Origin of the sequence: Nonomuraea fastidiosa, assembly GCF_042751225.1 — a bacterium.
Classification (GTDB): Bacteria; Actinomycetota; Actinomycetes; order Streptosporangiales; family Streptosporangiaceae; genus Nonomuraea; species Nonomuraea fastidiosa.
In genome coordinates this window covers 5,910,458-5,966,161 of sequence record NZ_CP170570.1, presented here as the reverse complement: position 1 = coordinate 5,966,161, position 55,704 = coordinate 5,910,458, and the positions used below count along the sequence as shown (strand labels likewise).

Sequence of the window (55,704 nt, the reverse complement as noted above, 5' to 3'; positions counted from 1 at the left end):
GGCCGCGATCGGGGCGATGCCGTGGCAGGACTTCGACCCCGAGGGCACCGAGGCGAGCCTGTCGCACATCGCCGATCTGGCGTTGGGCGCCACCTGGCCGGGGCTGATCGTCTCGTTCGGCGCGGTCATCGCGATCGCCAGCGTCGTGCTGACCGTCATCTACGGCCAGACCCGCATCCTGTTCGCGATGTCGCGCGACGGCCTGATCCCGCGCGTCTTCCAGCGGGTGAACCCGCGCCGCCAGGTGCCGGTGCTCAACACGCTCATCGTGGCCGCGTTCATCTCCCTGCTGGCCGGGCTGGTGCCGCTCGGGCAGCTCGCCGAGGCGACCAGCATCGGCACGCTGTTCGCCTTCGCCATCGTCAACGTCGGCGTGCTCGTGCTCCGCTACCGCAGCCCCGAGCTGCCGCGCAGCTTCAAGACGCCGCTGTTCCCCGCCACGCCGGTGATCGGCGCGATCCTGTGCGTCGTCGTCATGGCGGGGCTGGCGGGCGTGACGTGGCTGGCCTTCGCGCTGTGGATGCTCGTCGGCCTGATCTGTTACTTCCTGTACGGCTATGGCCATTCGCGGCTGAATGCCGAGGTGTCCTGAATGAAGCTCGACGACGTGCTGGCCGGATACATGCCGGGTCCCCGCGGGAACGACGGGCTCGCGCTGGCCGTGCTGCTCAAGCGGCAGGCGCACGCCAGGCTGTCGGTCGCGTACGTGCGGCCGCCCGCGGTGACCACGCCGGGGCCCGCGCGGGCCGAGGAGAGCGCGTGGCTGGCGTACCTGCGCGAACAGGCCGACACCGCGCTCGCCCAGGCCCGCGAGCTGGCCGGCGAGGACGCCGACTACGTGGTGACCGCCCATCGCGGCAGCGGGCGCGGCCTGGTGGAGCTGGCGCGCAGGCGCGGCGCCGACGTCGTGGTGATCGGCCCGGCCCCGGGCGGCGGCAAGGGCCGCATCAGCCTGGGCAGCACCGCCGACCAGTTGCTGCACTCCTCCTCCGTCCCCGTCATGCTCGCGCCGCGCGGCTTCGCCGACGCGCCCCCTGCCGCCTTCGACCGGGTGACGCTCGCCTACCGGCGCGGCCCCGGCTGCGACCAGGCGGTCAAGGTCGCGGCCAGGACGGCGGCCACGCTGGACGTGCCGCTGCGCCTGGTCACGCTCGTGCTCAGCAGCGGCAGGCGGGCGAGGATCGAGGAAGAGATGCTCGTACGCCTGCGCGACCAGGCCGCGGCCGACCTGCGCGCGGCGGCGCGCGGCCAGCGGCGACGCTCCCCCGTGGAGGTCGAGGTGCTGGAGGGCCGCAACGTGGCGCAGGCGCTCGGCGCGGCCTCGTGGCTGCCCGGCGAGATGATCATATGCGCTTCCAGCGACACCGGGCCACTCAGAAGGGTCTTTCTGGGCGACACCTCCATCAAGATCCTCAAGGCCGCCACCCGTCCCGTCATGATCTTGACCAGGCAACCCTGACCTGGTGTCGATTCCTCGTCAAACTCTGACGAAGTACTGTTACCAGCGCGACATGAGGGGCGATTGTGGCGATCCCTACCGGACCGGATTCGGCATCTTTTTTCCAATCAGCTTGACCTCAGGCGCCCACCCCTTTACCGTCACTGTGCGTAACCACACCGCGCGGCGTTCTGGGGTAAACCCAGGGCCATGGCTACCGATGGTGCCGAGCCCGGCACCAGACCCCCCGGTGGCCCGGGCATACGCCGCAAGGGAGCACAATCTACTGAGAGCGATACATACGAGAGCCGGGGGGCCACACCATGCCGTCTGAGTACGCAAAGTCGCTGGGTGCACGACTCCGCGCCATCCGCACCCAGCAGGGCCTGTCCCTGCATGGAGTCGAAGAGAAGTCTCGTGGCCGGTGGAAAGCCGTCGTCGTGGGGTCGTACGAGCGTGGCGACCGCGCTGTGACCGTGCAGAAGCTTGCCGAGCTTGCCGACTTCTACGGGGTGCCCGTCTCCGAGCTGCTGCCGGGCGGTGCCGCCCCCAGCCCGCTCGGGCCGACGCCCAAGCTTGTGATCGACCTGGAGCGCCTCGCCACGCTGCCGAAGGAGAAGGCCGGCGCGCTCGCCCGCTACGCCGCCACCATCCAGAGCCAGCGCGGTGACTACAACGGCAAGGTGCTGTCGATCCGCCAGGAGGACCTGCGCTCCCTGGCGGTGATCTACGACAAGTCGCCGAGCGAGCTGACCGAGGAGCTCATCAGCTGGGGCGTTCTCGACGCCGAGGCCCGCAGGGCCGTCGAGTCGTTCTGAGCCCTCCGCGGTCCCCGGACCGGCGCCGGGGCCCGTACAGCTTCCGAGGCTGTCTCCCTCGGGCCTGACGGTCCCCGGTCTTATCGGCCGGGCATCGCGGGGGCACCGCTTGCGAGGTCACCCGCTCACTGAAGGCTCGCCGTCCCGCGGCGGGCCTTCAGCACGATCTGACGCGCCCAGAACGCCGCAGGGCTCGCGCACCCCAGGGATGGCGTTGAAGGGCTGGGCCGGCCGTGAACGCCCGCCAGCGCCCACGGAGGCCCGCGAAGGGCCGGTGTGACCGGTCACCGCCCACGCACCCGGCAAGACCCACAAGGAAAACCGGCACCGGCGGACGAAGAGCCGGCGACCGCTCTTCGAGTGGACCGCCACCCCCTGACCGCCTGCACGACCAGGCCCAACTCGCGACGAACCCCGGCCGCCACCGCCCGCACCCGCCGGGCGACCGCCCGCCGCGCACAACGGCGACGTGCCGAGGTCACATGAAGGGGCGGGCGGGCTTCGCGGGGTGGAGAGCCGCAAACAGAGCGAGCCATGGCGGCCGAGCCGGCCTGGCAGCCGACCGTACAAGCCGAGCAAGCTCCTCCCCATGCGCCTCGCCTGCGGCGAAAAGGATCCGTCTCCGGCGTGGAAGGCGGAAGAAGACACCGCAACGGCAAGAACGTCCCTACGGCGCGCCATCCGATCCGGTCGCCGCGACGGCAGGAACTCGCTCTACGCCGCGCCGTCCGCCCAAGTCGCCGCAGGACAGACGCGCATCGTCGTCGGCGAGGTGACGTCGGCTTCCCCGTGGCAGAAGCCCGTAGCCCGTCCGCCGTAGCAGGGCCGGCCGGGGCTGCCGCAGTGCAACCAGCCCGAAGATCCGGGCGGAAATCCCCGCTCGGAGGAACCATCATCGGCGCGAGGCGCCGTCAGATGCCCTAGACGGCGAAACCCGCCGCAATACTCCTCCGGACAGGCCGCCCGCACCACAGAAGAGCACGTCGTTGGCGGTGGAGCAACGTCGAGGCTCCTGCGACGGAATCCCATGCCCGCATTGAGGCCGGCCGGGGCTGCCGCAGCGCAACTGAACTGGAACTGCCGTAGCGCGACCGAACCCGGGCCACCGCGGCTGCAGTAACTTGTCCGGCGACCCGTTCGCCTTCGCGGGAGTGCGCCGGGGCTGCCGCTGCGCCGACGGACCAGGTACGCCGTGGGCGGGGAAGGTCGTCTCCCGTGGCGCGGTCAGGTCGGCCGCCGTGGCGGGATGACATCAGTCCGGCCCGGGTGGGAGGGGCCGGTGAGGAGGGGTCAGCCCGCCAGTGGGACGTCCACTGGCAATTGGGGCTGGCCCGGTACGCCGAGCAGGTCTTCGACCGTGCAGACGAAGGTCTCGGCCTCGGCGAGGATCTCGTCGGCGTCGGCCTGGCTGACCCGCCGCACCATGCCCGCCTCGGCGGCGGCGCGCTTGGCGGCGGTCGTCGTGAAGTAGGCGGCCCACTCGGCCAGCTCGGGCTCGACCTCGGGAAGCTGCTCCCACGCGCTGCGCAGGCGCCGCCTGCGGCCCTCCATGGGCCGGGGATGGGCGGCCAGGATCGCCGCCGCCGCGCGCAGCGCCGCCAGGTGGGCGGCGACGTAGCGCGATGCCGGGGTGCGAGCGGCGCTCGCCTCCGCCAGGCAGGAACGGGAATCGGTCAGGTGTGCCCGAACCGCAGGCGACAGCCGGGGCCCGGGCGTTTCTCTAGGCCGTGGTGCCATCTTGCGCGCCTCCTTTGGAGTCGTGGGCGGCGCCGGCGTCTCCGCCGGTGGTCACAACAATCGCAGACGCCACCGACATTTCCGCCGGGCCGGCCGGACGAGGAGCTTCCCCTCTCCCCGTCCGGCCAGGACACGCCCACTCGCCTCCGCCGACGACGAGGACGTGCCCTTCGCCCAGGGAGCCTGGCCGCGGGGGGCTCGCTGGGGTAGCGACGTCCGCGACCAGGCCCGTGTGACGTTGAGCCGCGAGCCTCACCGTCACTAGGTCGAACATAATTTCGATCACGCCACGTTGTCAACCGGTTCGCGAACAAAGGTTCGATGACCTTGAAGTGACGGATGCGTACCCGCACGAAGACGTGGAGGGCACGTACCCGCTCGAAAACGCGCGTCCGCAGGAAAAAGCCGCCGCCGTGGTGACGGCGGCGGTGTGGTGGTGTCGACGTGACGGCGATGACGGCGTCACGGCCGCGGCGCACGGTGCCCGAGGCTGTGAGGACCCCGGAGCGGTCAAGTTCCCTGTGGCACGCGCTCCGAGGAGCAGCACCCGTGCGACACGCCCGCCAGGCGACTGGCCACCCCGGCGACACCCGAGCCAAGAACAAGCCTCATCCCCGCCCGGCGCGCACTCTCCGGACCAGCCCCGCACGTCACGCACGCCAAGCGACCGGCCGCGTCCAGCGCGGCGCACATGCGAACGTGGCGCCGCAGCCGGTCGGGCCGTCAGAGCGGAGCGGGAAGGTCCGTGCAACGGCAGGCCCGTGAAGCGGCGCTGCGCCGGCGTCCACCCCCGCGTAGCGGCGCCCGCGCCCGCTCACACGGCATCCAACCGACCCACGGCCCCCTCCCGCGGCGTCCAACCGATCCACGGTCCGCTCCCGCGGCGTCCAACCGATCCGCGGTCCGCTCCCGCGGCGTCCAATCGATCCGCGTCCGCCCAGCGGTGCCCGACCGATGATCCGCGCCCACGAGAGCGGCAACCGAGATCCGCGCCTTCGCATAGCGGCGCCGAGCCGACATCCGGGGCCCGCCCGGGGCCTCACTCGATCGAGATGGCTCCCGATGGGCACAGGGTCACCGCGCGCCGCACGGCGTCCTCCAGATCCGCAGGCGGCACATCCTGCAACAGCACGACCGTGCCTTCGTCCTCGCTCTGGTCGAAGATCTTGGGCACCGTCAGCGCGCACATGCCCGCCCCGATGCACACCGATTCGTCTGCCTTGATTTTCATGGTGACCTACCAAGTGACAGGGAGGCGGTGCACTCCATAGATCGACATGTTCGAGCGCATCGGCACCTCCTCGGGTGTTACCGCCAAGCGTAGGCCAGGCAGCCGCCGCAGCAGCGCAGGGTAGGCGATGCGCATCTCCGTACGGGCGAGCTGCTGACCGAGGCACTGGTGGATGCCGTGGCCGAAGGTCAGGTGGCCGCAGGCGGGCCGGGTGAGGTCGAGGTGCTCGCCGTCGGGGAAGCGCGCGGGGTCGCGGTTGGCGGCGGGCAGGTGGAGGGTGACGGCCTCGCCCGCCTTGATCGTGACGCCCTCGATCTCGACGTCCTGGGTCGCCGCGCGGACCGGGCCGAGGTGGATGATCGTCAGGTAGCGCAGCAGTTCCTCGACGGCGTTCTCGGCCAGCGAGGGGTCGTCGCGCAGGAGGGCGAGCTGTTCGGGGTTGGTGAGCAGCGCGTACGTGCCCAGCCCGAGCATGTTGGCGGTCGTCTCGTGCCCGGCGACGAGCAGCAGCACGCCGACCCCGGTGAGCTCCTCGTCGTTCAGCTCCCCGCCTTGGACCAGCCCGCTGAGCAGGTCGTCGGCCGGCTGCTCGCGCTTGCGCTGGATGAGCTCCATCAGGTACGCCCAGATCCGCCCCAGCGCCGCCACCGCGTCGTCGGCCCCGGCGTCGAGGTCGAAGAGCGTCCTGGACTCCCTCTGGAACGTCTCCCTGTCCTCGTACGGCACCCCGAGCAGCTCGCAGATCACCAGTGACGGGATCGGCAGCGCGAACTCCTCCACCAGGTCCACCGGCCCGCCCTTGGCCTCCATGGCGTCGATGCAGTCGTTGGTGATCTCGGTGATGCGCGGTTCGAGCATCTTCATCCGCCGCACGGTGAACTGCCCGGTCAGCAGCTTGCGGTAGCGGGTGTGCTCGGGTGCGTCCGTGCGCAGGAAGAACCCCGGCGGCAGCTTGAAGTCGCGTTGAGCGAGTTCCAGCCGGGTGGAGGCGATCGGCGGGTGCTGCGTCTCCGGGCGGTTGCTGAAGTGCGGGTGGGCGAGCACGGCGCGGGCGGCGGCGTAGCCGGTGACGAGCCAGCCCAGGTGGCCGTCGGCGTACTTCATGCGGTGGATCGCCCCGTGCCGGCGCAGGCCGGCGACCTCGTCCGGTGGGTCGAGCGGACGCTGGCGGGTCATGGACAAGGTCAGCGCGGACGTCTCGGTCATGGTCGGCTCCTTTCCTTCACTCCCCTCCAGAAAACCTCAACGAGTGCAAAAATGCAACGAGTGAAAAGAATAATCCGGTGCACTATAGTTCGGCCATGGTCGAAGGTCTGCGCGAGCGCAAGAAGCAGCGCACCCGCCAGGCGCTGATCCAGGCGGCGCTGCGGTTGTTCGAAGAGAAGGGGTACGAGGAGACGACGCTTGCGGAGATCGCCGCGGAGGCCGAGGTGTCCACGCGCACGTTCTTCAGCTACTTCGCCAGTAAGGAGGACGTGCTCTTCTTCGACTCCCAGCAGCGGCTCGACAGGGCGATGACGCGGCTGGCGGCCAAAACGCCCGACCAGACGGTGGCCGACCTGCTGCGGCAGTTCCTCGAGGACAGCATCGAGCAGGTCATCACCGGCACCGGCACGTACGACGCCGCGGCGCTGCGGGCGCGGCTGGTGCTGACCGTGCCGTCGCTGCAGGCGCGGGCGCTGCACCTGCTGCTCGACAGCCAGCTCACCCTGGCCAAGGCGCTGCACGAGGCGTTCCCCGACCGGCTGAGCCTGCAGGACGCGGGCACCGCCGTCGGCGCGCTGATCGGCGCGATCATGGTGACGGTGATGACGAGCGTCGACGAGGGCAAGCCGATCGACGAGATCATCGCGGCCGTACGCAGGGCAGGGGATGTCACGATCGCCGGGCTGGGCTCGCTCGGCTAGCGCGATCCGGTGAGAAGCTGTCTCCCGGAGGCCCGGACCGACGAGCGGGAAGGAGAGCGCATGGCGGGCAGGGGACGACCGGCCGGTCTCGTGCTGCTGGCCCTGGGTCCCGTGCTGGCGGCGGCGTACGCGGGCGCCGGCTACCTGGGCGTCCGCGCGGCGGTGCGAGCGCAGATCGCCGACCCCGAGTGGGAGGGCGGCAGGATCGACGCCTCGGGCATGACGACGATGGGCGCCGACGCGTGGCGGATCATCTTGCTGACGGCGCTCTTCGCCGGTCTGGTGGCGCTCGCCTATCTGGTCATCGGCCTGCTGTTACGCCGCCCGGGACGGGGCCGCACGGCGCTGCTGGTGGTCTCGGGCCTGCTGATCCTGCCGTACACGCTGGCGTTCGCCATCGCGCTGCTCAACCCGGCGAGGGCGCTCGCCGCGCTGACCGACCAGTCCGGCTTCGTGTCGGGGCTGCCCGATTGGCAGTCGTACGCGGCGTATTTGATCCTCATCGGCGGCGTGGCGCAGGCCGTCGGGATGGTCATGGCCGCCACCGACGGCAGGCGCGCGGCGGCGGCGCACAAGGCCCGTGAGGCTCAGCAGGCCCCGGAGAGCTCGCCGAGTCCCCCGGGTCCGGAGAGCCCGCCGAGCCTGCGGCAGCCCGGCGGGCCCGGCATGGGCTCCTAGCGGCGGAACTTGCCCCTGACGTGCACCGGCACGCCTTTGCCGAGCAGGCCGGGCAGCTCCTCCGCGACGTTCATGGGCATGCGCACGCACCCGTGCGAGGCCGGATAGAGCGGTACCGACAGCGCGCCGTGGAAGGCGATGCCGCCGTTGAAGAAGATCGGGTTGTACAGCTGGCCCAGGTACGACCTGTGCCACCCGCCGACCCGCCACGTCGTGCGGTAGTCACCGGTGGGAGTGGTCGCCGAGCCGCAGAAGCGCTGCTTCCTGCCCTGCCAGGTGGCGGTCTCGCAGTAGGGGATGCCGCTGCCCGACGAGATGTGGCTGATCAGCTTGAGCCGGCCGCGCACGTACAGGGTCATCACCTGCCTGGTCAGGTCGACCTCGGCGCGGGTCGGCCGGCCGTTCGGCACCAGCACGCGCGGCGCTCTCGGCCTCTCCAGCGCCTCCCAGGTGCGGCGGGCGATGGTGCTGGTCGGCTTGATCCCGTTGACCTTCTGGAACGCCCATACGGCGGCCAGCGTCGTGGTGCCGTACTGGCCGTCCACCTTGCCGGGCCGGTAGCCGAGCTCGATCAGCCGCTTCTGCAGCCACTTGACCGCCGATCCCTTGGCGCCCAGCCGCAGCGTCTTGCGCGGCGCCACCACCGCGGGCTCGGCCGCGGGCGCGTTCTTCCCCGCCGCGGGCGGCGCGACGGAGGCCGCGAGGCTGCTCGGGGGCGGGGCGGCCGTACGTAATGCGCTCTGCGTTCCGCAACCCGAGACGGCGACCGCGCCGGCCGTCAGGAGGGCAGCCACCCCGGGCAGCCGTGGAAACCCCACAGGTACCACCTCTCACAATCCGTACAGAACAGATCACGGGACCATACACCAGTCACCATGAATCGGTAATCGGGCGGCCATTCTGTTTAGAGTGTCCCCATGTCTGAGAAGTTGCCGTTGCCGTCGAACGCCGTCATCGTCGAGTCAGCGCTACGCGAGCTGGGCGCGACCGGCGAGATCGTGGTCCTGCCGGAGAAGGCCCCCACGGCCGCCACTGCCGCGGCCCAGCTGGGCTGCGAGGTGGGCGCCATCGCCAACAGCCTGATCTTCGACGCCGACGGCACTCCCCTGCTCGTCCTGACCAGCGGCGCACACCGGGTCGACACCGAGCTGATCGCCCGTACGGCGGGCGTCCAGCGGGTGCGCAGGGCCACGCCGGAGTTCGTCAGGGCGGCGACCGGCCAGCCGATCGGCGGCGTGGCTCCGGTGGGGCATCCGTCTCCGGTGCGCACGCTGGTGGACAACTGGCTGAGCAAGCACGAGGTGGTGTGGGCGGCCGCGGGGCATCCGCACACGGTGTTCCCGACGACGTTCGACGAGCTGGTGCGGATCACCGGGGGCACACCGGTGGACGTCGAGTAGTGTGCGACGGGTGATCGAGTTTCGCGGAGCCGGTCCCGCCCAGTTCACCGAGCGGCTGGACACGGTGATCGACATCTACACGGCGGCCATGAACCCGCCTCTCGACCAGATCACCGGGCGCCAGACCATCATGCGCAATCACGCGACATATCCCTACTTCCAGTGCTATTTCGCGGAGTTGCGTGATTCATCCCCGGGTGGGGGCGATGTGGAACCCCGCATCGTGGGCTTCGCCTACGGCTTCCGCGGCGCGCCCGGCCAGTGGTGGCACGACGTCGTCGTACGGGGCCTCGCCGACCGCATCGGCCAGGAGGCCGCGCATGCCTGGATGGGCAACGCCTTCGAGCTGGCCGAGATCCACGTGCACCCCGACTACCAGGGCAAGGGCATCGGCCGCCGGATGATCAAGACGCTGTGCGCGGGGCGGCGCGAGCGTACGGCCATCCTGTCCACGCACGACCAGCCCACGGCGGCCCGCCACCTTTACGCCAGCATGGGCTTCATGGATCTGCTGACGAAGTTCGCCTTCCCCGGCGGTCACGAGGAGTACGCGATCGCGGGCCGCCGCCTCCCGCTCACCTGATCTGAGTGACCTGCTGGAGACCAGGTGACCACAGGTTTACCGGGGATGACGCACGGGCACCTTTGATGACAGAAAGTAGCCGACACTTTACCCACCGTCTAGTGTCCCCTGCCCGTCACCCGCCCGGTCCCCCTGCGGGCGGGTGGCGGGCTCCCCTTATGCGGGCAGGCCGGTAGGCCTTATGCCAGCAGGCCGGCGGGCTGCAGCCGCTGGAACACCTCGCGCGACGCGCTCGACCGGTTGAACGTGATGAAGTGGATGCCGGGCGCGCCCTCGTCGAGCAGCCGCTGGCACAGCTCGGCGCCGTGGTCGATGCCCAGGGCCCGCACCGCCGCCGGGTCGTCCTTGACCTTCTCGAAGCGGGCGGCGAGGCCGGGCGGGAACGGCGCCCCCGACAGCTGCTCGGAGCGGGCGATCGTGCTCATCTGGGTGACCGGCATGATGCACGGGATGATCGGCGTCTCGCACCCCTTGGCCGCCACCCGGTCACGCAGCCGCAGATAGTCGTCGGCCTGGAAGAACATCTGCGTGATCGCGTAGTCGGCACCGGCCCGGCACTTGCGCACGAAGTATTCGGTGTCGGACTCGATGGACGGCGAGCGCGGGTGCTTGTACGGGAAGGCGGCGACGCCCACGCAGAAGTCGCCGGACTGCCGGATCAGGCGCACCAGCTCTTCGGCGTACATCACGCCCTCCGGGTGGGGCACCCACTCGCCGGTGGGGTCGCCCGGCGGGTCGCCGCGCACGGCCAGGATGTTGCGCACGTCGGCGTCGGCGAAGCGGCCCACGAGATGACGCAGCTCGCGCACGGAGTGGTTGACGGCCGTGAAGTGGGCCACCGGCGTGAGCGTGGTGTCGTGGGCGATGCGCTCCACGATGTCGACCGTGCGGTCGCGGGTGGAGCCGCCCGCGCCGTACGTCACCGAGACGAACGTCGGCCGCAGCGACTCCAGCTCCCTGATCGCGCGCCAGAGCTGCCGCTCGCCCTCGTCGGTCTTCGGGGGAAGAACTCGAACGAGAACGACCTGGCGCCGGAGGCCAGCATTTCGCGGACCGTCGGAACGCGATCGGGCCGGACGGAGGGTCGACCAAGAGCCATGACGATAAGGCTACCCCGTGGAACTCCTGTCGCACCGGCCAGAGCGGCCCCTCCGAGATCGAACCGCGCCCTTTCGGCCATTACGCTCAAGGCATGACCACTGACGCCGCCGGCATGGAGATCCTGCGCGCCCATGTGGAGCGCGCGCTCGCGGAGTTCGTCGAACAGAAGCTCCCCGCCGGGGGCGAGCCCGAGTTCAAGCCGTTGCGCACGGCCGCCGACGCGCTGCTGTCGGGCGGCAAGCGGCTGCGGCCCGCGTTCTGCTACTGGGGCTGGCGCGGCGCGGGCGGCATCGACGAGCCCGCCGTGTTCACCGCCGTCGCCTCGCTGGAGCTGCTGCAGGCCAGCGCGCTGGTGCACGACGACGTGATGGACAAAAGCGACCTGCGCAGGGGCATGCCGTCGGCGCACCGCCGCTTCCAGGCGATGCACGAGAGCGCGGGCTGGCACGGCTCGTCCGGGCAGTTCGGCGAGGGCGCGGCGATCCTGCTGGGCAACCTGCTGCTGCTCTGGTCGGGCGAGATGTGGCGCACCTGCGGCCTGCCGCGCGAGGCGCTGGAGGCGGCGCAGCCCCTCCACGACCACATGCGCAGCGAGCTGATGTGCGGCCAGTACCTCGACCTGCTGGAGCAGGCCACCGGGGAGAACACGTTCGACTCGGCGCTGCGGGTGGCGCTCTACAAGAGCGGCAGGTACTCGGTCGAGCAGCCGCTGCGGCTCGGCCTGGTGCTCGCCGCCCGCGAGCTGACGCCGTGGATGGACGAGCTGTGCACCGGGTACGGCCAGCGCGTCGGCATCGCCTTCCAGCTCCGCGACGACATCCTGGGCGTCTTCGGCGACCCGGCGGAGACGGGCAAGCCGGCCGGTGACGACCTGCGCGAGGGCAAGCGCACGATGCTGGTGGCGCGCACCCTCGCCGCCGCCTCCCCCGCCGGGGCCGCCACCGTACGCCGGCTGCTCGGGGACCCCGAGCTGGACGCGCGGGGCGTGGCGGAGCTGCGCACGATCATCGAGGACAGCGGGGCGCTGCAGGAGTGCGAGGACCTGATCTCCGACTATCTCGGCCAGGCGCTGACCGCGCTCGAAGCGGCGCCGGTCACGCCGGAGGCCCGTGCGGCGCTGACCGAGCTGGCGATCGCGGCGACGTCCCGCAAGACCTGACCGCGCGCCGCCTCGTCACGGACACCGCCGCCTCGTAGCGGGAGCGCTCCCGTGCCACGGACGGCACGCGCCGCCGTGTCACGGACGCTCCGGAGCCTCGTCACGGACGGGGCGGGGAAAGGCGGTCGGGGCCGGCGAAAGGCGCGGAAGGACGTGAAGGGCCGCGAGGAGTCGCAGGGGCCCGGGAAAGACCGCCGAGGAGTTGCGGAAGGCCGGGAAAAGACCCCGGAGGGCCGGGGAAGGACGGGAGGCGCCCGTGCGGGGAGCGCGGGCGCCTCGGAGGTTTCAGCGGGCCGGCCCGGCGGCCAGCCGCTTGGCGAACTCGGCCGCGGCCGCCCCTGGGTCGTCGGCTTCGGTGATGGCGCGGACGACCACCACCCGGCTCACGCCGTACGACATCACCTCGTCGAGGTTGCCCAGGTCGATGCCGCCGATCCCGAACCAAGGACGCGAGGTGCCGAGCGAGGCGGCGTGCCGCAGCAGCGGCGGCCCCGGCGCGGGGCGCCCAGGCTTGGTGGGGGTCGGCCAGATCGGGCCGCAGCAGAAGTAGTCGACGCCCTCTTCCACGGCCGCGGCGGACGCCTCGGCTGCGGAGTGGGTGGACCGTCCGATGACGATGTCGTCGCCGAGTATCTCTCGCGCGACCGTCACAGGAAGGTCGTCCTGCCCCAGGTGGAGCACGTCGGGCCGGGCGGCGTAGGCGACGTCCGCCCGGTCGTTGACAGCGAGCAGTTTTCCGTGCCGGTCGCAGGCGTCGCGGAAGACTTCGAGCAGCGCGAGTTCTTCGCGCGCCTCGAGACCCTTCTCCCGCAGCTGGATGATGTCCACACCGCCCGCCAGCACGGCGTCGAGGAACTCCGCCAGATCGCCGCGGTCGCGGCGGCCGTCTGTGCAGAGGTAGAGGCGGGCCTCAGAAAGCGAGGGCTTGGGCACGCCGCTTGACCTCGGTGTGACGCCCTGCCCTGATCGCCTCGATGGGCGACCCCGGCAGCGAGTCGTCTGGGGTGAAGAGCCAGCGAAGCGCCTCGACGTCGTCGTAACCGGCGTCCTGCAGCACGGTGAGCGTGCCGGGCAGGCCCTTCATCACGTCCTTTCCGTCGAGGAACTTCGCGGGCACCTGCGGCCCGCCGCTGCCGCGGCGCACGCCGAGCAGCTTGTGGTCCTTGAGGAGTTGCTTGGCCCGGCCGATCGGAAGCTCGAGGCGCTGGGCCACTTCGGGGAGGGTGAGCCACTCGTCGACGAGCTGCTCGGTCTCCCGGTCGATCTGTGCAACAGAAAGCGTCACGAAACCACAACTACCACATGGCGTGCTTGCTCAAACAACACAATCTCGTAGGGGCACTTGTGGATCTACCAGGCGTTCCGCGTCCAGTCGATGGCCCGCTTCGATGATGCGCCGGCCCTGTACGAGATCGCGCGGCCGGTCCACGGCGAGCACCGCGGCGAGCGTGTCGCCGTCGGTGAGCCAGACGGCCGACCACTTGCCCTCGGGCTCGCCCCGGTACACGAGGCGGTCGGCCTCGGTGTGGTGTCCGGCGTACTGGAGCATGTGGCCGAACTGCTCCGACCAGAAGTACGGCACCGGGTCGTAGACCGCCTCCTCCCCCATGAGCGTCGCGGCGGCGACGTCGGGGGCGTTGAGCGCGGTGTCCCAGTGCTCGACCCTGAGGCGGGTGCCCCAGCGGCGCGACCACCACGCGGCGCAGTCGCCCACCGCGACCACGCCGGGCAGCGAGGTGCGCAGGTGCTCGTCGGTGACGACGCCGTTGTGCAGGTCGATGTCGGCGTTGGCGAGCCACTCGACGGCCGGGCGCACGCCGATGCCGGTGACGACCACGTGGGACTCGACGAACTCGCCGCCCACCAGGCGGACGCCGCCCTCCTCGACCGACTCGACCATGGTGCCGAGCCGCAGGTCGATGCCCTCGTACCAGGGGATCGTGCGGCCACCGAGCTCCGTGCCGACGGCGGCGGCGAGCGGCGTCTGCGCCGCCTCGATGACCGTGACCGCGCAGCCCGCGCGCCGGGCCGCGGTGGCGACCTCCGCGCCGATCCAGCCCGCGCCGATGACCGTGACCCGCGCTCCGGGTACGAGCATCACCCGCAGCTCGTGAGCGTCGTCGAGCGTGCGCAGGACGTGCTGCGGGCCGTCGCCTGGCAACCTGATCGGGTCGGCGCCGGTGGCGATGACCAGGCCGTCGTAGGGCAGCTCGCCCTCGGTGGTCTCCACGACGCCCGCGCGCAGCGACGTGGCCGCGACGCCCGGCCGGAAGTCGATCTGGAGCGCGTCGAGGTCGGTGTCGATGAAGCTGGTGTCGGCGTCGCCCTTCAGCACCGCCTTCGACAGCGGCGGGCGATCGTAGGGGCGATGGCGCTCCTGGCCCAGCAGCGTGATGCGGCCGTCGAAGCCGCGCCCGCGCAGGGCCTCCACCGTACGCACACCCGCGAGACCCGCTCCCACCACCACGACATGGTTCACGCTCATGACCATAACGGCGACCATAAGGGGCCGGTGCGTGCGCCCCGTACCGAGGTCGTAGGCTGTGGGCGGTAAGACGCGCGGGAGTCCGGCCGTGACCGGGCTGAGAGGAAGGCTGTGACGGGCCTTCGACCGCAAGACACCTGATCCGGATCATGCCGGCGAAGGGAGCGCATGATGGACGTGATCGTGGGCGGCGGGGTCGTCGGGCTGTCCGTGGCCTGGCGGCTCGCGTGCGAGGGACGGCCGGTCACCGTGGTCGATCCCGCGCCCGCCACCGGGGCCTCCCACGCGGCCGCCGGGATGCTGGCGCCGGTGAGCGAGGTCACCTACACCGAGGCGCCGCTGCTGCGGCTGGGCATGGCGGCGCTGAGCCGCTGGCCCGCCTTCGCCGCCGAGCTGGCCGAGGACGCCGGACTCCCCGCCGGCGAGGTCTCCGCCGCCGGTGCCTTGGCCCGCGGCCCCCGTTCGGGGCTTGGCGCGGGCGGGCTGGATCTGCGGGCCGAGGGGACGCTGGACGTCGCGTTCGGCTCCGACGACATGGCGATGCTGGACGAGCTGGCCGCGTTCATGGAGAAGCTGGACCTGCCGGTCGAACGGCTGACCGGGCGCGAGTGCCGCCGCCTGGAGCCGATGCTGGCCCCCTCCGTGCGCGGCGGGCTGCTCGCGCCCGGCGACGCCTGGGTGAACCCGCGGCGGGTGACGGCGGCGCTGCTGACCGCCCTGGAGCGACGCGGCGTTCCGCTGGTGCGGGCGCGCGTCAGCGAGCTGGTCCGTACGAACGGCGCCGTCACGGGCGTACGCCTGTCGAAGCCCACCGGCGCACCGGCGACCGGCCTGCGTCTCGGGGCTCACCACGTCGGCGGACCACCTGCCGCGCCGTACCCCGCCGATGCCGGCGAACGGGCCGCCGGTGACGGTGCCGAGCGGGCCTTTGACGTCGCCGGGGCCGGTGAGGCGGACGGTGCGTGGGCGGACGGGGACGTGCTGGCGGCCGACCGGGTGGTGCTGGCGGCCGGGGCGTGGAGCGGTGAGCTGGCCGACGTGCCGGTGCGTCCGGTCAAGGGCCAGATCATGCGCCTGCGCTCGCCGCAGCCGCTGCTCACCCACTGCGTACGCGGCACCGTCCACGGCTCGCCGGTCTACCTCGTCCCCCGGGGCGACGGCGAGCTGGTGGTGGGGGCCACGCAGGAGGAGCTGGGCTTCGACACGACGGTGACCGCGGGCGGCCTGTACGAGCTGCTGCGCGACGCCAGGGAGCTGGTGCCCGGCGTCACCGAGATGGAGGTCGCCGACGTGGTGGCGGGCCTGCGGCCGGGCACCCCCGACAACCTTCCGGTGATCGGCCCGGCGAGGACCCCGGGGCTGACGTACGCGACCGGGCACCACCGCGGCGGGGTGCTGATGGCCCCGCTGACGGCGGCCATCCTGATGGGCGAGGAGAGCGAGCTGGCGACCCTGTGCTCGCCAGGGAGGTTTCAGGAAATTTCATGATTGTCACCATTAACGGGTCTGAGCGCGAGGTGGCCGACGGCACCACCGTGGCGGAGGCCGTACGGACGCTGACGACGGCCACCACCGGCGTGGCCGTGGCCGTGAACGACGAGGTGGTCACCCGCAGCGCCTGGGAGACGACGGCGCTCAGCGACCGTGACCGCGTGGAGGTGCTGACGGCGGTGCAAGGTGGATGAGCTGATCATCGCCGGTGAGAAGTTCTCCTCCCGGCTCATCATGGGCACCGGTGGCGCGCCCTCGCTGGAGGTGCTGGACCAGGCGCTGGCCGCGTCCGGCACCGAGCTGACCACGGTGGCGATGCGCCGGCTCGACCCGTCGGCGCGCGGCTCCGTGCTGGACGTGCTGCGCAAGCGCGACATCAAGGTGCTGCCCAACACGGCGGGGTGCTTCACGGCGGGCGACGCCGTGCTGACGGCCCGGCTGGCCAGAGAGGCCCTGGGCACCAACTGGGTCAAGCTGGAGGTCATCGCCGACGAGCGCACGCTGCTGCCCGATCCGATCGAGACGTTCGACGCGGCGGAGCGGCTGGTGGCCGACGGGTTCGTGGTGCTGCCGTACATCGGGGACGACCCGGCGCTGGCGCGGCGCCTCGAGCAGGCCGGCTGCGCGGCCGTCATGCCGCTGGGCGCGCCCATCGGCTCCGGGCTCGGCATCCGCAACCCGCACAACATCGAGCTGATCGTCGAGGCCGCGTCCGTGCCGGTGATCCTCGACGCGGGCATCGGCACGGCCAGCGACGCCGCGCTGGCGATGGAGCTGGGCTGTGACGCCGTGCTGCTGGCCACGGCCGTGACGCGGGCGCAGCGGCCCGACCTGATGGCCGCGGCGATGAAGCAGGCGGTGATCGCCGGGCGGCTCGCGGCCCAGGCGGGCCGCATCCCGCGCCGCCGCTACGCCGAGGCGTCCTCCCCCATGACGCCGTAGCCCGCTTCCAGAAGAAGGCCGTAGCCCCGCTTCCATAAGACGGCCCGCGTGAGCCTTCCAGGGGGCCGCTCGCGCGTGCCTCCTGGGAGGCCGCCCGCGCGAGCGGCCCGTTTCGTGCGCCCCGGCGACACGCCGGGGCCACATCGGCATCCCCGCGGCGGTGCGGACGGGAACGTCTCCGCATCGGTTTCGGGCGGCAAGGCCATCCCGGTGGCAAATCGCCCGTAAACTCAGCGGGGTGGACACGACGACTGCGGACCCCCTGGTCGGGCGGCTCCTCGATGGGCGTTACCGCATCGAGGGCCGGATCGCCCGGGGCGGTATGGCGACCGTCTATCTCGCGCTGGACGTCCGGCTCGACCGGACCGTCGCGCTGAAGGTCATGCATCGCTCGCTCGCCGAGGACCCTGCGTTCGTCAGGAGGTTCATCGGCGAGGCGAAGTCGGTCGCCAGCCTGTCACACCCCAACGTGGTGGCCGTCTTCGATCAGGGCACCGACAACGACGTCGTCTACCTGTCGATGGAGTACGTCCCCGGCCGCACGCTGCGCGACATCCTGCGCGAACGCGGCCGCCTGCCGGCCCGCGAGGCGCTGGAGATCCTCATCCCGGTGCTGGCCGCCCTGGGCGCGGCCCATCAGGCCGGCATGATGCACCGCGACGTCAAGCCGGAGAACGTCCTGATGACCGACGACGGCCGGGTCAAGGTCGTCGACTTCGGTCTGGCCAGGGCGATCGAGGCGACCAACCAGACCCGCACCGGCATGCTGATCGGCACGATCGGCTACATGGCGCCCGAGCAGGTGCTGACCGGCGCCGCCGACGTGCGCAGCGACGTCTACGCCGCCGGCATCATGCTGTTCGAGCTGGTGACCGGGCAGCAGCCGTACTCCGGTGACACCCCGATGTCGGTGGCCTACCGGCACGTCCACGACACCGTTCCCCCGCCGTCGTCGATCTGCCCCGACGTCCCGCATCTGATCGACCGGCTGGTGGCGAGCGCGACGGCCCGCGAGCCGGACGACCGGCCGGCCGACGCGACCGCGATGCTGGTGGCGGCGGTCGAGGCGCACCGCGTGCTGCCGCAGACGTCGATCCCGCCGGGCACGGCCTCGCTGCCGGGCATGGCGGCGTTCCACTCGCAGCAGACGGCGGCGCTCACGGCCATCCAGCCGGACACCCCGGCCCCGTCGGGTCGGCAGGCGCACTCCGTCCACTCGGCTCCGTCGGTGCCGCACGCGGCGCCGGCCCACACGCTGATCCAGCCGCGGATGGAGGTGGCCCAGCCCGAGCCGCGGCGCCGGTTCCGTCCGAGCTTGTTCCTGGCCGGCCTGGCCGCGGTGATGGTGATCGCGGTGGGCCTGACCGGCTGGTACTTCTCGCTGCCCGAGCAGGTCAAGGTGCCCGACGTCGTGGGCAAGGACCTGGCGCTGGCCGAGAAGGACCTGGCGAACGCCGGGCTGAAGGCGCGCAAGGGCGAGAGCCAGTACGACGAGAAGGTGGCCGAGGGCCTGGTGCTGAGCAGCGACCCGGCGGCGAACACCGAGCTGGAGAAGGGCACGACGGTCACGCTGACGCTCTCTCTCGGCCCCGAGCGCATCGTGGTGCCCAACGTGACCGGCATGAGCGGCAACGACGCCCGGGCCGCCATCGCCAAGGCCGGGCTGACCGTCGGCACCGTCAAGCGCCAGCCCAACCAGCAGGTCGAGCGTGACAAGGTGATCCGCACTTCGCCGCAGGTGGGCGAGCGGGTCAGGAAGAGCGCGAAGGTCAACATCTTCGTCAGCGCCGGGCTGACCATGCCCGACGTGTCCGGCATGCCGAAGGACGAGGCGGCCCAGTTCCTCGGCTCGCAGGGCTTCCAGGTGCAGGTCAACGAGGTCGACGACGACGCCGAGCCGTGCACGGTCATCGCCCAGTCGCCGAAGGCCAAGGCCGAGGTGGACAGGGGCGCGCCCGCGATGATCACGGTGGCGCGCTGCCAGACGCCGTTCTTGGACTGGTTCAGGAACGGCGACAACGAGGCCCGCGACGACCAGCAGTTCGCCATGGTGCCCGGGGTGATCGGCAAGAACGTCAACGACGCCAAGTCCGAGCTGGAGGCGCTGGGCTTCCGCGTACGCGTGCAGCGGCTGGCCAACGCCCCTGTGGTGCAGTTCCAGCGGCCGCTGCCCAACAGCGAGCGCCCGCCGGGCAGCACGGTCATCCTCTGGCACTGACTCCGGCACTGACTCCGGCACTGACTCCGGCACTGACTCCGGCACCGGCTCCGGCGCTGACGCGGCCCCGGCCGGCCCTAGGAGCGCGGCCGGGGTGCCGGTGAGTCAGGCCAGGTGGCCGTGCAGCCGTACGCGGGCCAGCCCTCCGTCCGGGTGGATGTCCACGCGCACGTGCGTGACCGGCGTGTCGCCGTCGAGGCGGAAGCGGTGCGGCGTGTCGGGCTGCAGCGGCGTCTTGGGCAGCAACTCCACCTCGCGGTCGCCGTCGATGCCGGTGAGCGAGACCGCCGCGGGCGCGTTGTACAGCAGGTTCGTGGTGTCGATCTCGGCGAGCCTGATGACGCCGCGCCCGGCGAGCCGGATGACGAGCCAGTCGTTGCCGCCGCCGCGCCGCCGCGCGGTCTCCCAGCCTTCGGCCTGGTGGCGGGCCAGGCCGGGCGCGATGACGTTGTTGGGCGATGAGTAGAACTCGTCGGAGCAGGCGGTGACCAGCCCGCCGTTGGCGAGTGCGGCGAGGTCGAAGCCGAGCCCGTCGTAGACGGACAGGTCGGGACGCGCCTCGCCGTGCACGCGCAGCCTGGCCACGCCGCCGTCGGGGTGGATGTTGAGCCGTACGTGGGTGTAGCGGGTGTCGTCGGCGACGGGGAAGAAGTGCTCGCGGTCGCCCCTGAGCTGCGACAGCGGCACGATCTCGGTCCAGGACGCGTCGAGCACCTCGCCGGGCGACGGGTGGCCGGGCACGGATGCGGCCTCGACGGAGGCGTGCGGCGGGTAGTTGCCCTTGAACCAGGCCGTGTCGATCACCACGCCGCGGATCACGCCGGGCATGCCGAGGCGTACCAGCGCCCAGTCGTGGCCGGGCTCGCGGCGGCGGCGGGTCTCCCAGCCGTCGTACACCTGGCCCTTGTTGCCGAACGTCTCCGGTTGGAAGCCGGGGCGGCCCGGCTTGATCAGGCTCTCCTTCTCGGCGAACGACTCGTCGCTCGCGGCCACGACCGAGCCGCCGTACGTGCGCAGGGCCAGGTCGGGCAGGCGGGTGAAGTCGGCCATCTATCGCGCTCCCAGCAGGAATCGTCCGTGCGGCTCGCCGTCCACGGGGCGGCCGCGCAGCCAGGTGGTCAGGACGGCGCCCTTGAGCGTGCGGCCGTGGTAGGGCGTGACGGGGTTCTTGTGGTGCAGGCGGGCCGCGTCGACGACGGTCTCGGCGTCGGGGTCGAACGCGACGAGGTCGGCGTCGTTGCCGGCCGCGATCGCGCCCTTGCCGGACAGGCCGGCCAGCTCGGCGGGCGCGGCGGACATCCAGCGGGCCACGTCCGACGGGGTGTGGCCCCTGCGCGCCGCCTCGGTCCAGACGGCGGCCAGCCCGAGCTGGAGCGAGGCGATGCCGCCCCACGCGGCGGCGAAGTCGGGCACCTTGAGGTCGGCGGTGGACGGCGAGTGGTCGGACACCACGCAGCTCAGCACTCCCCTGGCCAGCCCGTCCCACAGCAGGTCGCGGTTGCGCGCGGAGCGGATGGGCGGGCAGCACTTGTACGCCGTCTCGCCCTCGGGCACCTGCTCGGCGGTCAGCGTGAGGTAGTGGGGGCAGGTCTCGGCCGAGACCGGCACGCCCTCGGCTCTGGCGGCCTCCAGCACGTCGAGGCACTCGGCGCTGGAGACGTGCAGGATGTGCACCCGGCAGCCGGTCTCGCCGGCCAGCCGGACGACGTGCTCGACGGCGCTGCGTTCGGCCGCGCCCGGCCGCGAGTCGAGGAACGCGCGGTAGCCGGGCCCGTCCGGCTCGCCCAGCAGCGCCGGGTCCTCGGCGTGCACCACCATCAGCCCGCCGAATCCGGCCACCTCCGTCATGGCCTGCCGCAGCTCGCCCGCGCTCAGCGGCGGGAACTCCTCGACCCCCGACGGCGACAGGAAGCACTTGAAGCCGCGCACGCCGCGCTCGTGCAGGGGCCGCAGCTCCTTGAGGTTGCCCGGGATCGCGCCGCCCCAGAACGCGGTGTCCACGTGGCACTGGCCCTCGGCGGCACGCAGCTTGATCTCCAGCGCCTCGGTGCTGACCGTGGGCGGCAGGCTGTTGAGCGGCATGTCCACGATCGTCGTGACGCCTCCCGCCGCGGCGGCCCTGGTGGCGCAGGCGAAGCCCTCCCAGTGGGTGCGGCCGGGCTCGTTGACGTGGACGTGGCTGTCGACCAGGCCGGGCAGCAGCACCAGATCCCGCAGGTCGACGTCCTCGGCGGCGGCGAGCGGCTCGGCGTGGTCGTGCAGCGCGGCGATGCGCTCGCCGCGCACGGCGACGGCCAGGGCCCGCTCCCCCTCGGGCGTGACGGTCCTGCGGGATCGGACGACCAGGTCGTACGGTGTCATGCGCCCTCCGTGAGGCGTTCTGCGGCGATCCTGGCCGCGAGCCGTTCGAGCAGCGGTCCCGCCTCGGCCATGCAGCGGGCGGGGTCGGGCTCGATGTCGGTCAGCGCGTACGCGGCCTCGATGCCGGCGGCCTTCAGGTCGGATGCCGAGAGCGTGGTACGCCCGCAGACCGCCACCACCGGCACTCCCGCCCGCGCGGCCCCCCGCGCGACGCCCGCGGGGGCCTTGCCGCGCAGCGTCTGCTCGTCCAGCGAGCCCTCGCCGGTGATCACCAGGCGGGCGCCCTCGGCGTGGGCGTCGAAGCCGAGCAGGTCGAGCAGGTAGTCGATGCCGGGACGCAGCTCGGCGTGCAGGAAGGCGAGCGCGGCGAACCCGACGCCGCCCGCCGCGCCCGCGCCCGGCGCGCCCGCCACGCCCATCGCCCGGGGCACGTCGTCGTGTTCGACAGCGCCCATCAGCCCGTGGGTGGCGGTGGCGATGGCGGCCAGGCGTGCGAGGCCGGCCTCCAGCGTCTTGACGTCGTCGGGGGTCGCGCCCTTTTGCGGGCCGTAGACGGCGGCGGCGCCGTGCGGGCCGAGCAGCGGGTTGTCCACGTCGCTCGCGACCACGAACTCGACGCCCGAGATGTCGAGGAAGCCCGACATGTCGATGCGGTCGAGCTTCTTGAGCGCGGCCCCGCCGGGGGGCAGGTCGTTGCCTTCCGCGTCGAGGAACCGGGCGCCGAGCGCCTGCGCCAGGCCCGCGCCGCCGTCGGTGCAGGCGCTGCCGCCCAGGCCGAGCACGACCCGCTTCGCGCCGCGGCGTACGGCGTCGGCGATCAGTTCGCCGGTGCCCCGGCTGGTGGCGGTCAGCGGCTCGCGCTCGCCCGGCAGGCGGCGCAGCCCGGAGGCCTCCGCCAGCTCGACCACGGCGGTGCCGGTGGGATGCCAGGCGTACGAGGCGGAGACGGGCCGCCCGGTCGGCCCGGTGGCCTCGATCGTGATCCGGCTGTAGCCGCTCGCCACGGCCGCGTCCACGGTGCCGTCGCCGCCGTCGGCCACCGGCAGCTCCACCGTGGGCACGCCGAGGCCCGCCGAGACGTGGGAGGCGACCTCGGCGGCCGTCAGCGAGCCCTTGAACTTGTCGGGGGCCACCAGTACGTGCTGAACCACTACGAACTCCCACCTGATGATGAAGAATGTGCTGACACGCCTTCCTGCCCGGTGCGAGCGGGCAGGAAGGCGTGACTCATCATCACATCCCGCCCCGCCCGGCTCGCGCGCCGGGCAGGGGCGGAAGCACCGGTCCCCCGGCCTCTCCGAAGCGGGGACGCAGCCCGCTCGCGCGCCGGGCAGAGGCGGGAGCACCGGCGCCCCGGCCTCTTCGAAGCGGGGACGCAGCCCGCTCGCGCGCCGGGCGGGGCGAAGCGCCGGCCCAGGCGCTTTCGGAGCAGGGGCGCATCGGCCCGCTCGCGTACCAGCCAGGGGCGGGAGCACCGGCACCCCGGCGCTTTCCGCGCACGGGGCCCCGCCCCGAGCGGGGTGCGGCGGGGACGGCAGGCGGGTGGCCCGTCAGGAGAGGGTGCGGATGAACTCCTCCAGGGAGTAGCGCCCGTCCTGGTCGGAGTCGGCCTCCTGGCTCATCGCCCCGAGCGCCTCCGCCGGCAGGTCGGGGAAGTGCGCTTTGAACTCGGCCTCGGTGATGTAGCCGTCGCCGTCGGTGTCGATGGCCGCGAAGGTGCTCTTGAGCTCCGCCAGCCGCTCGTCTGGGAGTTCCGCCGACACGGGACCGCCTTTCCTGATCGTCCGGATATCTCCACATTAGTCGTCGTGGATTCGGCGGGCGGCGGCGACTCCGCGTTCCGCGGCCAGCCGCAGCAGCCGGCGATGCGCCTCGGCGCCCGCCCGTCCCGCCGCGTCCTGGGCGACCGTGCGCAGCTCGCCGCCGGCGACCACCGTACGTCCGCCGACCAGCACCAGCTCGACCGGCGGAGGCGGCCCGAAGACGAGCGCGCAGACCGGGTCGGTGACGGCGGCGTGAAACGGCCCGCCGACTCGCCAGAGCACGACGTCGGCCAGCTTGCCGGGCTCCAGCGTGCCCAGCTCGTCCTGCCTGCCGAGGTTGCGCGCGCCGCCCAGCGTGGCCAGCTCCAGCGCCTGCGCGGCGGTCAGGGCGCGCGGTCCGTAGCGGGCGCGCTGGAACAGCAGGGCCTGCCGCATCTCCCCGGCCATCGGGGTCAGCTCGGACGAGGCGCTGCCGTCCACGCCGAGCCCGACGTTCGCGCCGCGCCGCAGCATCTCCGACACCCGCGCGATGCCCGCGCCGAGCCGCCCGTTGGACGAGGGACAGTGTGCCGAGCCGGTGCCGGTGGCGGCGAGCTTGCCGATGTCGGCGTCGCTCAGGTGCACGGTGTGCGCGAACCACACGTCGGGCCCGAGCCAGCCCAGCTTCTCCATGTAGTCCACGGGCCGCAGCCCGAACTGCTCCAGGCAGTGCTCGTCCTCGTCGAGGGTCTCGGCGAGATGGGTGTGCAGGCGTACGCCCTTGTCCCTGGCCAGCGCGGCGGACTCGGTCATCAGCGCGCCGCTGGCCGAGAACGGCGAGCACGGCGCGACCGCCACCCGCAGCATGGAGGAGCGCGACGGGTCGTGGTGGGCGTCCACGGCCTCGGCGGTGGCGGCCAGGATGTCGTCCAGCTCCTCGACCACCTCGTCCGGCGGCAGACCGCCCTGCGAGCGGCCCCGGTCCATGGAGCCGCGCGCCGGGTGGAAGCGCAGCCCGATCGCGCGGGCGGCCTCGATCTCGGCGGCCAGCAGGTCGCCCCGGCCCTTGGGGAAGATGTAGTGGTGGTCGCTGGAGGTGGTGCAGCCCGACAGCGCCAGCCAGCCGAGCGCGGCCGTGGCGGCGCCCTCGACGACCTCGGCGTCCATGGCGGCCCACACCTCGTAGAGCGCCACGAGCCATTCGAAGAGGGTGGCGTCCTGGGCCAGGCCCTGCGAGGCCCACTGGTAGAGGTGGTGGTGGGTGTTGACCAGGCCGGGGGTGGCCAGGCAGCCCGCGCCGTCGATGCGCTCGGCGCCCGGCGCGGCGGGCGCGGGGCCGGGGCCCAGCCCGGCGATCGTGTCGCCCTCGATCGTGATGTGGCCAGAGGGGATCTCGGGGCCGGAGACGGGCGCGATGCGGACGTTGTCGATGATCAGCGTCACGGCGCCGCCTTGCGCTCGGCGGCCAGGCGTACGGCGTCGAGGATCTTCTCGTAGCCGGTGCACCGGCACAGGTTGCCCGCCAGCGCCTCCCTGATCTCCGCGTCCGACGGGTGCGGGACGCGTTCGAGCAGGTCGTGCGCCTGGACGATGAGCCCCGGCGTGCAGAAGCCGCACTGCACGGCCCCGCTCTCGGCGAACGCCTCCTGCACCGGGTCGAGGCGGTCGCCCTCGGCCAGGCCCTCCACGGTGCGCACCTGCCGCCCCTCCGCCTGGCCGGCCGCCACCAGGCAGGCGCAGACCGGCACGTCGTCGAGGTAGACCGTGCAGGAGCCGCACTCGCCCTGCTCGCAGGCGTTCTTGGCGCCGGGCAGGCCGAGCCGTTCGCGCAGCACGTACAGCAGGCTCTCGCCCTCCCAGACGTCCTCGGCGCTCTCCTCGCGGCCGTTGACGGTGAACGTGACGCGCATCAGGCCGCCCTCCTTCCCAGGTGGTCGTTCCACGCCCAGGCGAGCGTGCGGCGGGCCAGCACGCCGATGGCGTGCACCCGGTAGGCGGCGCTGCCGCGCACGTCGTCGATCGGGGCGGCGGCCCGCGCGCACAGCTCGCCGAACCGCCGGGCCAGCGCGGGATCGAGCGGCGCGTCCCAGTCGAGCTCGGCGGCCAGCAGCTCCTCGGCCTCCAGGGCGCGGCGCGGGGTGGGCGCGGCCGAGCCGATCCCGGTGCCGACCCGCCGCTCCCGCGGATGCAGCGCGACCGCGAACGAGCACACCGCGATCACCATGGCGTTGCGGGTGCCGACCTTGGAGAAGTACTGGGGTCCCGTGGCGCGCGGCACGTGCACGGCCCTGATCAGCTCGTCCGGCTCCAGCGCGCTGCGCTTGACGCCGAGGTAGAACTCGTCGGCCGGGATCATCCGTACGCCGCGGTCGCGCGACTCCACCTCGACCGTCGCGCCCGTGGCGAGCAGCGGCGGGTGGCTGTCGCCCGCGGGCGAGGCCGCGCCGAGGTTCCCGCCGACCGAGCCGCGGTTGCGGATCTGCGGCGAGCCGACCGTCCGCGCGGCCTGCGCCAGGCCCGGCAGCTCGCCGCCGAGCCGGTCGACGATCACCGCGTACGGCACCCCGGCCCCCAGCCAGCACGCGTCCCCGGTCATCGACCACTCGCGCAGCTCGGCCACCCGGTTGAGGTCGAGCAGCGCGGCCGGCCTGCGCACGCCGAAATTGATCTCCACCATCACGTCGGTGCCGCCCTGGATGGGCACCGCGTCGGGCCGGTCCGCCTTGGCGGCCAGCGCCTCCTCCCACGTCGTGGGGCGCAAGAAGTCCATCGCGTCTACTCCCAGGCGAATCCGGCGTCGGGTGCGTCCTCGCGCAGCACGCCGCCCTCGATCAGCCCGTACGGGCGGTCGGCGGCGTAGAAGACCTCGTTGTCGTTGGTCAGGCCGAACGGCGACAGGTCCACCGCGAAGTGGTGCTTGTTGGGCAGGGCCAGCCGGATCTCGCAGACCCCCTCGCAGGTCAGCAGCGTGCGCTCGCCCATGGCGTACAGGGTCTGCTGCAGCGAGCGGCTGTGCGTGTTCGCGAAGGCGTCCAGCAGGGCCTGCCTGACCTGGGCGTACGACGTCCCGTACGAGGCGGGCTCGCCGGCGTGCCGCCATCGGGCGTGGACCGCGGTGGCGAGGATGCGGTCGGTGGTGGGCTCCAGCGTGGTGTACCCGTCGACGGCGAAGCCGTGGAACTCCGAGCCGGTCGTGTTCAGCACCACCAGGTCCTTCAGTCCCGACACGACCGTGGTGCGGCCGTCCTCGTCGTGGTGGATCAGGCAGGTGCGCACCTCACCGCCGTCGCGGACGAACGAGTGCGGGCCCTGCCGCCGCCAGCCGTACTCCTCGATCTCCACCCTGGCGTGCCTGATGGCCTCCTGCGTCGCCACGAAGTGCGTGGCCAGCCGCTGCGCGAACACCTCGATCTGGCCGATTCCGTACTTGCGTGCGAAGGCGTAGACGGTGTTCTTCTGCGTGTCGGTGGGCAGCACGGCGGCGTTGTCACCGGTCAGGTGCACGGCCTCCATGTCGCCCGACAGGGAGATGCTGACGTTGACGTCCTTGAGGTGGTGCACCGGGCCGTCCTTGACCACGTGAACGAGCCTGGTCTCCGCCTTTCCGTAGCGGTTGGCGCCGAGCTTGACGGTCATCTAGCTCCCTCGGTACGTGCTGTAGGCGTACGGGCTGAGCAGCAGCGGCACGTGATGGTGCGCGGCCGGGTCGGCCACGGTGAAGGTGACGACGACCTCCGGGTAGAAGGTGTCCTCCAGGTACGCCCCGGTGTCGAAGACCAGCCGGTGCACCCCGGCGCCCGGGTTCCAGCCCTTGATCCGGCCGTCGTCGTCGGTGCGGCCCTCGGCCACCACCCGGCCGTCGTGTTCGAGCCGTACGCGCAGGCCGGCGGCGGGCCGGCCGGTGACCGCGTCGAGCACGTGGGTGGACAGGCTCATGCCCCCTCCTCCTTCAGCAGCTTCGCCAGCCTGAGCCGGGCGATCGCCGCGAGTTCCGCGCGGACGACCTCGCGCTCGCTCTCCTCGTCGTTGGCCAGCCGCTCCTCCAGCCTGGCCAGCAGTTGCGCGCCGGTGAGCCCGGTGGCGCACGCCAGGTAGACGTGCCCGAAGCGGCGCTCGTAGGCGCGGTTGGCGTCGGCCAGCGCCGCCCGCAGGGCGTCGGGCACGCCCGACTGCTCCTGCCGCGACCAGGCCGCCTGTCTCCCCTCCCCCGCCGGGCGCTCGCCGATGCGGGGGTGCGCGCTCAGCGCCCGCAGCACCTCGTCCCAGCCGAGGTCCCGCACGGCGCGCGCGGCGGTGTCGAGCAGGTCGTCGAGGTCGCCGTACGGCCTGCGCGCCGCCACCTCCTCGGCGAACGCCGGGGAGGCACAGCAGGTGAGCAGGTCCGCCACGGCCTCGGCCCGGGGCCGGGCGTTGAACGCGGCGAGGTTGCCGTCGTGCGGGTGCGCCATGGCAGAAGTACACACAGCCCTTCCGTGCCCGGTCCATCCGCCAGAACTCCCAACTGACGACCAGGAACGCGGGCACTTTTCGTGTCATGCTCCAATCGCCGGGCCTTCGTGACGTCCGGGGCGCCGCGGTTTCGCGCGGCGGCGCTGAACTGCGGAGGTGTCCGGCGGCGGCCCTAGACTGGGTGCCATCATGACCGTGACATCCCTGATCGGCGGGCACGTGTCCGTCACGGGCGGCCTGGCGACGGGCGGCCTCAAGTACATGGCCGAGATCGGCGCCGAGATGATCCAGGTGTTCGTCACCAACCCGCGCGGGTGGGCGCTCACCGAAGGCAAGCCCGACGAGGACGCCAAGCTCGCCGAGTCGGGCGTCCCGGCGTTCATCCACCTGCCCTACCTCGTCAACTTCGGCTCGCCCAACCCCGAGACGCTGGCCAACTCCGTCGCGATCGTCCGCCACACGCTGCGGCGCGGCGTCCAGACCGGCGCGCGCGGCGTGGTCGTGCACACCGGCTCGGCGGTCACGCAGCCGCGCGACGACGCGATGCGCCAGCTGCGCGAAAACCTGCTGCCGCTGCTCGACGAGATCCCCGACGGCGGGCCCGACCTGCTCCTTGAGCCGATGGCGGGCCAGGGCGCCATGCTGTGCGCCACCGTCCAGGACCTCGAGCCCTACCTCGCTCAGCTCGACTGGCATCCGCGCGCCGGGGTCTGCCTCGACACCTGCCACGCCTTCGCCGCCGGCCACGACCTCGCCGCCGATGGCGGGGTGACGGAGACCTTCGACGCGCTGCACGCCATCGCGCCCGGCCGGCTCAAGCTCATCCACGCCAACGACTCGAAGGACGTCTGCGGCTCCAAAAAGGACCGCCACGAGAACATCGGCGCCGGCCACATCGGCATCCAGCCGTTCGCCGACCTGATGCGCCACCCGGCGGTGGCGGGGGTCCCGCTCTGCATCGAGACGCCGGGCAAGGCCCCGAAGCACGCCGAGGACATCGCCCTGCTGAAGAAACTCCGCGACGGCTGACGGGCTTCGACGGCGGTGCCCGGCACCCCGCCGGCGGGCGGCGGTGAGAGCCGGGCGGCACGCTTTCCCCGCAGGCGGAGGAAGCAGGGCGAGCGCTACCACGTCGAGGTGCGCCGGTGCGCGCTTTCCCCGGCAGGCGGAGGAAGCAGGGCAACGCATCCGCTCAAACGACGTGGGAGCACCATGCACCGCAGCAGGCGCTGCGAGCAGCGTGAGCAGGCGGGAACCCCGCACGCGGGAGACGGGAACCCCCGCGATCGGGGTGGGGCGGAAGGCGTCGCCGGGATCGTGATAGGGGCGCCCGCTTGCGCGATACGGCCGCCCCCGCGTGCCGGATCGCGGGGCCCTGGTGCGCGGCCTCGCGGGCGCCCCTTCACGGATCCGGCGTGGCGGGCCCTACCCCCCGGTCAAGGGCCCGGCCGCCGCGGCGACCTGCGCGTCGCCGGTGAAGCCGGCGCATCGAGCCTGTCGTGAGCCCCCCGGCTCGTCCCTCCCGATGCGCCGGGATGGCTTCCGATGCCGAAACACTACGGTTGCGATCTTGCGGGCGAAACCCTCTTCACGGGCAGCTCGTTGAGCGGTCAGTAGTCATCGCCATACGGAGAGTGGTCTCACGACCAGCGGTCGTCCTGGCGCGACGAACGGTAGGCAGGGGGGCGCGCGAGTCGCTCGGGGAGATGCATCCTGGCCATCATGAAACCCACCCCCTGCGGCAGCCGACCGGGCGTGACCAGGGAAATCACGACCATGGCGGCGAACGCGGCGGGCACCGCGACGGGCGCGGGGCAGGACGTCAGCGCGCCCGGATTCACACCCACCTGCTCCCCCAGCACGAACGCCCCCGTCACGCCCCCACCGAGCACGAACCCGGCCGCGACGCCCGCGTCGGTCAGCCGCCGCCACCAGATGCCGAGCACCAGCATCGGACAGAGCGTGGCCGCGGAGAGGCTGAGCCCGAGCAGCACGAGCGCCACCGACACGCCCGGCATGGAGACGGCGGTGAGGACGAGCGCGGCCGCCAGGACCGCCGGTACGGCCGTACGGAAGGCACGCGCCCCCGCGCCGGGCACGCACGCCGCCACCGCGCCGCCCACGGCCACCAGCACGCCCCCGGCGGTCGCCAGGAAGGCCGCGAACGCCCCGGTCGCCAGCAGGCCGGTGAGCAGCTCGCCGGCGGCCCCCGGGACCATCCTGGCGGGCAGCAGGAGCACGATCTCGTCGGCGGCGGCGTCGCGGGCGTGGACGTGGCCGAGCACGCCGTACAGGGGCGGCACCACGCAGAAGGCGGCCAGCATGGCCTGGGCGGCGACGATCGAGCGGCGGGCTCCCGTGCCGTCCTTGCTGGTGTAGACGCGCACGATGACGTGGGGCAGCCCCATCGTGCCGAGTGCGCAGGCCAGCAGCACGGCCAGCACGCCGGGCAGCGACGGGTCGCCCGTCCCCGCGAGCCCGGCCCCACCGGCGCGGTAGGCGCCCTCCGGCCACGGGACCGGCCACGAGCCGGCCGCCCACCAGCAGACCAGGCCGACGCCGAGGAAGACGACCAGCTTCAGCCAGAACTGCCACGCCTGCACGCTGGTGACGCTGCCCGCGCCGCCGCCGTACGCCACGGCGAGAGCCGCCCCGGCCACGGCCGCCCAGCCCAGCCACGGCGGCAGCCCGGTGAGCAGCCGCACCACCACTCCGGCGGCGTGGAACTGCGCGACCAGGAACGCCAGCCCGACGAGCAGCACGAAGGCGGTGGTGAAGCGGCGCAGCCGGGCCGAGCGCAGCCGCCAGCCGGCGAAGTCGGGCAGCGTGTACGTCCCCGACCGCCGCAGCGGCGCGACCACCAGCGCCAGCACGACGACGAACCCGGCCGCCGCACCCGCCGGATACCAGAGCATCGGCGAGCCGTGGATGGCGATGAGCCCGGCCGTGCCGAGGCAGGCGGCGGCGGAGGTGGACTCGGAGGTGATGGCGGCGCCGTTCCACCAGGGCGGCACCGTCCTCGCGGCCACGTGGAAGTCGGCCACGCCGACCGAGCGCCGGGGTCTCGCGGCACCCGCCATCACGCCCAGGACCGACACGAACGCGATCCCGGTCAGCACCGCGACGGTCATCGCTCCAGCCGCTCCGCGCGTCTGAGCTGGCGTACGGCCAGCCCGACCCACGCGAGGTGCACGGCCACCGACATCGCCACCCACGCGCCCGGCTCGGGCAGCCAGGCGGCCAGCACGGGGGCGCCGACGAGCAGGGCGGCGACGGCGCCCACGGTGCGCAGCGCCTGGCGCAGCTGCAGGCCCACGATCGCCGGCACGCCCGGCACATCGTGCCCGGCCACGCCGTACATGGCGGAACCGGTCAGGCCGTAGTCGCCGGAACCGGCGGGACCGGCGAGCGCGGCCGTCCGCCGGGAGCCCCGGAGCGCGGCGCGCCGCCGTACGACGACGCGCCGCTGCGCGCTCAACGCGTCACGCTCCTCACGGGATCACGCCGCGGTGCTGGCGGACGAGCTGGTCGCGGACCTGGCGGCTGTGGCGGCGGCTGACCTGGAGGGTCTCGGTGCCGACGGTGAGCGTGACGCGCCCGCCTTCGAACCGCAGCTCGCTGACGTGCCGCCCGGAGACGAGCGTGCTGCGGTGGATGCGGATGAACCCGGCGCCGGACCAGCGCCGCTCGAGGGCGGCGAGCGACATGCGGACGAGGTAGCTGCCGTCGACGGTGTGCAGGCGTACGTAGTCGCCCTTGGCCTCGGCGAACCAGACGGCCTGCTGTGGCACGAACCGGGTGCGCCCGCCCAGCTCGACGGGGATGACGTCGTCCTGGCCGGGCTCGGGCGCGGGGCAGGTGGCCGCCTCAAGCCTGCGCACGGCCTCGGACAGGCGCTCGGCCCTGACCGGTTTGAGGAGGTAGTCGACCGCCTCCAGCTCGAACGCCTGCACCGCGCACTCCTCGTGGGCCGTGACGAAGACCAGCCGCGGCGGGCTGGGGAACCCGCCGACCAGCCGGGCGAGGTCGAGCCCGTCGAGACCGGGCATGCGGATGTCCAGGAACACGCCGTCGAGCCGCTCGCCGCCGCCGATCATCTGCACCATGTCCTGCAGGGCCGTGACGCCGTCGGCCGCGGTCGTGACGTGCTCGATGCGGTCGTCCTGGCGCAACAAGTAGGCGAGCTCCTCCAGAGCAGGCACTTCATCGTCGACGGCCAGCACTCTCAGCATGTCCACCACGCTGTCGTATGAAAGCAGAGGTCACAAGAGACACACCAGCATAGCGTAATTATTCGACTACGGAGAGATGATGGTGGAATTTGGGGACGCGCAGCCGCACCTTCGTGCCCGCGCCGAGCGCCGTCTCCACGACCAGGCCGTAACCGTCGCCGTAGATCTGGCGCATGCGCAGGTCCACGTTGGCCAGGCCGATGCCGCTGCCCTCGCGGGCGGGGTCCTCGTCGAGCAGGCGGCGAGCGGCCTCGGGGTCCATGCCCGCGCCGTCGTCCTCGACCGTGATGTGCGCCTCCGGCCCGGCGTCGCGGACCACCACCCGCACCTCGCCGGGCTCGCCGCGGCCGCGCATGCCGTGCTTGATGGCGTTCTCGACCAGGGGCTGCAGGCACAGGAACGGCACCGGCACCGGCAGCACCTCGGGCGCGACCTGCATGCTGAAGCGCAGCTTGTCGCCGAAGCGGGCGCGTTCGAGCAGCAGGTAGCGGTCGACGCAGGTCAGCTCGTCGGCCAGGGTGGTGAAGTCGTGGGCGCGGCACAGCGCGTAACGGGAGAAGTCGGCGAAGTCGAGCAGCAGCTCGCGGGCCCGCCTGGGGTTCGTCCGGACGAACGAGGCGATCGTGGTGAGCGCGTTGTAGACGAAGTGCGGGGAGATCTGGGCGCGCAGGGCGCGCATCTCGGCCTCCATGGCGCGCCGGCGTGAGGCGTCGAGCTCGGCGAGCTCGAGCTGGCCGGACACCCAGCGGCCGACCTCGGTGACGGTGCGCACGAGCGCGGCGCTCACCTCGTCGTCGAGCGCGGCCAGCGTGCCGACGACGGTGCCGTCCACGGTCAGCGGCACCACCACCGCCCCGTACGGCTCGTCGGGGAAGACCTGCGCCCGCCCGGCGGCCAGGGCGGCCTGGGCGTGGCCGAGCACGCCGCCCGCGCCGGGCCCGTCGGCGGCCAGCACCGCGTCCGCCGAGGTGAGCGCGACGGCCCGGGTGCCGAGCAGCGTGCGCAGGTGGCGTACGGCCTTGCGGGCGGAGTCGCGGTCGAGGCCCGCGCGCAGGGCGGGCGCGGCCATGGCGGCGACGTGGAGCGTGGCGAACGTGGCGTCGTCCGCCCTGCGCGGCGGCGCCTGACGGCGGCAGGCGGCCCTGGCGAGCGCGTACCCCAGCGCGAAGGCCCCCGGCAGGAGGACCCCCAGCAGGACGGGAGCGCCGGGCGGCGCCACGCACGCGATGATCGGCATGCGGCACACCGTAGCCGCAAACGCAGCGTGCGCGGGCGGGAACGGACGGTGAGATCAGTCCGGTCCTTCGCCGGGTTCCTCCTGGTAGGAGTAGCGCTGCTCGCGCCAGGGGTCGGCGATGTTGTGGTAGCCGCGCTCCTCCCAGAAGCCGCGGCGGTCCTCCAGCAGGTATTCGATGCCGCGCACCCACTTGACGCTCTTCCAGGCGTACAGGTGGGGCACCACGATGCGCACCGGGTAGCCGCGCTCGGGGCTGAGCGGTTTCTCGTCGAGCTCCAGGGCGAACAGCGTGCCGGGCGCGGTGAAGTCGGACATGCGCAGGTTGGCGCTGTAGCCGTACTCGGCCCAGATCATCACGTGGCGCACGCCGGGGTCGGGCGGCGCGATGTCCATGATCGTGGCCGGGGTGACGCCGCGCCATTCGTTGGCCATGAGCGAGAACTTGGTGACGCAGTGGAAGTCCTCGACGCGCGTGATGCGCGGCAGCCGTTCGAACTCGGGCCAGCGCAGCGCGTGCTCCTCGCCGGACGCGGTCGCGCCGAAGACGCGGAAGTCCCAGGTCTCGGGCTTGAACGTGGGCACGCGACCGTAGTGGATCACGGGCCTGCCGCGTGGGACGTACTGACCTGGGGGCAGGCGCGACTCCTCCACGAACACTCCCTTCACCGTCTCGCGTCTCACGCCATCCTGCCATCGCACGCCGAGTGGCTCGGCAGCGGGTGCGGTGCGCTATTGTTTGGGGCTATGCACGCAGCGTTCCTGTTTTGGTATGGCGACGGACCCGAGTCCGCTCGCCATGTGACGCTGCGCTAGCACACAGGCGAACGAAAGGCCCCGGGTCCGCACAGGACCCGGGGCCTTTCGCGTTTTCCGGACAAGGAGAAGCAGCACATGGTGATCGTGATGGGCCCGGAGGCCACCGCGGACGATCTCGCGGCTATCGTGTCGGTCGTCGAGGCGGCCGGAGTCGAGGCGTTCGTCAGCAAGGGTGTGAGCCGGACGATCGTCGGCCTGGTCGGCGACGTGACGCAGCTCGACGCCGCCGCCCTGCGGGGCATGGGCGGGGTGCGCGACGTCATGCGGGTCTCGACGCCGTACAAGCTGGTCAGCAGGGAGAACCATCCGGAACGCTCCACCGTGCACGTGGGCGGCGTGCCCATCGGCCCCGGCACCGTGACGCTGATCGCGGGGCCGTGCGCGGTGGAGACGCACCAGCAGACGCTGGCGGCGGCCAGGATGGCGCAGGCCGCCGGCGCGGTGCTGCTGCGCGGGGGCGCGTTCAAGCCGCGCACCTCCCCGTACGCCTTCCAGGGCCTCGGTGAGCAGGGCCTGCGCATCCTGGCGGACGTGCGCGCGGAGACGGGCCTGCCGATCGTCACGGAGGTCCTGGACGTCCGCGACGTCGAGCTGGTGGCCTCGTACGCCGACATGCTGCAGATCGGCACCCGCAACATGCAGAACTTCGCGCTGCTGCAGGCCGTCGGCGCGGCCGGGCGGCCGGTGATGCTCAAGCGCGGCATGACCGCCACCATCGAGGAGTGGCTGATGGCCGCCGAGTACATCGCCCAGCGCGGCAACCTCGACATCGTGCTGTGCGAGCGGGGCGTGCGGACGTTCGAGACGGCCACCCGCAACACGCTGGACGTCTCGGCGGTGCCGGTGGCGCAGCGCCTGTCGCACCTGCCGGTCGTCGTGGACCCGTCGCACTCGGGCGGGCACCGCGACCTGGTGCTGCCGCTGACCAGGGCGGCGGTCGCGGCGGGCGCCGACGGGGTGATCATCGATGTGCATCCGCAGCCCGAGCAGGCCCTCGTGGACGGCCCGCAGGCGCTCGTGGAGGCCGATCTGGGGGCGCTCGCCCAGATCATGACGGACTTCCCGCCGCTGCTCGGCAAGACCGCCGCCCCGGCCGCCGCCCCTGCCACGGCCTGACGCGTGACGCCCGGGGAACCCCTCCCCCGGGCGCCTCAGACGGTCTCAGTGGGCCTCAGGGCGGGCCGGCGCAGATCGTGTACTCCTGGATGGAGTCGGCGAGCTGGACGCACAGCTCCTCGGCGTCGAGCCGCTTCTCGATCTGCTTGAGGTCCTCGATCTTGGCCCTGGTCTCGGCCCGCCGGGGAGCGAGCAGCGAGCAGCAGTCCTCGTCGGGCAGCTCGGAGATCTCCAGCGTGCCGATGCGCCGCGCCTCGGCCATGATCTCCGTCTTGTCCCACCCGACCAGGGGCCGCAGGATCGGCAGGTCGACCGCGTTGTCCTGGGCGGTGATGTTGGCCAGCGTCTGGGAGGACACCTGGCCGAGCGCGTCGCCGGTGATCAGCGCCGAGGCGTGGATGCGGTGGGCGACCTCTTCTGCGGTCTTGAGCATGAGCCGCCGTTGGGCGATCACCGCCAGGCGGTCCTGGCCGGAGTTGCGGATCGACTGCTGGGCCTTGCCGAACGGCACCACCCACAGCCGCGACTTCCCCTGGAACCGGTCGAGCTTCTTGACCAGCGCGTACGCCTTGTAGATCGACTCGGAGGTGGTGAACGGGATGCCGGAGAAGTGGAGGAAGTCGACGTGCAGCCCGCGCCGCATCATGCGGTACGCGGCCACCGGCGAGTCGATGCCGCCCGACATGAGCACGAGCGCCCGCCCGCTGCTGCCGACCGGCAGGCCGCCCTGGCCGGGGATGCCGTCGGTGAAGACGAACACCTCGTCCCTGTCGACCTCGATGAAGACCGTCAGGTCGGGCTTGCTCAGGTCGACGGGCAGCTTGTACTCGTCGTTGATGGCGCCGCCCACGAGCCGGTCGAGCTCGTTGGAGCTGAGCGGGAAGCGCTTGTCACGGCGGCGGGAGCGGACGGCGAAGGTGCCGCCGCGCTTGGCCACCTCGCTCTCACCGGCCAGCTCGAGACCGGCCTTGAGCACCGTGTCGGGGTCTTTGGCGACGCGCCAGGCGCGGTGGATCCAGACCAGGCCGGGCACGTCGGCGACGCGCTGAGCGACGCTCTCGGCCTGCTCGGCGGTGGCGCCCTTGGGCAGGAAGATCGCGATGACGCCGTGCCGCCTGCGCACGTCCACCTGGACGCCGACGCTCTTGAGCGCGTCACGGATGTTGCCGATCAGACGGCGTTCGAACAGCTCGCGGTTCTTGCCCTTGAGGACGATCTCGCCCAGCTTGAGCAGAACGCACGGCTCGCCCAGGGCGGACATCGTCATGGTGGAACCTCCGGGAAGATGGGGAAACGCGGCCGTTGATGGCAACGTCGCGACGTCTTGAGTTTAGTCCGCGCCGGACTGCGGCTCGCTCGCCTGCGGAGATCACTCAGCTGTGAGCACTTCTCATGTTCCCGACCGGTTAAGTTGACAGATAGTTGCAATATCCATGCGAATAGGACATCCAGGATGGCAAAATCCGTGGACCCCTAATTCGCAAGGACCGATAGATGACCTCCGCTGTGGACCACTTCACCTACGGACTGCTCACGCCGCTGCTCGCGTACGTCATGTCCTGCATCGGCTCGATGCTCGGGCTGCGGCTGACCGCCCAGGCGCACGCTTCACGCGGCGGAGCACGCGTGCGCTGGCTGCTGGGCGCGGCCGTCTCCATCGGCGGCACGGGTATCTGGGTCATGCACTTCATCGCCATGATGGGCTTCCAGGTGGAGGGCACCCAGATCAAGTACGACGTCTGGCTCACCGCGGCCTCGGCCCTCGTGGCGGTCGTGGTCGTCGGCACCGGCCTGTTCCTCGTCTCCTACGGCAACGGCCGGCTGCCCGCGCTGCTGGGCGGCGGCCTGCTCACCGGCCTCGGCGTGGCCTCCATGCACTACCTCGGCATGTACGCGATGAACATGTCGGCCCGCGTCTCCTACGACCGCCTGCTCGTCGGCCTCTCCGTCGTCATCGCGGTCGTGGCGGCCACCGTCGCGCTCTGGTTCACCACCCGGGTCAAGAAGCCCATCTGGATCACCGGCGCCGCCCTCGTCATGGGCCTCGCGGTCGCCGGCATGCACTACACCGGCATGTTCGCGATGCACGTCACGGTGGACCCGCAGCCCGGCGAGGTGCTCGGCGCCGACGCCCTGGACTTCCTCGTCCCGCTCATGACCGTGATCAGCCTGATCACGCTGACCATGCTGCTCATGGTGATCCTGTCCCCCTCCGAGGAGGAGCTGAGCGAGGACGCCGAGCTGCTCGCCAAGCTGGAGGAGCGCCGCCGCAACTCCGAGCAACAGCAGCAGCTGACCTACCCGGCGGGGGCCTCCGCCCCGCTCGCGGCCCCGGTCGCCAGCGCCGCAGCCGATGCAGCCGATGCAACCGGCGCAGCCCAGGCAGCAGCAGCCGATGCAGGCCGCCCAGCCGCAGCCCGCCGCCCGGCAGCAGCCGATGCGCAGCAGGCGCCGGTGAGCGGGCGAACGCCGGGACGACAGAAGACGGCGGCGAGAAGGCCGGCGGGCCTCGCGGGCGCGCCGCGCGAACGCGGAGGGCGTGCCGAGACCGATCTCTCCGGCACGCCCCACGGTCGATCTATGTCATGAGTACGGCCTGCGACGCACAGGTGGGCCGCCGACGTGTCGCGGCGCAGGCCGTACCCTGAGGGGGTTGTAGCGGTTGACCCCGCTGACCCCGACGGTACGGCCGCGCGCTTGCAGGCCGCTTACAGTCAGCCGAAGAACACCTCGGCCTCTTCGTACCGCTCGACCGGCACGGTCTTGAGCTCGGCCGTGGCCTCGTCGAGCCCGACGCGGACGATGTCGGTGCCGCGCAGCGCGACCATCTTGCCGTAGTCGCCCTCGTGCGCCGCGTCGATGGCCTGCAGCCCGAACCTGGTGGCGAGCACCCGGTCGTAGGCCGTGGGGGTGCCGCCGCGCTGGATGTGGCCGAGCACGGTGGTGCGGGCCTCCTTACCGGTGCGCTTCTCGATCTCCTTGGCCAGCACCTCGCCGATGCCGCCGAGCCGGACGTGGCCGAACGCGTCGAGCGTGCTGGTCTGCAGCGCCATCTGGCCCTCGACCGGGTGCGCGCCCTCGGCGACCACGATGATCGGCGAGTAGCGGGTGCGGAAGCGGGACTCGACGTATTCGCAGACGCGGTCGATGTCGAACGGCTTCTCCGGGATGAGGATGACGTTGGCGCCGCCCGCCATGCCCGCGTGCAGCGCGATCCAGCCGGCGTGGCGGCCCATGACCTCGCAGATGAGCGCCCTGTGGTGGGACTCCGCGGTGGTGTGCAGCCGGTCGATGGCCTCGGTCGCGATGTTGACGGCGGTGTCGAAGCCGAAGGTGTAGTCGGTGCCGGACAGGTCGTTGTCGATGGTCTTGGGCACGCCCACGACGTGGACGCCGCGGTCGTAGAGCTGCTTGGCGACGCCGAGGGTGTCCTCGCCGCCGATGGCGATGAGCGCGTCCACGCCGGTCGCGGCGAGGTTCTCCTTGATCCGGTCGACACCGCCCTCGATCTTCATCGGGTTGGTGCGGGAGGAGCCGAGTATGGTGCCGCCGCGCGGGAGGATGCCGCGCACGGCCTGGATGTCGAGTGGCATCGTGTCGCCTTCGAGGGGGCCGCGCCAGCCGTCACGGAAGCCGACGAACTCGTGCCCGTAGACGCTCACCCCCTTACGCACCACTGCCCTGATGACGGCGTTGAGGCCGGGGCAGTCGCCGCCTCCGGTGAGCACTCCAATACGCATGGCGGGTTCCTCCCGATAGGGGTCACGAACCAGACCTAGTGTCAGACTCGCATTGTGCCCGGCATCACACGCAGTGGTCTAGACCAAACGCGAGGCTGGGGAATGAAACCTGGGCGCCCGCTCGTGCCGCCATCGATCGAGGAGGAGTTTTCGTGAGCGTATTGGCCATCGACGCCGGGACGACGGGAGTGACGGCGCTCGTCGTCGCCGAGGACGGAAGCGTGGCGAGCAAGGGATACGAGGAGTTCGCCCAGCACTTCCCCGAGCCCGGCTGGGTCGAGCACAATCCCGAGGACATCTGGCAGGCCACGCTGTCGGCCTGCGCCGCCGCGCTGCGCGGCACCTCGCTGCGGCCGTCCTGCGTCGGCATCACCAACCAGCGCGAGACCGCCGTGCTGTGGGACCGCCACACGCTGGCCGCGCCGCGCCGGGCCATCGTCTGGCAGGACCGCCGCACCGCCGGGCTGTGCGTGCGGCTGCGCGACGCCGGTCATGAGCCGCGGGTGAGCGAGCTGACCGGGCTGCGGCTCGACCCGTACTTCACCGCCACCAAGCTCACCTGGCTGGCCGAGCACGACCCCGGGGTGTGGGCGGGCGTCGAGTCCGGCGACATCGCCGTGGGGACGGTGGACTCCTACCTCATCGCCAGGCTGACGGCGGGCGCGCAGCACGTGACCGACCCGTCCAACGCCTCCCGCACCCTGCTGTACGGGCTCGCGTCCGGCGGCTGGGAGCCGGAGCTGTGCGAGCTGTTCGGCGTGCCCGAGCGGGCGCTGCCGGAGATCGTGCCCAACTACGGGCCGCTCGGGCGTACGGATCCGTCCGTCTTCCTCGGGCTCGACGTGCCGATCAGCGGGGTGGCCGGCGACCAGCAGGCGGCGCTGTTCGGGCAGACCTGCTTCGACGTGGGCGATGTGAAGTGCACCTACGGCACCGGCTCGTTCGTGCTGGCCAACATCGGCGACAAGATCACCAGGCCGGAGAACGGGCTGCTGACCACGGTCGCCTGGCAGACGCCGTCCGGCGAGCGCACGTACGCGGTGGAGGGGTCGATCTTCGTCACCGGCGCGGCGGTGCAGTGGCTGCGCGACGGGCTCGGGCTGATCGGCACCGCGCCGGAATCGGAGGCGGTGGCGCGCACGGTGCCCGACAGCGGCGGCGTGGTGTTCGTGCCCGCGCTGACCGGCCTCGGCGCGCCGCACTGGGAGCCGGACGCGCGCGGGCTGATCACCGGCATCACGCGCGGCACGACGCGGGCGCACCTGGTCAGGGCGACGCTGGAGGCCATCGCGTTCGAGGTGCGCGACGTGGTGGAGTCGATGACGGCCGGGTCGGTGCCGGTGCTCAAGGCCGACGGCGGTGCCAGCGCCAACGACCTGCTCATGCAGTTCCAGGCCGACCAGCTCGGCACCGCCGTGGAGCGGCCGGCCGTGCAGGAGACCACGGCGCTGGGCGCGGCGTTCCTGGCCGGGCTCGGAGCGGGCGTGTGGGGGTCGGAGGCGGAGCTGCGCGAGACGTGGCTCCTCGACCGGCGCTTCGAGCCCGGTGAGCGGGACGAGGCGGCGTACGCGCGCTGGCGGGCCGCCGTCGAGCTGACCCGCACGGCCGCCCGCCACACCTGACCGGGCTGAGGACTGGGCTCAGGCTCGCCACACGGGACCTGGGCCAAGGCTCAGGCTCGCCCCATAGAGCGCTGGGCGAAGGCTCACGCTCGGCCTGCGGGGCCCTGGGCGAAGCGGGTGAGGATGTTGATGGTGGCGCGGCGGATGAAGGCGGCGGCGTCGTCGGTGACGCCGTGGCCGCAGCGCTTGCCGCGCAGCCCGCACACCCAGCGCATCGTGCCGGAGGCGAACACGCCGGCCCCGCTCGGCGCCGTGTAGTAGGTGCTGTGCGCGACGGTGGGCCGCCCGCCGCACGAGAACGGCGACTCGGCCAGCACCTGCACCCCCGCGGGCGAGCCGCGCGAGACCCGGTCGGTCTCCACGCCGACCAGCCCGGGGAAGACGCGGCCCTTCGTCCCGGCGAAGATCCAGTGATCCGGCCTGGTGACGCGGTAGGCGCCCTCGGCGGGGAAGCAGTCGTACATCTGGCCCACCAGCGCGCTCTCCGGGCGGGTGTCGCGCCAGAGCCGGCACTGGCTCTCCTTGTCGCAGGCGACGGTCCTGCCGTGCACGGCGATGCGCCAGTAGACGGCGTTGGCGCCGAGGAAGGCCAGGTTGGTGCCGCTGTCCCTGGCGCGGGTGACGACCTGGCGCATGCCGGGCGTCCAGTACTCGTCGTGGCCGAGCGAGATCACCGCGCGGGCGCCGTCGAGCGCGCCCGGCACGAGGTCGAGGTTCGTGAGGTACGCGAGCGGCACGCCGCTCTTCTCGGCGACCGCCATGACCTCCTTCTCGAAGTCGAGGAAGAGGCGGGCGCCGACGCCGTCGTACGGGCGGTCGAAGGTGACGGCGCGCGACCTGCCGGCGTACCCGCCCGGGCCCGTGTAGAGGCTGCGCCCGCCCCACAGGTTGTACGCCTGCCAGGTGGTGACCGCGTTCACCAGCACCACGCGGCCGACGGTGGAGGCCGAGCGCACGGTGACGGGCACGTACCGCTGGGCGCCGGTGGAGGCGTCGAGCCTGATGAGGTACGACCCCTCCGGCCAGCCCGTGGTGTCCACGGTCAGGGAGGGCGGCCAGTGGGCGGCGGTGACCATGCCGTCCACGACCTTGGCGGGGGGCTGCCGCGTGCCCTTGACCGGGTCGGACTCCCACACCTTGGCCGGGTTGGCGCCCATGCGGAAGGCGCGGGCGGTGAAGCGGGGCGCGGTCGTCGAGACGTGCAGGCGCAGCGGCTGGCCGGGCAGCACGCTCACCCGGTCGGCGTACCCCTCGATCTCGTGGTCGGCGCCGAGCCTGGTGATCCGCCAGGACTCCTGCACGTCCAGCTCGGTCGGGATCCGCGGATCGACGGGGACGGGCGCGGACGGAGGCGGCTCGCCACAGCCGGCGGCGAGCACGACGAGGAGGGCGGCGACGACGGGCACCTTGCGCACGAGGCCATGGTCGGGGCCCGCCCTCCGGATCGGCGGCGACTTGGTGAACTCCTTACACGATCAGCACGCAGGCGGGACTGTCCACCTCGTACGAGGTGCCGTCCGGCTCGGGCACCCCGTCGCGCAGGGCGAAGCGGGTGACCTTGTTCGCGTACTGGTTGGCCACGTACATCACCTCGCCGTCGATGGCGAAGTGGCGGGGCCAGTCGCCGCCCGTCGGCACCTCGGCCACCCGCGACAGGTCGCCGGCGCGCAGCACGGTGACGGTGTTGGGGCCGCGGTTGGCGACGTAGACGAGGTCGCCCTCGACCTGGAGGTGCGAGGGCGCGTTGGCGCCGTCCTGCTGCGAGGCGGGCACGGTGGTGCGGCGCTCGCCCTCGATGAGGGTGACGGTGCCGTCGAGCTCGCCCGCGACGTACAGGCGGCCGCCCGCGAACGCGAAGTGGCGCGGGCCCGTGCCGGGGCTCAGCCTGATCGGCTCCAGCCGGGTGCCGTCGGGCCGGTAGCGGCGGATCTCGTCGGTGCCGAGGTCGGAGACGTGCAGCAGGCCGTCGTGGAAGACGCACTGGTGGGCGTGGGGGCCCTCCTGGCGCTCGGCGTTCGGGCCCGAGCCCTCGTTGCGCAGCACGATCGGCTCACCGGAGAACGCGCCACGCTCGTCGAGGTGATAGATCACGGCGGTGCCGTCGCCGTAGTTGGCCGCCGCGAGCAGCGTGCCGGTGGGGTCCACCGCGACGTGGCACGGGCTGTGGCCCTCGCTCGGGCGCTCGTCGAACGGGGTCAGCTCGCCGGTGACCTCCAGGGCGGTGAGCCAGCCGCGTTCGAGCTCGCCCACGGCGTACAGCACCGGGAGCGTCGGGTGGGCGGCCAGGAACGACGGCGCCGTCACCCGTGCGAGGCCGCGTGCCTCACCATCGCCGATCGTGACGATGCCGGGACCGTATCCGCCAATGCGCACGTGCTTCACAGCGGGGATCCTCCTATGGTTGACTAAGGCAATGAGTTCGTTGACAGAGGCAAGGGTTTCTCAGGTAAGAGCCTTCAACCGGTTCTATACGAAGGTGATCGGCGCGCTCCAGGCGGGGCTGCTCGACTCGCCGTACTCGCTGACCGAGGTGCGCGTGCTCTTCGAGCTGGCGCAGGCCGGCCGCTTGGAGACCGGCGAGCTGCGCGCGCTGCTCGGCCTGGACGCGGGCTACCTCAGCCGCATCCTCACCCGCTTCGGCAACGACGGGCTCGTGGAGCGCGAGCGCTCGGAGTCCGACGGGCGCAAGCAGCTCGTCAGCCTCACCCCGAAGGGCGCGGAGGTCTTCGCCGCGCTCGACCGGCGCTCCGGCGAGGAGATCGAGCAGCTGCTCGGCGGGCTGTCCGACGGGGACCAGGCGCGGCTGGTCGAGGGCATGGCGACGATCCGGCAGGTGCTCGACGGGACGCGGGAGCGGCGCTCGTACGTGATCAGGCCGCCGCGCACCGGCGACCTCGGCTGGGTCGCCTACCGGCACGGCGAGCTCTACAGCGCCGAGTACGGCTGGGGCACCGCGTTCGAACAGCTCGTCGCCGGGATCGTGGCCGGGTTCGACCCCGCGCACGACACCGGCTGGATCGCCGAGGTGGACGGCGAGCGGGCCGGGTGCATCTTCTGCATGCGGCAGGACGACGAGACCGCCAAGCTGCGCCTGCTGCTGGTCGAGCCGTGGGCGCGCGGCCTCGGCATCGGGCGGCGGCTGGTGGACGAGTGCGTACGGCACGCCCGCGCCGAGGGCTACCGGCGCATCACGCTGTGGACCCGCGACTGCCTGACCAGCGCGCGGCGGATCTACCGGGCGGCCGGGTTCGAGCTGGAGTCGTCGGAGAAGGGCTCGGAGAACGGGATCGAGCTGGTCGAGGAGATGTGGACGCTCGACCTGTCCACGCCACCCGCGGCCGGCTCCGCGTGAGCGCCGGTGCCCGGACCGCCGCCGGCCCGCCGGTCAGGGGCGGAACGGGCCGGTGACCTCGAACGTCTGGCCCTCGGTGCGGCCGCGCCTGGCCGAGAAGTAGAGCCGCTGCCCATCCGGCGAGAACGCCAGCCCGGTCAGCTCCGCCCCGTCGTGGCCCTCCAGCCGCAGGAACGGCGTGACCGCACGGTCGGGCGCGATCACGTCGATCTCGGGGCGCTCCCTGGCGACGTAGAGGTCACCGGACGGCGCGGCGGTGATGGCGCGCACGCCCTCGCAGAGCCGGTCGAGCGTGGAGGTCTGCGCGTCGTAGGCCCACAGGCCGGTGTCGCCCTTGGTGGTGAAGTAGCACACCCCGCCCGCGTAGTGGCAGGCGTCGCCGCCGTCGAAGTGGCGGGCGTCGTCGACCTGGTGGCGGGCCTCCTTGAGCAGGGCGGCCGGCGAGGGCACCGGCTCCCAGCGGCCCGACTCGCACAGCACCTCGAGCGTGCCCTCCGTCAGGTCGCCCCAGTCGCTCGGCCGGAACCGGTAGAAGCACCCGTCGGGCTCGTCCTCCGTCATGTAGATCACCCGCCGCTCGGGGTCGCAGGCGGCGGCCTCGTGCTTGAACCGGCCCATCGCCAGGCGGGGGCGCGCGGCGCGGGCGCCGTACGGGTCGCATTCGAAGACGCGACCGCGGTGGCCGAGCTCGCACGACAGCCAGGTGTTCCACGGCGTGGCGCCGCCCGCGCAGTTGAGATCGGTGCCGGAGAGGATCCGGTAGGCGTCGCCAATGCTGCCGTCGGGGCGGAAGCGCAGCGCCGACGCGCCGCCGAGCAGGGGCAGCTCGGAGTTGGACACGTAGATCCAGCCGTCGCCGTCGGGGAAACAGGCGCCGCCGTCGGGGGCGGCGTGCCAGGTCAGACCGGCGACCTTCGCACCGCTGCGGGCCACCACCCGGCCGGTGAACCCCGGGGGCAGCGCCAGGCCGTCGGGACCCGGCAGTCCGAGCGGACCGTACGGGCTGATGCCGCCCGGCAAGAGCGGGCCCGTGCGGAGGAGAGTCTTGTGCGACATCGTGGGGCCTCCCTCTAGGTGCCACGCTAGTCGACCGCACGGACATGAATGGCAGGGACTCGGGTAATCAAACAATCCGCAAACCCCGCCTGTGATCGGCCGGGCCGTGACGCTCCGTACATCGTTCCGGGAGGAGGCCCGCCCCTGCCGGGGGCGAGCGTCACCGTACGTGACGATGGAATCGTTTCCCGCCTTCCTGCGATCGGGCGGGAAAACCTCGGCGGCCATCGCCTCCGGGCATGCGAAAGCCCGGGCCGCGTGCCCGGGCTCTCCTTCGTCGTACGGCGCCCGCCCGCCGTGAGCCGGTGGTGCCGTGGTGGGTCAGCGCTGCGCCTGGAACATCCAGTGCTGCTTGTCGATCTCCTTCGCCACGGCGATGAGCAGGTCCTGGCTGACCGGGTCGGGCTCGTCGGTGGCCTCGATGCGCTCGTACATGCGCTTGCTGATGCCGCTGAGGATCTCGGTGATGGCCGCCACGACCTTGCCGTCCTCCTGCCAGCCGCCCTCGGGCTGCTGGAGCTTGGTGTCGCGGGCGACGGTGGCGGCGCGGCCGTCGGGGTTGGCCCCCAGGGCGACCACGCGCTCGGCGACGGTGTCGGCGTGCTCCCTCGCGATGGAGACGAGCTCGTCGAGCTGCAGGTGGATGGGTCGGAAGTGGGAGCCGATGAGGTTCCAGTGGAACTGCTTGGCGACCAGGGTGAGGTCGATGAGGTCGACGAGGGCGCCTTGGAGAGCGTCGACGACGGTGTTCTTGGCGTCGTCCGTAAGAGGTCCGGTGATGGTAGCCATGACTACTTTCCTCCCCGCCTGTCGGTGTTTACACCTGCCCCCAACCAATCTCCCCCTCCGCTTCTTCCGGGCCGGAGACATTGACACTGCAATAATGACAGTGTCAATGTGGAGGTATGAGCGAGACCTGGACCATCGGCGAGCTGGCCGAGCACGCGGCCCGCGCCCTGCGCGACGGCGCGGCGGCACCTGTCAACGGCCGGGTCCGCGACGTGCCCAGCGAGCGGCTGATCAGGTGGTATACGACGATCGGGCTCGTTGATCCGCCGCTGACCCGGCGCGGCAGAGTCGCCCGTTACGGCCGCCGCCACCTCCTCCAGCTCGTGGCGATCAAGCGCATGCAGGCGGCCGGACATTCGATCGCCGAGATCCAGACGGCGCTCGCGGGTGCTGAAGATCACACCCTGGAGGCGGTCTCCGGACTGCATCTGCCGCGCCCGGAGACCGTTCCCGAAGCCGTCCGCGACGGCGCCTGCCCCACCGGAGGGCCGGCCGTGAGCGCCCGGCCGCTCACGGGACGGACGCGGTTCTGGGCGGAGCGCCCGGGTAGCCGACCGGGGGGACCGGACGCCGCCGCCGGTCGCCGGCCGCCGGAGCCGGCGGACCCCACGGCCGCAAGGCCCGAGCCCGCGGGTTCTCCGGCCCCGCGGCACACGCCTGCGGCCGAGAGCACGGGTTCTCCGGCCGCGCGGCACACGCCTGCGGCCGAGCACACGGCCCCTCGGGCCGACGTGAACGGGCGGGACGCCGAACATGCGGGCTCCCGGGCCGCGCGGCGGGCACCCGTGAACGGGCGGGAGGCCGGGGCCGTGGCGATGAGGGGGGTCAAGCTGGCCGACGGGGTGCGGCTGGTGCTCGACGAGGGCCGGGCGCTGACCGACGAGGACGTTCATGCGGTGCTGGCGGCGGCCGGGCCGCTGCTCGCGGTGCTCGAAGAGAGGGAGCTGACATGAAGATCACTTCGCTGGAGCCCGCGCGGTGCCTGCCGGTGCCGGACGCCGGGTTCGGCGCGCTGCGGACCGAGCGCGGCAACCTGCCGCTGGAGAGCGTGGACGTGGCCGCCGGCATCACGGGTCTCGTCGCCGGGGTCGAGGTCACGCAGGGCTTCACGAACCCGTACGACGTGACCCTGGAGGCCACGTACGTCTTCCCGCTGCCGGACAGGGCTGCGGTGACCGGCTTCCGCATGGAGGCCGACGACCGGGTCGTGGAAGGCGTGCTCAAGGAGCGCGGCCAGGCCAGGGCCGACTACGACCAGGCGCTGCGCGAGGGTAAGCGGGCCGCGATCGCCGAGGAGGACCGGCCCGACGTGTTCACGATCAGAGTCGGCAACATCCTGCCGGGCGAGCGCGTCTCGGTGCACCTGAGCATGAGCCAGCCGCTCCCGTACGAGGACGGCGCGGCCACGTTCAGGTTCCCGCTGGTGGTGGCGCCGCGCTACATCCCCGGCAGCCCGATCGACGGGCCTGCCGCCGGTGACGGCACGGCACCCGACACCGGCGCCGTGCCCGACGCCTCCAGGATCAGCCCGCCGGTGCTGCTGCCCGGCTTCCCCAACCCCGTACGGCTGTCGCTGGCCGCCACGGTGGACGCGGCCGGTCTCGAGCTGCGCGAGCTCGCCTCCAGCCTGCACGTGGTCGAGGAGGAGGGCGGCGCGGACGGCGGGCGCACGGTGCGGCTGCGGCCCGGCGAGCGGCTCGACCGCGACTTCGTGCTGCGGCTGTCGTTCGACGCGTCCACGGCGCTGCAGCTGGACGGGCGGGGCACGTTCGCGCTGACCGTGCTGCCGCCGCCGCTGCAGGCCGCCCGCGCGCCGCGCGACGTGGTGCTGCTGCTCGACCGCTCCGGCAGCATGGGCGGCTGGAAGATGGTGTGCGCCCGCAGGGCCGCCGCCCGCATCGTCGACACGCTGACCGCGCAGGACAGGTTCGCGGTGCTGACGTTCGACTCGGTGGTCGAGGAGGCGTTCGAGGGGCTGGCCGAGGCGTCCGACCGCAACCGCTACCGCGCGGTCGAGCACCTGGCCAGGGTGGACGCCAGGGGCGGCACCGAGATGCTCGAACCGCTGCGGCGGGCCATCGCGCTGCTCGACGGCCGCGCCGAGGGCCGCGAGCGGGTCGTCGTGCTCGTCACCGACGGCCAGGTCGGCAACGAGGACCAGATCCTGGAGCAGGCGGGCGGCGCGCTGTCGGCCATGCGCGTGCACACGGTGGGCATCGACCGCGCGGTGAACGCCGGGTTCCTCGGCCGCCTCGCGGGGCTCGGCGCGGGCCGGTGCGAGCTGGTCGAGTCGGAGGACCGGCTCGACGCGGCCATGGACCACATTCACCGCAGGATCGGCGCTCCCCTGGTCACCGACCTGGCGCTCAAGGACCTCGGCGTCGAGCCGGACACCGTCACCCACCTGGGGTCGATCTTCCCGGGGGTGCCGCTGCGCGCGTACGGGCGCTACCGCGAGGGCTCATCGGTGACCGTGCGGGGGCTCACCTCGCAGGGGCCGTGGGAGGAGCGTGTGGACGGCGTCACCGTGGACAACCCGGCCCTGCGTGCGGTGTGGGCCCGCGCCCATCTGCGGGAGCTGGAGGACCGGTACGCCATGGGCGAGCACGACCTGGAGGAGCGCATCGTGCGCACCTCGCTGGAGTACGGCGTGCTCTGCCGGTTCACCGCGTACGTGGCGGTGGACACCCGGCAGGTCGCCGGCGAGGGGCCGGAGCACCGCGTCATCCAGCCCGTCGAGCCGCCGAGCGGATGGGAGATGCCGCAGTCGCCGGGGATGGGCGCGTTCGGGGCGAACGTGATGCTGGCCGCCGCGCCCGCGAGCCCGTCCGGCATGCGTGTGCCGCAGCCGGGGCTGGGCATCCAGGCCGAGCAGGGCTTCTTCGCCGGAGGCCCGCCCGCCCCCGCATCCGGGCCTGGGAGTCCTGCTGGAGGCCGAACGGCTTACGGCCGCTCGGGTGTGGCGCGCGGCCGCACGGCAGGCGGGCGAGGCTCCGGTGGCGGCCCCGTCGCCGGCAGGTTCGGCCGGGGTGGCCGCGGCCGGGCGGCCGGCGGGCGGCTGGAGTCGGTACGTCCCCAGCTTCTCGCCGAGCTCGACCGGCTGACGGCCATGCCCGCACCCGACCTGCTCTACCTGGCCGACCTGGGCACCCGCTTGCAGGCGCTGGCGGCGTACCTCGGGGGGAACGAGGAGCTGGAGCGGCTGGCGGAGGAGCTGGCGGCGGCCGAGCGGCCGGGCACGGACGCCCAGGCCCTGCACGAGCGCGCCGTCCAGGTCCTCGCCGCGCTCACCGGCTCCTCCGCCACTCCCCCGGCGGGCGGCGCCGGTCCTGGCGGCGACCCGGCCTCCGGCGCCGGTCCTGGCGGCGACCCGGGCTCCGGCGGCGGGCCCGGCGGCCCTCGTCCCCGCGGCCCCTTCTGGAAGCGCGGCTGACGAGGCGGCCCGGGACTCGGGCGAGGAGCGACGGGCGGCTTCCGGAAGCGCACCGGATCAGGCCGCAGCTCCGCTCGGCCATCGGCCACGCGCACGCCGGGAGGCGCGCCGGGCACGCGCGGCGGCTCGTAGGCTGAACGGGTGACGACTCTTGTCCTGGACGGAGGGCTGGCCACCCAGCTCGAAAGCCTCGGCGCCGACCTGCGCGACGAGCTGTGGTCGGCGCGGCTGCTGGTGGAGGAGCCGGAGCTGATCCGGCGGGCGCACGCGTGCTATTTCGCCGCGGGCGCGGACGTGGCGACCACGGCCAGCTACCAGGCGACGCTGCCGGGCTTCGCGCGGCGCGGGCTCGACGCCGCCCAGGCGGAGCGGCTGCTGCGGCTGTCGGTCGAGCTGGCGGCGCAGGCCCGCGACGAGCACGGGCGCGGCCTGGTGGCGGCCTCGGTGGGACCGTACGGCGCCTATCTGGCCAACGGCGCCGAGTACACCGGCGACTACGACCTCGACGAGGACGGCCTGTACGCCTGGCACCGCCCCCGCTGGGAGATCCTCGCCGGCGCCGGGGCGGATCTGCTGGCCTGCGAGACGATCCCGTCCTACCCCGAGGCGCGGGCGCTCGCCCGGCTGCTGGCCGCCACGCAGGGGGTGAAGGCGTGGGTGAGCTTCTCGTGCCGCGACGGCGAGCGGCTGAGCGACGGCACGCCGATCGCCGAGGCGGCCGCCCTGTTCGGCGGCAACCCGCAGGTGGTGGCCGTGGGCGTCAACTGCACGGCCCCGCGCCACATCCCGAGCCTCATCGGCTGCCTGTCGGGCGGGCTGCCCGTGGTGGTCTACCCGAACTCGGGCGAGACGTGGGACGCCGGCGACCACCGATGGACGGGCCTGGCCGACCCGGTGGAGTTCGGCCAGGCGGCCAAGGAGTGGCAGCAGGCGGGCGCGTCGCTGATCGGCGGCTGCTGCCGTACGACGCCCGAGCACATCAGGCAGATCCGCGCGCACCTGTCCTGAGCCACCAGCCGGTCAGCAGTCCGCCCGCCAGCACGACGGCGGCGACCACGCGAAAGCCCGCGCCCATCCCGTACGCGGTCATGACCGTGCTCATGACGGCCACCCCGACGGCGCTGCCCAGCTCGCGGGTGGCGCTGTTGAGCCCGGAGCCGAGCCCCGCGCGCTCCCGCGGCAGCGCCGCCATGATCTCGTGCGACAGCACGGGCACGGAGAGTCCCATGGCGGCGCCCATGACGATCAGCCCGGCGGCGTAGACGGGGTACGGCATGGCGGCGTCGGCGAACGACAGCAGCGCTAGGCCCGCAGCGTTCCCGGCGAGTCCGGCCGCGACGGCGGCGCGCGGGCGGAAGCGGCCCGCCATCCGGGTGAGGGTGATCATGGGGACGGCGACCGGCAAGATCGCCACGGCGGTCAGCAGCGGCGAGAAGCCCTTGACCTCCTGCAGGTAGCGGGCGTTGACGAAGAACAGCGCGAACAGCCCGAAGAAGGTCACCGCGATGCCGAGCGTGCCGGCCCGCAGCCGCGCGGAGGCGAACAGGCGCGGGTCGAGCAGTGGCGCGCGGGCGCGGAGCTGGTGGGCGACGAACACCGCGAAGAGCACGGCGGCCGCCCCGAACGCGCCGAGCGTCGGCCCGCTCGCCCACCCGGCGTCCGGGCCTTCGATGATGCCCGCGAGCAGGGCCACGGAGGCGGCGGTGAGCAGCGCCGTACCGGTGAGGCCGAGTGCGGCGGGGTGCCGGGGCGCGCGCGGCACCACGGCGGCCACCAGTGCCGCGAGCACGAGGGCCGGCAGCGCCGGCACGGCGAACAGCGCCCGCCACGGCAGGTACTCCATGATCAGCCCGCCGCCGAGGTTGCCGGCGACGCCCGCGACGCCGGTGGCGGCGGTCCAGGTGGCGACGGCCCGGCCGCGCAGGGCGGCGGGGTGCGCGCCGACGGTCAGGGCCAGCGAGGAGGGCATGATGAGGGCGGCTCCCGCGCCGCTCAGCGCGCGGGCGGCGATGAGCGTGCCGGTGCCCGGCGCGAGCGCGGCGGCCAGGCAGCCGGCCGCGAACACGCCGAGCCCGGTCAGCAGCACGCCCTTGCGCCCGTAGCGGTCGCCCGCCGCGCCCGCGGGGATGAGCAGGCAGGCGAAGACGATGACGTACGCGTCGACGATCCACGTGAGCTGGGCCGGCGACGGGCGCAGCTCGCTGGCGAGCAGCACGGGGATGGCCAGGTTGACGGCGGCCACCAGGGAGACCGCGACGATCACGGAGGCGGCCATGAGGGCGGTGATCCGCGTACGCGCGGGATGGCCCGTATCAGGGCCGGTCATGGAAGCGGTTGCAGGCATGCAGAACCCCCGGTCAGAGAAGGGTGAAGGTGGGCGGAGGCCTCCCGCGGGCTTCACCGTAGACTCGGACCGGACATGACCTCAAATGCATCTTCATCAGGTGATATATGCGTCAAACGCAACCTAGCCTCGACCTGCTGATCGCGCTGGACGCGCTGCTGGAGGAGGGCAGCGTCTCGGCCGCCGCACGACGGCTGCACCTGTCGGAGCCGGCGATGAGCCGCACGCTGGGTCGCATCCGCCGGGCGATGGGCGATCCCGTGCTGGTGCGGTCGGGGCGGCAGATGGTGCCGACGCCGCGGGCGCTGGCCGTGCACGGCGAGGTGCGGGCGCTGGTGGAGGCGGCGCGCAGGGTGCTGACGCCGCAGGAGGAGCCGGATCCGGCCACGCTGGAGCGGCGGTTCGTGATCATGGCGTCCGACGCGATGATCACGGCGCTCAGCGTGCCGCTGCTGACCGAGGTGCGGGCGGCGGCGCCGGGTGTGCGCTTTCACTTCATCCCCGAGGGGCACGAGGACGAGCCCGCGCTGCGCCGGGGCAGCGCCGACCTGGTGCTGGCGGCGATCGCCGACCCGGAGCCGGAGACGCGGGTGGAGCCGCTGCTCGTCGACCGGCCGGTCGGCGTCGTACGTCCCGGGCATCCGCTGCTCGACGGCCCGGTCACGCCCGAGCGGCTGGCGGCGGCCGAGCACGTGATCGCGAGCAGGCGCGGCCGTGGCGCGGGGCCGGTGGACGAGCTGCTGGCCGCCATGGGGCTGTCGCGGCGGGTGGCGGGCTCGGTGCCGACGTTCGGCGCGATGCTGCTGGCGGTGCGGGAGTCGGAGCTGGTGGGGCTGACGGCGGAGCGGCTCACCCGGCCGATGTACGAGGCGCTGGGGCTGGTGACGTTCCCGCTGCCGTTCGAGCTGCCGGAGATGACGCTGTCGCAGGCGTGGCACCCGCGCCACGACGCCGACCCCGGGCATGCGTGGCTGCGGGCCCAGGTGCGGAACGTCGTCGGCGCCGCGTTCCCCGAGACGTCGGGGAACGCGGCGCCGGATGATCGCAAGGCGTGAAGGCCGCGCTTACGCGACCGCGGGGCGCTGCGGCGGCTGCGCGATGGCGGATGCGCTGCGGCGGCCGCCCGGTCGCGTAAGCGGCGGCTAGGCGATGGCGGGAGCGCTGCGGCGGCGCAGCAGGACGTTGTCGAGCGCGAACGCTCCCCCGCCGGTGAAACCGACCGCCAGGCTCGCCGCGGCCAGCGCCAGCACGAACTCGTATCCCCCTCGCCGGCCAGCCCGTTGGCGCCGTGCACGAAGACGATGGCGCCCACCATGTCGAGAGCCAGCAGTATCCCCGCGATGGGCAGCGCGGCGCCGAGGATCAGCGCCAGCCCGCCGAGCACCTCCAGCGCGGCCACCGCGGGCGCGGCGACGCCGGCCAGCGGGATGCCCACCGACTCGAAGAACTCGGTCGTGCCCGCGATGCCCATGGTCGCGAACTTCTGGTAGCCGTGCACCAGGAAGATCACCCCGACGGCGACCCTGGCGACAAGCAGAACGACGGGACGCGCCTGATCCACCATGCGTGCTCCTCGTGTGATGTTCAGATTTGAACGACCACTCTAGCAGTGATAGTTCAAATTCGAACGACAGTACACTGAATCGGTGACGGACCCCCGATGGCTGGACTCGACGGAGATGGCCGCATGGCGCGCCTTCCTCTCCACCTTCCACCTGCTTGAGCGCCGCATCGAAGAGCAGCTCAAGTCCGCTGCAGGGCTCACCCACCCGCAGTACGAGATCCTGGTGCGGCTCTCGGAGGCCCCCGGGCGCAGGATGCGCATGACCGAGCTGGCCAGAGTGGTGGTGGCGTCGAAGAGCGCGCTGACGTACCAGGTGACCCAGCTCGAGAAGGCGGGGCTGGTGGCGCGCGAGACGTGCCCGTCGGACGACCGGGGCGTGCTCGCCGTGCTCACCGACGAGGGCATGCGGTGCCTGGAGCGGGTGGCGCCCGGCCATCTCGAGGTCGTACGGGCGTACCTCATCGACCGGCTCAGCCGCGAGGAGCTGCAGGCGATGACGGACGCCATGCGCAAGGCGGAGCAGGCGTTACGCTCCTCCGCCTGATCATCCCGGCCGCCCCCTCGCGGGCGCGCTCGCGGAACGCTCGTGAAACCCGACCCGCCGGGAGGCGGGAGACCGGGATCAGCTCTTGCCGGCCGCCGCCGCGCGGGCCGCGCGCTCCATCTCCACGCGGGCGCTGGCGGCGTACTTGTCGACGTACTCCTGGCCCGACAGCTCCATGAGCGCGTACATGATCTCGTCGGTCACCGCGCGCAGCACCAGCCGGTCGTCCTCCATGCCGTAGTAGCGGGAGAAGTCGAGCGGCTTGCCGAACCGCACGCCAGGACGGATGCCGAGCTTGGGGAACAGGCGCCCCGGCGGCATCATCTCGTGCGTGTTGATCATCGCCCACGGGATGACCGGCGCACGCGACTCCAGGGCGAGCCTGGCCACGCCGGTCTTGCCCTTGTAGAGGCGGCCGTCGGGCGAGCGGGTGCCCTCGGGGTAGATGCCGAGGATCTGACCCTCGCGCAGGATGCGCAGGCCGGTGCGCAGCGCCGCCTCACTGGCCTTGCCGCCCGAGCGGTCGATGGGCACGGTGCCGACACCGCTGAAGAACATCCGGGTGAAGAAGCCCTTGATGCCCGTGCCGGTGAAGTAGTCGGCCTTGCCGAGCGAGATGACCTTACGGCGGATCTGCAGCGGGCCGAAGAAGTGGTCGGCGAAGGACAGGTGGTTTCCGGCGAGGATGGCGGGCCCGTGCTTGGGCACGTTTTCCGCGCCCTCGGTCCAGGGCCGGAACACGAGGTGGAGGAACGGCCCCAGAATGGCCTTGACCACCCAGTAGAACACCTGGCACCTCTTCCTGCTCACGTCGTCGAGATCGGCAGAGTCATCTTCCCACCTCGTGGGCCATGCTCCTACCGCACCTCTCGCACAATTACCCCAGAACGTGCGACGATCGGGCCGTTCCGGAAGAAATCGCCGGAATGAAACAGCACGGAGGAGCTGTTATGCCGCTCATGCCAGGCGCGGAACCCTACCACCATGATGCAGGCCCGGTGGGCGTGCTGTTGTGCCATGGGTTCACCGGAACGCCGCAGTCGCTGCGGCCGTGGGGTGAGTACCTCGCCGGGCACGGGATCAGCGTGTCGCTGCCCCGCCAGCCCGGTCACGGCACCACGTGGCAGGAGATGAACCGCACTCGCTGGGAGGACTGGTACGCCGAGGTGGAGAAGGCGTTCGCCGATCTCCAGGGTCGCTGCACGGAGGTGTTCGTGGCGGGGCTGTCGCTGGGCGGCTGCCTGGCGCTGCGGCTCGCCGAGGTGCACGGCCCGGCGATCAGGGGCGTGATGGTGGTCAACCCCTCGATCGCGCTCGACGTGCCGCTGCTGAGGCTGGCTCCGCTGCTCAAGTGGTTCGTCCCGTCGGTGCCCGGCGTCGCGAACGACGTCAAGAAGCCCGGCGTGACGGAGCTGGCCTACACCCGCACCCCGGTCAAGGCCGCGGCCTCGCTGCCGAGCCTGTGGTCGCTGGTGCAGGCCGACCTGGCGAAGGTGACGCAGCCGCTGCTGGTCTTCCACAGCACGGAGGACCATGTGGTGAAGCCGACGAGTGTCGCGATCATCCGCGCGAAGGTCCCGCAGGCCACGATCGAGGAGCTTACCGATAGCTACCATGTTGCGACGCTGGACAACGATGCCGACAGGATCTTTGCCGGTAGCCTCGACTTCATCCGGACACATGCCTCGGTACCCTTGCAGAGGGACTGATCGCACCCAGGGGGAAGTCGCGATCGCTGCGGAGAGGCCCATCTAGGTGACGCCCCAGAGTGACGAGGACGAGGTCTGGCGGCAGATCGTCGCGTCCTTCAACGACACAGCCGAGCGTGACTCGGCCGACCAGCCATGGCCGGACAGCGAAAACCTCCCCGCCGAGCCGACCCGCCGGGTGGTCAAGCCGTCCGAGACCGAGCACGGCGTCAACGGCGCCACGCTTCCCGACGGCATCGACGGCGGTCTCGACGCCGCCGACGACGCGGCCGGCCGTGACGAGGAGGACGAGGGCCACTACGTGCCCCCGCCGCCGCCTCCGCTGCCCAAGCTCGACCTGCCGACCAAGCTGGCGTGGGTGGCGCTGTTCGGCGGGCCCGCCTACCTCCTGGTGGCGGCCATGGCGAGCT

Annotated in this window: 54 protein-coding genes, 2 pseudogenes and 1 riboswitch (2 of these 57 only partly in view); of the genes and pseudogenes, 24 read left to right on the top strand and 32 right to left on the bottom strand. The window is 72.5% G+C overall.

The genetic code is table 11. The annotated features are described in order from the left end of the window. The 3 genes from ACFMQL_RS27550 to ACFMQL_RS27540 all read left to right on the top strand — a co-directional run. Positions 1–592: the 3' end of an amino acid permease gene (locus tag ACFMQL_RS27550; protein ID WP_364054988.1), read on the top strand. Its footprint begins 830 nt before the window's first position; 592 of the gene's 1,422 nt are visible here — the last part of the coding sequence; its start codon lies off the left edge, out of view; its stop codon occupies positions 590–592. Then, on the top strand, positions 593–1,459 hold the full coding sequence (locus ACFMQL_RS27545; RefSeq protein ID WP_364054991.1) for a universal stress protein: 867 nt from the start codon (positions 593–595) through the stop codon (positions 1,457–1,459). It begins immediately after the preceding gene. Positions 1,460–1,761: 302 nt separating this feature from the next. Next, positions 1,762–2,256, top strand: coding sequence for a transcriptional regulator (locus ACFMQL_RS27540; protein WP_026214021.1), 495 nt, complete (start codon positions 1,762–1,764; stop codon positions 2,254–2,256). Between the two features lie 1,290 nt (positions 2,257–3,546). Here ACFMQL_RS27540 and ACFMQL_RS27535 read toward each other — a convergent pair. From ACFMQL_RS27535 to ACFMQL_RS27525, 3 genes are all read right to left on the bottom strand, one after another. Further along, positions 3,547–3,993, bottom strand: a complete 447-nt coding sequence (locus tag ACFMQL_RS27535; RefSeq protein ID WP_364054994.1) for an SAV_6107 family HEPN domain-containing protein — start codon at positions 3,991–3,993, stop codon at positions 3,547–3,549. 1,039 nt (positions 3,994–5,032) lie between these two features. After that, entirely contained in the window at positions 5,033–5,224 is a 192-nt protein-coding gene (locus ACFMQL_RS27530) for a ferredoxin (protein WP_364054997.1), read from the bottom strand. A 6-nt stretch (positions 5,225–5,230) separates the two neighbouring features. Further along, positions 5,231–6,430 carry a cytochrome P450 gene (locus ACFMQL_RS27525; protein WP_378787731.1) on the bottom strand — a complete coding sequence of 400 codons (1,200 nt, stop codon included), beginning with the start codon at positions 6,428–6,430 and terminating at the stop codon, positions 5,231–5,233. Positions 6,431–6,525: 95 nt separating this feature from the next. Here ACFMQL_RS27525 and ACFMQL_RS27520 point away from each other — a divergent pair, with 95 nt between their 5' ends. Continuing rightward, a complete protein-coding gene (locus tag ACFMQL_RS27520; RefSeq protein ID WP_364055003.1) occupies positions 6,526–7,131 on the top strand; it encodes a TetR family transcriptional regulator in 606 nt (201 codons plus the stop codon). Between the two features lie 60 nt (positions 7,132–7,191). Beyond that, positions 7,192–7,809 (top strand): hypothetical protein, encoded by a 618-nt coding sequence (locus tag ACFMQL_RS27515; RefSeq protein WP_364055006.1) that lies wholly within the window; start codon positions 7,192–7,194, stop codon positions 7,807–7,809. Here ACFMQL_RS27515 and ACFMQL_RS27510 read toward each other — a convergent pair. Beyond that, positions 7,806–8,627: a peptidoglycan-binding protein gene (locus ACFMQL_RS27510; protein ID WP_378787728.1), complete on the bottom strand. Its 822-nt coding sequence runs from the start codon at positions 8,625–8,627 to the stop codon at positions 7,806–7,808. The two genes, ACFMQL_RS27515 and ACFMQL_RS27510, sit on opposite strands and share 4 nt — an antisense overlap. Positions 8,628–8,726: 99 nt before the next feature. Between ACFMQL_RS27510 and ACFMQL_RS27505 the strand changes: the two genes are divergently transcribed. Both ACFMQL_RS27505 and ACFMQL_RS27500 read left to right on the top strand, forming a co-directional pair. Continuing rightward, a complete protein-coding gene (locus ACFMQL_RS27505) occupies positions 8,727–9,209 on the top strand; it encodes a YbaK/EbsC family protein (protein ID WP_378787726.1) in 483 nt (160 codons plus the stop codon). Positions 9,210–9,219: 10 nt separating this feature from the next. Next, the gene (locus tag ACFMQL_RS27500; protein WP_364055015.1) at positions 9,220–9,792 is read left to right on the top strand and encodes a GNAT family N-acetyltransferase; all 573 of its coding nucleotides are present in this window, start codon (positions 9,220–9,222) and stop codon (positions 9,790–9,792) included. 179 nt (positions 9,793–9,971) lie between these two features. Here the strand turns inward: ACFMQL_RS27500 and metF are convergent. Continuing rightward, positions 9,972–10,837, bottom strand: a pseudogene (gene metF / locus ACFMQL_RS27495) (methylenetetrahydrofolate reductase [NAD(P)H]). 147 nt (positions 10,838–10,984) lie between these two features. On the opposite strand from metF, the gene ACFMQL_RS27490 reads away from it, so the two are divergent. Beyond that, positions 10,985–12,052, top strand: coding sequence for a polyprenyl synthetase family protein (locus tag ACFMQL_RS27490; RefSeq protein ID WP_364055021.1), 1,068 nt, complete (start codon positions 10,985–10,987; stop codon positions 12,050–12,052). Positions 12,053–12,337: 285 nt separating this feature from the next. Here the strand turns inward: ACFMQL_RS27490 and thiE are convergent, their stop codons facing one another. The 3 genes from thiE to ACFMQL_RS27475 are packed head-to-tail and all read right to left on the bottom strand — an operon-like array spanning position 12,338 to position 14,537. Then, on the bottom strand, positions 12,338–12,985 hold the full coding sequence (thiE, locus tag ACFMQL_RS27485) for a thiamine phosphate synthase (protein WP_364055024.1): 648 nt from the start codon (positions 12,983–12,985) through the stop codon (positions 12,338–12,340). Next, positions 12,963–13,337 carry an Rv2175c family DNA-binding protein gene (locus ACFMQL_RS27480; RefSeq protein ID WP_364055027.1) on the bottom strand — a complete coding sequence of 125 codons (375 nt, stop codon included), beginning with the start codon at positions 13,335–13,337 and terminating at the stop codon, positions 12,963–12,965. The genes thiE and ACFMQL_RS27480 overlap by 23 nt, the downstream gene beginning before the upstream one ends. A 30-nt stretch (positions 13,338–13,367) precedes the next feature. Beyond that, positions 13,368–14,537, bottom strand: coding sequence for an NAD(P)/FAD-dependent oxidoreductase (locus tag ACFMQL_RS27475; RefSeq protein WP_378787723.1), 1,170 nt, complete (start codon positions 14,535–14,537; stop codon positions 13,368–13,370). Between the two features lie 64 nt (positions 14,538–14,601). Then, positions 14,602–14,718, top strand: a riboswitch (TPP riboswitch). On the opposite strand from ACFMQL_RS27475, the gene ACFMQL_RS27470 reads away from it, so the two are divergent. From ACFMQL_RS27470 to pknB, 4 genes are all read left to right on the top strand, one after another. Next, positions 14,706–16,025 (top strand): FAD-dependent oxidoreductase, encoded by a 1,320-nt coding sequence (locus tag ACFMQL_RS27470; RefSeq protein WP_364055033.1) that lies wholly within the window; start codon positions 14,706–14,708, stop codon positions 16,023–16,025. It overlaps the preceding riboswitch by 13 nt. Further along, positions 16,022–16,222: a sulfur carrier protein ThiS gene (gene thiS, locus ACFMQL_RS27465; protein ID WP_378787721.1), complete on the top strand. Its 201-nt coding sequence runs from the start codon at positions 16,022–16,024 to the stop codon at positions 16,220–16,222. Before ACFMQL_RS27470 ends, thiS begins: the two co-directional genes overlap by 4 nt. Beyond that, positions 16,215–16,970, top strand: a complete 756-nt coding sequence (locus ACFMQL_RS27460; RefSeq protein WP_378787719.1) for a thiazole synthase — start codon at positions 16,215–16,217, stop codon at positions 16,968–16,970. The genes thiS and ACFMQL_RS27460 overlap by 8 nt, the downstream gene beginning before the upstream one ends. Positions 16,971–17,208: 238 nt before the next feature. Then, complete coding sequence (gene pknB, locus ACFMQL_RS27455; protein ID WP_378787717.1) at positions 17,209–19,188, top strand: Stk1 family PASTA domain-containing Ser/Thr kinase; 1,980 nt, start codon at positions 17,209–17,211, stop codon at positions 19,186–19,188. Positions 19,189–19,293: 105 nt separating this feature from the next. Here the strand turns inward: pknB and alc are convergent, their stop codons facing one another. The 10 genes from alc to uraD all read right to left on the bottom strand — a co-directional run bounded on the left by alc (position 19,294) and on the right by uraD (position 27,739). Beyond that, positions 19,294–20,238 (bottom strand): allantoicase, encoded by a 945-nt coding sequence (alc, locus tag ACFMQL_RS27450; RefSeq protein ID WP_364055042.1) that lies wholly within the window; start codon positions 20,236–20,238, stop codon positions 19,294–19,296. Beyond that, positions 20,239–21,549 carry an allantoinase AllB gene (gene allB, locus ACFMQL_RS27445; RefSeq protein ID WP_378787714.1) on the bottom strand — a complete coding sequence of 437 codons (1,311 nt, stop codon included), beginning with the start codon at positions 21,547–21,549 and terminating at the stop codon, positions 20,239–20,241. Then, complete coding sequence (locus tag ACFMQL_RS27440; protein WP_364055048.1) at positions 21,546–22,700, bottom strand: glycerate kinase; 1,155 nt, start codon at positions 22,698–22,700, stop codon at positions 21,546–21,548. Before ACFMQL_RS27440 ends, allB begins: the two co-directional genes overlap by 4 nt. 399 nt (positions 22,701–23,099) lie before the next feature. After that, the gene (locus ACFMQL_RS27435) at positions 23,100–23,312 is read right to left on the bottom strand and encodes an EF-hand domain-containing protein (protein WP_364055051.1); all 213 of its coding nucleotides are present in this window, start codon (positions 23,310–23,312) and stop codon (positions 23,100–23,102) included. Between the two features lie 36 nt (positions 23,313–23,348). After that, on the bottom strand, positions 23,349–24,734 hold the full coding sequence (locus ACFMQL_RS27430) for an 8-oxoguanine deaminase (RefSeq protein ID WP_364055054.1): 1,386 nt from the start codon (positions 24,732–24,734) through the stop codon (positions 23,349–23,351). Then, positions 24,731–25,201, bottom strand: a complete 471-nt coding sequence (locus ACFMQL_RS27425) for a (2Fe-2S)-binding protein (protein WP_364055057.1) — start codon at positions 25,199–25,201, stop codon at positions 24,731–24,733. Before ACFMQL_RS27425 ends, ACFMQL_RS27430 begins: the two co-directional genes overlap by 4 nt. Further along, positions 25,201–26,061 (bottom strand): FAD binding domain-containing protein, encoded by an 861-nt coding sequence (locus ACFMQL_RS27420; RefSeq protein WP_378787711.1) that lies wholly within the window; start codon positions 26,059–26,061, stop codon positions 25,201–25,203. Before ACFMQL_RS27420 ends, ACFMQL_RS27425 begins: the two co-directional genes overlap by 1 nt. A 5-nt stretch (positions 26,062–26,066) precedes the next feature. Next, the gene (pucL, locus tag ACFMQL_RS27415; protein ID WP_364055063.1) at positions 26,067–26,927 is read right to left on the bottom strand and encodes a factor-independent urate hydroxylase; all 861 of its coding nucleotides are present in this window, start codon (positions 26,925–26,927) and stop codon (positions 26,067–26,069) included. Continuing rightward, positions 26,928–27,227 carry a hydroxyisourate hydrolase gene (uraH, locus tag ACFMQL_RS27410; protein WP_364055066.1) on the bottom strand — a complete coding sequence of 100 codons (300 nt, stop codon included), beginning with the start codon at positions 27,225–27,227 and terminating at the stop codon, positions 26,928–26,930. After that, positions 27,224–27,739, bottom strand: coding sequence for a 2-oxo-4-hydroxy-4-carboxy-5-ureidoimidazoline decarboxylase (gene uraD / locus ACFMQL_RS27405; RefSeq protein ID WP_364055069.1), 516 nt, complete (start codon positions 27,737–27,739; stop codon positions 27,224–27,226). The genes uraH and uraD overlap by 4 nt, the downstream gene beginning before the upstream one ends. 190 nt (positions 27,740–27,929) lie before the next feature. Between uraD and ACFMQL_RS27400 the strand changes: the two genes are divergently transcribed. Continuing rightward, complete coding sequence (locus tag ACFMQL_RS27400) at positions 27,930–28,769, top strand: deoxyribonuclease IV (RefSeq protein WP_364055072.1); 840 nt, start codon at positions 27,930–27,932, stop codon at positions 28,767–28,769. A 611-nt stretch (positions 28,770–29,380) separates the two neighbouring features. Here ACFMQL_RS27400 and ACFMQL_RS27395 read toward each other — a convergent pair. The 5 genes from ACFMQL_RS27395 to ACFMQL_RS27375 are packed head-to-tail and all read right to left on the bottom strand — an operon-like array spanning position 29,381 to position 33,860. Next, complete coding sequence (locus ACFMQL_RS27395) at positions 29,381–30,871, bottom strand: cation acetate symporter (RefSeq protein ID WP_364055075.1); 1,491 nt, start codon at positions 30,869–30,871, stop codon at positions 29,381–29,383. Next, on the bottom strand, positions 30,868–31,218 hold the full coding sequence (locus ACFMQL_RS27390) for a hypothetical protein (protein WP_364055078.1): 351 nt from the start codon (positions 31,216–31,218) through the stop codon (positions 30,868–30,870). The genes ACFMQL_RS27395 and ACFMQL_RS27390 overlap by 4 nt, the downstream gene beginning before the upstream one ends. Positions 31,219–31,231: 13 nt before the next feature. Further along, positions 31,232–31,972 carry a LytTR family DNA-binding domain-containing protein gene (locus tag ACFMQL_RS27385; protein ID WP_364055081.1) on the bottom strand — a complete coding sequence of 247 codons (741 nt, stop codon included), beginning with the start codon at positions 31,970–31,972 and terminating at the stop codon, positions 31,232–31,234. 58 nt (positions 31,973–32,030) lie between these two features. Then, the gene (locus ACFMQL_RS27380) at positions 32,031–33,209 is read right to left on the bottom strand and encodes a histidine kinase (protein ID WP_364055084.1); all 1,179 of its coding nucleotides are present in this window, start codon (positions 33,207–33,209) and stop codon (positions 32,031–32,033) included. Positions 33,210–33,263: 54 nt separating this feature from the next. Beyond that, positions 33,264–33,860 carry a molybdopterin-dependent oxidoreductase gene (locus tag ACFMQL_RS27375; protein ID WP_364057518.1) on the bottom strand — a complete coding sequence of 199 codons (597 nt, stop codon included), beginning with the start codon at positions 33,858–33,860 and terminating at the stop codon, positions 33,264–33,266. A 240-nt stretch (positions 33,861–34,100) separates the two neighbouring features. On the opposite strand from ACFMQL_RS27375, the gene aroF reads away from it, so the two are divergent. Beyond that, entirely contained in the window at positions 34,101–35,141 is a 1,041-nt protein-coding gene (aroF, locus tag ACFMQL_RS27370; RefSeq protein ID WP_378787705.1) for a 3-deoxy-7-phosphoheptulonate synthase, read from the top strand. A 55-nt stretch (positions 35,142–35,196) separates the two neighbouring features. Here aroF and thiI read toward each other — a convergent pair whose 3' ends face one another. Then, positions 35,197–36,408, bottom strand: coding sequence for a tRNA uracil 4-sulfurtransferase ThiI (gene thiI, locus ACFMQL_RS27365; RefSeq protein WP_378787703.1), 1,212 nt, complete (start codon positions 36,406–36,408; stop codon positions 35,197–35,199). 227 nt (positions 36,409–36,635) lie between these two features. Here thiI and ACFMQL_RS27360 point away from each other — a divergent pair, with 227 nt between their 5' ends. Then, complete coding sequence (locus ACFMQL_RS27360; protein ID WP_378787701.1) at positions 36,636–37,730, top strand: MHYT domain-containing protein; 1,095 nt, start codon at positions 36,636–36,638, stop codon at positions 37,728–37,730. A 125-nt stretch (positions 37,731–37,855) separates the two neighbouring features. Here ACFMQL_RS27360 and ACFMQL_RS27355 read toward each other — a convergent pair whose 3' ends face one another. After that, positions 37,856–38,881 (bottom strand): 6-phosphofructokinase, encoded by a 1,026-nt coding sequence (locus ACFMQL_RS27355; protein ID WP_364055095.1) that lies wholly within the window; start codon positions 38,879–38,881, stop codon positions 37,856–37,858. 152 nt (positions 38,882–39,033) lie between these two features. On the opposite strand from ACFMQL_RS27355, the gene ACFMQL_RS27350 reads away from it, so the two are divergent. After that, positions 39,034–40,503, top strand: coding sequence for a glycerol kinase (locus tag ACFMQL_RS27350; RefSeq protein ID WP_364055098.1), 1,470 nt, complete (start codon positions 39,034–39,036; stop codon positions 40,501–40,503). 83 nt (positions 40,504–40,586) lie between these two features. Here the strand turns inward: ACFMQL_RS27350 and ACFMQL_RS27345 are convergent, their stop codons facing one another. Continuing rightward, on the bottom strand, positions 40,587–41,918 hold the full coding sequence (locus ACFMQL_RS27345; protein WP_378787699.1) for a N,N-dimethylformamidase beta subunit family domain-containing protein: 1,332 nt from the start codon (positions 41,916–41,918) through the stop codon (positions 40,587–40,589). A gap of 52 nt (positions 41,919–41,970) precedes the next feature. Beyond that, positions 41,971–42,885: a beta-propeller fold lactonase family protein gene (locus tag ACFMQL_RS27340; protein ID WP_364055104.1), complete on the bottom strand. Its 915-nt coding sequence runs from the start codon at positions 42,883–42,885 to the stop codon at positions 41,971–41,973. A 94-nt stretch (positions 42,886–42,979) separates the two neighbouring features. On the opposite strand from ACFMQL_RS27340, the gene ACFMQL_RS27335 reads away from it, so the two are divergent. Next, entirely contained in the window at positions 42,980–43,855 is an 876-nt protein-coding gene (locus tag ACFMQL_RS27335) for a helix-turn-helix domain-containing GNAT family N-acetyltransferase (protein WP_364055107.1), read from the top strand. 33 nt (positions 43,856–43,888) lie between these two features. Here ACFMQL_RS27335 and ACFMQL_RS27330 read toward each other — a convergent pair whose 3' ends face one another. Together ACFMQL_RS27330 and ACFMQL_RS27325 are read right to left on the bottom strand one after the other, a co-directional pair. Next, positions 43,889–44,911, bottom strand: a complete 1,023-nt coding sequence (locus ACFMQL_RS27330; protein WP_364055110.1) for an alkaline phosphatase PhoX — start codon at positions 44,909–44,911, stop codon at positions 43,889–43,891. A gap of 321 nt (positions 44,912–45,232) precedes the next feature. Then, positions 45,233–45,700, bottom strand: a complete 468-nt coding sequence (locus ACFMQL_RS27325; protein ID WP_378787696.1) for a Dps family protein — start codon at positions 45,698–45,700, stop codon at positions 45,233–45,235. A gap of 116 nt (positions 45,701–45,816) precedes the next feature. On the opposite strand from ACFMQL_RS27325, the gene ACFMQL_RS27320 reads away from it, so the two are divergent. From ACFMQL_RS27320 to mmuM, 3 genes are all read left to right on the top strand, one after another. After that, on the top strand, positions 45,817–46,653 hold the full coding sequence (locus tag ACFMQL_RS27320; RefSeq protein ID WP_378787694.1) for a MerR family transcriptional regulator: 837 nt from the start codon (positions 45,817–45,819) through the stop codon (positions 46,651–46,653). After that, the gene (locus tag ACFMQL_RS27315; protein ID WP_378787692.1) at positions 46,650–49,133 is read left to right on the top strand and encodes a VIT domain-containing protein; all 2,484 of its coding nucleotides are present in this window, start codon (positions 46,650–46,652) and stop codon (positions 49,131–49,133) included. Before ACFMQL_RS27320 ends, ACFMQL_RS27315 begins: the two co-directional genes overlap by 4 nt. A 141-nt stretch (positions 49,134–49,274) precedes the next feature. Continuing rightward, positions 49,275–50,141, top strand: a complete 867-nt coding sequence (gene mmuM / locus ACFMQL_RS27310) for a homocysteine S-methyltransferase (protein WP_364055122.1) — start codon at positions 49,275–49,277, stop codon at positions 50,139–50,141. Here the strand turns inward: mmuM and ACFMQL_RS27305 are convergent. Beyond that, entirely contained in the window at positions 50,113–51,459 is a 1,347-nt protein-coding gene (locus tag ACFMQL_RS27305) for an MFS transporter (RefSeq protein WP_378787689.1), read from the bottom strand. The two genes, mmuM and ACFMQL_RS27305, sit on opposite strands and share 29 nt — an antisense overlap. A 125-nt stretch (positions 51,460–51,584) precedes the next feature. Here ACFMQL_RS27305 and ACFMQL_RS27300 point away from each other — a divergent pair, with 125 nt between their 5' ends. Next, on the top strand, positions 51,585–52,532 hold the full coding sequence (locus tag ACFMQL_RS27300; RefSeq protein WP_364055131.1) for a LysR family transcriptional regulator: 948 nt from the start codon (positions 51,585–51,587) through the stop codon (positions 52,530–52,532). A gap of 251 nt (positions 52,533–52,783) precedes the next feature. Here the strand turns inward: ACFMQL_RS27300 and ACFMQL_RS27295 are convergent. After that, positions 52,784–53,041: pseudogene (locus tag ACFMQL_RS27295) on the bottom strand (DoxX family protein); the annotation flags it as partial. A gap of 82 nt (positions 53,042–53,123) precedes the next feature. On the opposite strand from ACFMQL_RS27295, the gene ACFMQL_RS27290 reads away from it, so the two are divergent. Beyond that, positions 53,124–53,585 carry a MarR family transcriptional regulator gene (locus ACFMQL_RS27290; protein WP_364055137.1) on the top strand — a complete coding sequence of 154 codons (462 nt, stop codon included), beginning with the start codon at positions 53,124–53,126 and terminating at the stop codon, positions 53,583–53,585. A 78-nt stretch (positions 53,586–53,663) separates the two neighbouring features. On the opposite strand, the gene ACFMQL_RS27285 is transcribed toward ACFMQL_RS27290, so the two are convergent. Beyond that, positions 53,664–54,374: a lysophospholipid acyltransferase family protein gene (locus ACFMQL_RS27285; RefSeq protein WP_364057521.1), complete on the bottom strand. Its 711-nt coding sequence runs from the start codon at positions 54,372–54,374 to the stop codon at positions 53,664–53,666. A 161-nt stretch (positions 54,375–54,535) separates the two neighbouring features. Here ACFMQL_RS27285 and ACFMQL_RS27280 point away from each other — a divergent pair, with 161 nt between their 5' ends. Both ACFMQL_RS27280 and ACFMQL_RS27275 read left to right on the top strand, forming a co-directional pair. Further along, positions 54,536–55,294 carry an alpha/beta fold hydrolase gene (locus tag ACFMQL_RS27280; protein ID WP_364055140.1) on the top strand — a complete coding sequence of 253 codons (759 nt, stop codon included), beginning with the start codon at positions 54,536–54,538 and terminating at the stop codon, positions 55,292–55,294. A 46-nt stretch (positions 55,295–55,340) separates the two neighbouring features. Continuing rightward, on the top strand, positions 55,341–55,704 hold the 5' portion of the coding sequence (locus ACFMQL_RS27275; RefSeq protein ID WP_378787686.1) for a hypothetical protein. The gene runs 128 nt beyond the window's last position; only the first 364 of its 492 coding nucleotides appear in the window; the start codon lies at positions 55,341–55,343; its stop codon lies beyond the right edge, outside the window.

Coding starts and splice junctions, on each gene's coding strand:
- ACFMQL_RS27280 (WP_364055140.1), top strand. CDS start 54,536: ATGCCGCTCATGCCAGGCGCGGAACCCTACCACCATGATGCAGGCCCG.
- ACFMQL_RS27520 (WP_364055003.1), top strand. CDS start 6,526: ATGGTCGAAGGTCTGCGCGAGCGCAAGAAGCAGCGCACCCGCCAGGCG.
- ACFMQL_RS27360 (WP_378787701.1), top strand. CDS start 36,636: ATGACCTCCGCTGTGGACCACTTCACCTACGGACTGCTCACGCCGCTG.
- ACFMQL_RS27315 (WP_378787692.1), top strand. CDS start 46,650: ATGAAGATCACTTCGCTGGAGCCCGCGCGGTGCCTGCCGGTGCCGGAC.
- thiS (WP_378787721.1), top strand. CDS start 16,022: ATGATTGTCACCATTAACGGGTCTGAGCGCGAGGTGGCCGACGGCACC.
- alc (WP_364055042.1), bottom strand. CDS start 20,238: ATGGCCGACTTCACCCGCCTGCCCGACCTGGCCCTGCGCACGTACGGC.
- ACFMQL_RS27380 (WP_364055084.1), bottom strand. CDS start 33,209: ATGCCGATCATCGCGTGCGTGGCGCCGCCCGGCGCTCCCGTCCTGCTG.
- aroF (WP_378787705.1), top strand. CDS start 34,101: ATGGTGATCGTGATGGGCCCGGAGGCCACCGCGGACGATCTCGCGGCT.
- ACFMQL_RS27320 (WP_378787694.1), top strand. CDS start 45,817: ATGAGCGAGACCTGGACCATCGGCGAGCTGGCCGAGCACGCGGCCCGC.
- ACFMQL_RS27425 (WP_364055057.1), bottom strand. CDS start 25,201: ATGCGCGTCACGTTCACCGTCAACGGCCGCGAGGAGAGCGCCGAGGAC.
- ACFMQL_RS27325 (WP_378787696.1), bottom strand. CDS start 45,700: ATGGCTACCATCACCGGACCTCTTACGGACGACGCCAAGAACACCGTC.
- ACFMQL_RS27505 (WP_378787726.1), top strand. CDS start 8,727: ATGTCTGAGAAGTTGCCGTTGCCGTCGAACGCCGTCATCGTCGAGTCA.
- ACFMQL_RS27545 (WP_364054991.1), top strand. CDS start 593: ATGAAGCTCGACGACGTGCTGGCCGGATACATGCCGGGTCCCCGCGGG.
- ACFMQL_RS27515 (WP_364055006.1), top strand. CDS start 7,192: ATGGCGGGCAGGGGACGACCGGCCGGTCTCGTGCTGCTGGCCCTGGGT.
- ACFMQL_RS27530 (WP_364054997.1), bottom strand. CDS start 5,224: ATGAAAATCAAGGCAGACGAATCGGTGTGCATCGGGGCGGGCATGTGC.
- ACFMQL_RS27475 (WP_378787723.1), bottom strand. CDS start 14,537: ATGAGCGTGAACCATGTCGTGGTGGTGGGAGCGGGTCTCGCGGGTGTG.
- ACFMQL_RS27470 (WP_364055033.1), top strand. CDS start 14,706: ATGATGGACGTGATCGTGGGCGGCGGGGTCGTCGGGCTGTCCGTGGCC.
- ACFMQL_RS27400 (WP_364055072.1), top strand. CDS start 27,930: ATGACCGTGACATCCCTGATCGGCGGGCACGTGTCCGTCACGGGCGGC.
- ACFMQL_RS27300 (WP_364055131.1), top strand. CDS start 51,585: ATGCGTCAAACGCAACCTAGCCTCGACCTGCTGATCGCGCTGGACGCG.
- uraD (WP_364055069.1), bottom strand. CDS start 27,739: ATGGCGCACCCGCACGACGGCAACCTCGCCGCGTTCAACGCCCGGCCC.
- ACFMQL_RS27305 (WP_378787689.1), bottom strand. CDS start 51,459: ATGACCGGCCCTGATACGGGCCATCCCGCGCGTACGCGGATCACCGCC.
- ACFMQL_RS27330 (WP_364055110.1), bottom strand. CDS start 44,911: ATGTCGCACAAGACTCTCCTCCGCACGGGCCCGCTCTTGCCGGGCGGC.
- ACFMQL_RS27490 (WP_364055021.1), top strand. CDS start 10,985: ATGACCACTGACGCCGCCGGCATGGAGATCCTGCGCGCCCATGTGGAG.
- ACFMQL_RS27535 (WP_364054994.1), bottom strand. CDS start 3,993: ATGGCACCACGGCCTAGAGAAACGCCCGGGCCCCGGCTGTCGCCTGCG.
- ACFMQL_RS27355 (WP_364055095.1), bottom strand. CDS start 38,881: ATGCGTATTGGAGTGCTCACCGGAGGCGGCGACTGCCCCGGCCTCAAC.
- ACFMQL_RS27395 (WP_364055075.1), bottom strand. CDS start 30,871: ATGACCGTCGCGGTGCTGACCGGGATCGCGTTCGTGTCGGTCCTGGGC.
- uraH (WP_364055066.1), bottom strand. CDS start 27,227: ATGAGCCTGTCCACCCACGTGCTCGACGCGGTCACCGGCCGGCCCGCC.
- ACFMQL_RS27525 (WP_378787731.1), bottom strand. CDS start 6,430: ATGACCGAGACGTCCGCGCTGACCTTGTCCATGACCCGCCAGCGTCCG.
- pucL (WP_364055063.1), bottom strand. CDS start 26,927: ATGACCGTCAAGCTCGGCGCCAACCGCTACGGAAAGGCGGAGACCAGG.
- ACFMQL_RS27540 (WP_026214021.1), top strand. CDS start 1,762: ATGCCGTCTGAGTACGCAAAGTCGCTGGGTGCACGACTCCGCGCCATC.
- thiI (WP_378787703.1), bottom strand. CDS start 36,408: ATGACGATGTCCGCCCTGGGCGAGCCGTGCGTTCTGCTCAAGCTGGGC.
- ACFMQL_RS27420 (WP_378787711.1), bottom strand. CDS start 26,061: ATGGACTTCTTGCGCCCCACGACGTGGGAGGAGGCGCTGGCCGCCAAG.
- ACFMQL_RS27385 (WP_364055081.1), bottom strand. CDS start 31,972: ATGCTGAGAGTGCTGGCCGTCGACGATGAAGTGCCTGCTCTGGAGGAG.
- allB (WP_378787714.1), bottom strand. CDS start 21,549: ATGACACCGTACGACCTGGTCGTCCGATCCCGCAGGACCGTCACGCCC.